Source organism: Novosphingobium gossypii (genome assembly GCF_050433305.1).
Lineage (GTDB): Bacteria > Pseudomonadota > Alphaproteobacteria > Sphingomonadales > Sphingomonadaceae > Novosphingobium > Novosphingobium gossypii.
The window spans coordinates 552,922-608,950 of sequence record NZ_JBNPXM010000001.1; the positions used below are offsets into that span (position 1 = coordinate 552,922).

General features: G+C 65.3%; 55 protein-coding genes (2 of these 55 running past the window's edge). 29 read left to right on the forward strand and 26 right to left on the reverse strand.

The features are described from left to right. Positions 1-666, reverse strand: the 5' portion of a protein-coding gene (locus tag GGR40_RS02940) for a TraB/GumN family protein (RefSeq protein ID WP_429274694.1). 222 nt of this gene lie to the left of the window's left edge; the window shows 666 of its 888 coding nt (coding positions 1-666); its start codon is at positions 664-666; its stop codon lies off the left edge, out of view. Between the two features lie 160 nt (positions 667-826). Here GGR40_RS02940 and GGR40_RS02945 point away from each other — a divergent pair, with 160 nt between their 5' ends. Genes GGR40_RS02945 through ppdK form a run of 3 tightly spaced genes read left to right on the forward strand, consistent with a single transcriptional unit; the run spans position 827 to position 6,562 of the window. After that, the gene (locus tag GGR40_RS02945) at positions 827-1,729 is read left to right on the forward strand and encodes a glycine--tRNA ligase subunit alpha (protein ID WP_429274695.1); all 903 of its coding nucleotides are present in this window, start codon (positions 827-829) and stop codon (positions 1,727-1,729) included. After that, complete coding sequence (glyS, locus tag GGR40_RS02950) at positions 1,726-3,843, forward strand: glycine--tRNA ligase subunit beta (RefSeq protein ID WP_429274696.1); 2,118 nt, start codon at positions 1,726-1,728, stop codon at positions 3,841-3,843. Before GGR40_RS02945 ends, glyS begins: the two co-directional genes overlap by 4 nt. 55 nt (positions 3,844-3,898) lie before the next feature. Next, the gene (gene ppdK, locus GGR40_RS02955) at positions 3,899-6,562 is read left to right on the forward strand and encodes a pyruvate, phosphate dikinase (protein WP_429274697.1); all 2,664 of its coding nucleotides are present in this window, start codon (positions 3,899-3,901) and stop codon (positions 6,560-6,562) included. A gap of 99 nt (positions 6,563-6,661) precedes the next feature. Here the strand turns inward: ppdK and GGR40_RS02960 are convergent, their stop codons facing one another. Next, entirely contained in the window at positions 6,662-7,432 is a 771-nt protein-coding gene (locus tag GGR40_RS02960) for a methyltransferase domain-containing protein (RefSeq protein ID WP_429274698.1), read from the reverse strand. A 74-nt stretch (positions 7,433-7,506) separates the two neighbouring features. Here GGR40_RS02960 and GGR40_RS02965 point away from each other — a divergent pair, with 74 nt between their 5' ends. Both GGR40_RS02965 and hisI read left to right on the forward strand, forming a co-directional pair. Further along, positions 7,507-8,247 (forward strand): double zinc ribbon domain-containing protein, encoded by a 741-nt coding sequence (locus GGR40_RS02965; protein ID WP_429274699.1) that lies wholly within the window; start codon positions 7,507-7,509, stop codon positions 8,245-8,247. A gap of 350 nt (positions 8,248-8,597) precedes the next feature. Further along, complete coding sequence (gene hisI, locus GGR40_RS02970; protein ID WP_429275205.1) at positions 8,598-8,975, forward strand: phosphoribosyl-AMP cyclohydrolase; 378 nt, start codon at positions 8,598-8,600, stop codon at positions 8,973-8,975. Between the two features lie 587 nt (positions 8,976-9,562). On the opposite strand, the gene GGR40_RS02975 is transcribed toward hisI, so the two are convergent. The 6 genes from GGR40_RS02975 to tyrS all read right to left on the reverse strand — a co-directional run bounded on the left by GGR40_RS02975 (position 9,563) and on the right by tyrS (position 16,433). Next, positions 9,563-10,297 carry a dienelactone hydrolase family protein gene (locus tag GGR40_RS02975; RefSeq protein ID WP_429274700.1) on the reverse strand — a complete coding sequence of 245 codons (735 nt, stop codon included), beginning with the start codon at positions 10,295-10,297 and terminating at the stop codon, positions 9,563-9,565. Further along, positions 10,294-11,211 carry a cysteine synthase A gene (gene cysK / locus GGR40_RS02980; protein ID WP_429274701.1) on the reverse strand — a complete coding sequence of 306 codons (918 nt, stop codon included), beginning with the start codon at positions 11,209-11,211 and terminating at the stop codon, positions 10,294-10,296. Before cysK ends, GGR40_RS02975 begins: the two co-directional genes overlap by 4 nt. Continuing rightward, positions 11,208-12,488: an MFS transporter gene (locus GGR40_RS02985; RefSeq protein ID WP_429274702.1), complete on the reverse strand. Its 1,281-nt coding sequence runs from the start codon at positions 12,486-12,488 to the stop codon at positions 11,208-11,210. Before GGR40_RS02985 ends, cysK begins: the two co-directional genes overlap by 4 nt. 45 nt (positions 12,489-12,533) lie before the next feature. After that, entirely contained in the window at positions 12,534-14,660 is a 2,127-nt protein-coding gene (locus tag GGR40_RS02990; RefSeq protein ID WP_429274703.1) for a TonB-dependent receptor, read from the reverse strand. A gap of 101 nt (positions 14,661-14,761) precedes the next feature. After that, positions 14,762-15,100, reverse strand: coding sequence for a PilZ domain-containing protein (locus GGR40_RS02995; RefSeq protein WP_429274704.1), 339 nt, complete (start codon positions 15,098-15,100; stop codon positions 14,762-14,764). A 103-nt stretch (positions 15,101-15,203) separates the two neighbouring features. Further along, on the reverse strand, positions 15,204-16,433 hold the full coding sequence (gene tyrS, locus GGR40_RS03000) for a tyrosine--tRNA ligase (protein WP_429274705.1): 1,230 nt from the start codon (positions 16,431-16,433) through the stop codon (positions 15,204-15,206). Positions 16,434-16,580: 147 nt separating this feature from the next. On the opposite strand from tyrS, the gene GGR40_RS03005 reads away from it, so the two are divergent. Both GGR40_RS03005 and GGR40_RS03010 read left to right on the forward strand, forming a co-directional pair. Next, entirely contained in the window at positions 16,581-17,117 is a 537-nt protein-coding gene (locus GGR40_RS03005; RefSeq protein WP_429274706.1) for a DOMON-like domain-containing protein, read from the forward strand. Further along, a complete protein-coding gene (locus GGR40_RS03010) occupies positions 17,114-18,313 on the forward strand; it encodes an exo-beta-N-acetylmuramidase NamZ family protein (protein ID WP_429274707.1) in 1,200 nt (399 codons plus the stop codon). Before GGR40_RS03005 ends, GGR40_RS03010 begins: the two co-directional genes overlap by 4 nt. A 26-nt stretch (positions 18,314-18,339) precedes the next feature. On the opposite strand, the gene GGR40_RS03015 is transcribed toward GGR40_RS03010, so the two are convergent. The 8 genes from GGR40_RS03015 to GGR40_RS03050 all read right to left on the reverse strand — a co-directional run bounded on the left by GGR40_RS03015 (position 18,340) and on the right by GGR40_RS03050 (position 26,968). Next, positions 18,340-18,612 (reverse strand): hypothetical protein, encoded by a 273-nt coding sequence (locus GGR40_RS03015; RefSeq protein WP_429274708.1) that lies wholly within the window; start codon positions 18,610-18,612, stop codon positions 18,340-18,342. 51 nt (positions 18,613-18,663) lie between these two features. After that, the gene (locus GGR40_RS03020) at positions 18,664-19,845 is read right to left on the reverse strand and encodes a vWA domain-containing protein (RefSeq protein WP_429275206.1); all 1,182 of its coding nucleotides are present in this window, start codon (positions 19,843-19,845) and stop codon (positions 18,664-18,666) included. A 162-nt stretch (positions 19,846-20,007) separates the two neighbouring features. Next, positions 20,008-20,907, reverse strand: a complete 900-nt coding sequence (locus GGR40_RS03025) for a DUF817 domain-containing protein (RefSeq protein ID WP_429274709.1) — start codon at positions 20,905-20,907, stop codon at positions 20,008-20,010. Between the two features lie 3 nt (positions 20,908-20,910). After that, the gene (locus GGR40_RS03030; protein ID WP_429274710.1) at positions 20,911-21,345 is read right to left on the reverse strand and encodes a GFA family protein; all 435 of its coding nucleotides are present in this window, start codon (positions 21,343-21,345) and stop codon (positions 20,911-20,913) included. Next, entirely contained in the window at positions 21,345-22,190 is an 846-nt protein-coding gene (locus tag GGR40_RS03035) for an AAA family ATPase (protein ID WP_429274711.1), read from the reverse strand. The genes GGR40_RS03030 and GGR40_RS03035 overlap by 1 nt, the downstream gene beginning before the upstream one ends. Positions 22,191-22,258: 68 nt before the next feature. Continuing rightward, positions 22,259-23,557, reverse strand: a complete 1,299-nt coding sequence (locus GGR40_RS03040) for a serine hydrolase (RefSeq protein ID WP_429274712.1) — start codon at positions 23,555-23,557, stop codon at positions 22,259-22,261. Positions 23,558-23,645: 88 nt separating this feature from the next. Next, positions 23,646-25,655, reverse strand: a complete 2,010-nt coding sequence (parE, locus tag GGR40_RS03045; protein WP_429274713.1) for a DNA topoisomerase IV subunit B — start codon at positions 25,653-25,655, stop codon at positions 23,646-23,648. Between the two features lie 104 nt (positions 25,656-25,759). Next, entirely contained in the window at positions 25,760-26,968 is a 1,209-nt protein-coding gene (locus GGR40_RS03050; protein WP_429274714.1) for a penicillin-binding protein activator, read from the reverse strand. 41 nt (positions 26,969-27,009) lie between these two features. Between GGR40_RS03050 and rsmI the strand changes: the two genes are divergently transcribed. Both rsmI and GGR40_RS03060 read left to right on the forward strand, forming a co-directional pair. Then, positions 27,010-27,837 (forward strand): 16S rRNA (cytidine(1402)-2'-O)-methyltransferase, encoded by an 828-nt coding sequence (gene rsmI / locus GGR40_RS03055; RefSeq protein WP_429274715.1) that lies wholly within the window; start codon positions 27,010-27,012, stop codon positions 27,835-27,837. A 12-nt stretch (positions 27,838-27,849) separates the two neighbouring features. Beyond that, on the forward strand, positions 27,850-28,215 hold the full coding sequence (locus GGR40_RS03060) for a YraN family protein (protein ID WP_429274716.1): 366 nt from the start codon (positions 27,850-27,852) through the stop codon (positions 28,213-28,215). 12 nt (positions 28,216-28,227) lie between these two features. Here GGR40_RS03060 and GGR40_RS03065 read toward each other — a convergent pair whose 3' ends face one another. Then, a complete protein-coding gene (locus GGR40_RS03065) occupies positions 28,228-28,410 on the reverse strand; it encodes a hypothetical protein (protein ID WP_429274717.1) in 183 nt (60 codons plus the stop codon). Between the two features lie 119 nt (positions 28,411-28,529). On the opposite strand from GGR40_RS03065, the gene gshB reads away from it, so the two are divergent. Beyond that, complete coding sequence (gshB, locus tag GGR40_RS03070) at positions 28,530-29,501, forward strand: glutathione synthase (protein ID WP_429274718.1); 972 nt, start codon at positions 28,530-28,532, stop codon at positions 29,499-29,501. 35 nt (positions 29,502-29,536) lie between these two features. Then, a complete protein-coding gene (locus tag GGR40_RS03075; RefSeq protein WP_429274719.1) occupies positions 29,537-30,139 on the forward strand; it encodes a DedA family protein in 603 nt (200 codons plus the stop codon). 13 nt (positions 30,140-30,152) lie between these two features. On the opposite strand, the gene GGR40_RS03080 is transcribed toward GGR40_RS03075, so the two are convergent. The 4 genes from GGR40_RS03080 to rph are packed head-to-tail and all read right to left on the reverse strand — an operon-like array spanning position 30,153 to position 33,603. Continuing rightward, positions 30,153-31,064 (reverse strand): tyrosine recombinase XerC, encoded by a 912-nt coding sequence (locus GGR40_RS03080; protein WP_429274720.1) that lies wholly within the window; start codon positions 31,062-31,064, stop codon positions 30,153-30,155. Between the two features lie 2 nt (positions 31,065-31,066). Next, complete coding sequence (hemW, locus tag GGR40_RS03085; protein ID WP_429274721.1) at positions 31,067-32,218, reverse strand: radical SAM family heme chaperone HemW; 1,152 nt, start codon at positions 32,216-32,218, stop codon at positions 31,067-31,069. Between the two features lie 12 nt (positions 32,219-32,230). Further along, on the reverse strand, positions 32,231-32,887 hold the full coding sequence (gene rdgB, locus GGR40_RS03090; protein WP_429274722.1) for an RdgB/HAM1 family non-canonical purine NTP pyrophosphatase: 657 nt from the start codon (positions 32,885-32,887) through the stop codon (positions 32,231-32,233). Next, a complete protein-coding gene (gene rph / locus GGR40_RS03095) occupies positions 32,887-33,603 on the reverse strand; it encodes a ribonuclease PH (protein ID WP_429274723.1) in 717 nt (238 codons plus the stop codon). Before rph ends, rdgB begins: the two co-directional genes overlap by 1 nt. Positions 33,604-33,703: 100 nt before the next feature. On the opposite strand from rph, the gene hrcA reads away from it, so the two are divergent. The 3 genes from hrcA (at position 33,704) to GGR40_RS03110 (ending at position 35,735) form a co-directional block, all read left to right on the forward strand. Continuing rightward, positions 33,704-34,747 (forward strand): heat-inducible transcriptional repressor HrcA, encoded by a 1,044-nt coding sequence (hrcA, locus tag GGR40_RS03100; RefSeq protein WP_429274724.1) that lies wholly within the window; start codon positions 33,704-33,706, stop codon positions 34,745-34,747. Positions 34,748-34,764: 17 nt separating this feature from the next. Beyond that, a complete protein-coding gene (grpE, locus tag GGR40_RS03105) occupies positions 34,765-35,331 on the forward strand; it encodes a nucleotide exchange factor GrpE (protein ID WP_429274725.1) in 567 nt (188 codons plus the stop codon). A gap of 137 nt (positions 35,332-35,468) precedes the next feature. Further along, positions 35,469-35,735, forward strand: coding sequence for a YgdI/YgdR family lipoprotein (locus GGR40_RS03110; protein WP_429274726.1), 267 nt, complete (start codon positions 35,469-35,471; stop codon positions 35,733-35,735). Positions 35,736-35,809: 74 nt separating this feature from the next. On the opposite strand, the gene GGR40_RS03115 is transcribed toward GGR40_RS03110, so the two are convergent. Then, the gene (locus GGR40_RS03115; RefSeq protein WP_429274727.1) at positions 35,810-36,238 is read right to left on the reverse strand and encodes a vgr related protein; all 429 of its coding nucleotides are present in this window, start codon (positions 36,236-36,238) and stop codon (positions 35,810-35,812) included. Positions 36,239-36,297: 59 nt separating this feature from the next. Next, positions 36,298-36,867 carry a copper chaperone PCu(A)C gene (locus GGR40_RS03120; RefSeq protein WP_429274728.1) on the reverse strand — a complete coding sequence of 190 codons (570 nt, stop codon included), beginning with the start codon at positions 36,865-36,867 and terminating at the stop codon, positions 36,298-36,300. A gap of 190 nt (positions 36,868-37,057) precedes the next feature. On the opposite strand from GGR40_RS03120, the gene dnaK reads away from it, so the two are divergent. Beyond that, on the forward strand, positions 37,058-38,962 hold the full coding sequence (gene dnaK / locus GGR40_RS03125; RefSeq protein ID WP_429274729.1) for a molecular chaperone DnaK: 1,905 nt from the start codon (positions 37,058-37,060) through the stop codon (positions 38,960-38,962). A gap of 81 nt (positions 38,963-39,043) precedes the next feature. Continuing rightward, positions 39,044-40,174, forward strand: a complete 1,131-nt coding sequence (dnaJ, locus tag GGR40_RS03130) for a molecular chaperone DnaJ (RefSeq protein WP_429274730.1) — start codon at positions 39,044-39,046, stop codon at positions 40,172-40,174. A 43-nt stretch (positions 40,175-40,217) separates the two neighbouring features. On the opposite strand, the gene GGR40_RS03135 is transcribed toward dnaJ, so the two are convergent. Next, the gene (locus GGR40_RS03135; protein WP_429274731.1) at positions 40,218-42,533 is read right to left on the reverse strand and encodes a patatin-like protein; all 2,316 of its coding nucleotides are present in this window, start codon (positions 42,531-42,533) and stop codon (positions 40,218-40,220) included. Between the two features lie 70 nt (positions 42,534-42,603). Here GGR40_RS03135 and radA point away from each other — a divergent pair, with 70 nt between their 5' ends. From radA to rnr, 8 genes are all read left to right on the forward strand, one after another. Then, a complete protein-coding gene (radA, locus tag GGR40_RS03140) occupies positions 42,604-43,971 on the forward strand; it encodes a DNA repair protein RadA (RefSeq protein WP_429274732.1) in 1,368 nt (455 codons plus the stop codon). Between the two features lie 12 nt (positions 43,972-43,983). Continuing rightward, positions 43,984-44,511, forward strand: coding sequence for a CvpA family protein (locus GGR40_RS03145; protein WP_429274733.1), 528 nt, complete (start codon positions 43,984-43,986; stop codon positions 44,509-44,511). Positions 44,512-44,516: 5 nt separating this feature from the next. Beyond that, complete coding sequence (locus tag GGR40_RS03150) at positions 44,517-44,933, forward strand: iron-sulfur cluster assembly scaffold protein (protein ID WP_429274734.1); 417 nt, start codon at positions 44,517-44,519, stop codon at positions 44,931-44,933. A 135-nt stretch (positions 44,934-45,068) separates the two neighbouring features. Beyond that, entirely contained in the window at positions 45,069-45,635 is a 567-nt protein-coding gene (gene phaR / locus GGR40_RS03155; protein ID WP_429274735.1) for a polyhydroxyalkanoate synthesis repressor PhaR, read from the forward strand. 21 nt (positions 45,636-45,656) lie between these two features. Next, the gene (locus GGR40_RS03160) at positions 45,657-46,109 is read left to right on the forward strand and encodes an NUDIX hydrolase (RefSeq protein ID WP_429274736.1); all 453 of its coding nucleotides are present in this window, start codon (positions 45,657-45,659) and stop codon (positions 46,107-46,109) included. Positions 46,110-46,181: 72 nt separating this feature from the next. Further along, a complete protein-coding gene (gene proS, locus GGR40_RS03165; RefSeq protein ID WP_429274737.1) occupies positions 46,182-47,729 on the forward strand; it encodes a proline--tRNA ligase in 1,548 nt (515 codons plus the stop codon). Positions 47,730-47,752: 23 nt separating this feature from the next. Then, complete coding sequence (locus tag GGR40_RS03170; protein ID WP_429274738.1) at positions 47,753-48,337, forward strand: DUF805 domain-containing protein; 585 nt, start codon at positions 47,753-47,755, stop codon at positions 48,335-48,337. A 43-nt stretch (positions 48,338-48,380) separates the two neighbouring features. After that, a complete protein-coding gene (rnr, locus tag GGR40_RS03175; RefSeq protein WP_429274739.1) occupies positions 48,381-50,696 on the forward strand; it encodes a ribonuclease R in 2,316 nt (771 codons plus the stop codon). A 44-nt stretch (positions 50,697-50,740) separates the two neighbouring features. On the opposite strand, the gene GGR40_RS03180 is transcribed toward rnr, so the two are convergent. After that, complete coding sequence (locus GGR40_RS03180) at positions 50,741-51,196, reverse strand: universal stress protein (RefSeq protein ID WP_429274740.1); 456 nt, start codon at positions 51,194-51,196, stop codon at positions 50,741-50,743. A 172-nt stretch (positions 51,197-51,368) separates the two neighbouring features. On the opposite strand from GGR40_RS03180, the gene GGR40_RS03185 reads away from it, so the two are divergent. From GGR40_RS03185 to lpdA, 4 genes are read left to right on the forward strand one after another with little or no spacing between them, the layout of a single operon-like run. Further along, positions 51,369-52,676 (forward strand): pyruvate dehydrogenase complex dihydrolipoamide acetyltransferase, encoded by a 1,308-nt coding sequence (locus GGR40_RS03185; protein WP_429274741.1) that lies wholly within the window; start codon positions 51,369-51,371, stop codon positions 52,674-52,676. Between the two features lie 13 nt (positions 52,677-52,689). Further along, positions 52,690-53,082, forward strand: a complete 393-nt coding sequence (locus GGR40_RS03190; protein ID WP_429274742.1) for an acyl-CoA thioesterase — start codon at positions 52,690-52,692, stop codon at positions 53,080-53,082. A 1-nt stretch (position 53,083) separates the two neighbouring features. Beyond that, a complete protein-coding gene (locus GGR40_RS03195; protein ID WP_429274743.1) occupies positions 53,084-53,461 on the forward strand; it encodes an acyl-CoA thioesterase in 378 nt (125 codons plus the stop codon). 4 nt (positions 53,462-53,465) lie between these two features. Beyond that, a complete protein-coding gene (gene lpdA / locus GGR40_RS03200; RefSeq protein WP_429274744.1) occupies positions 53,466-54,878 on the forward strand; it encodes a dihydrolipoyl dehydrogenase in 1,413 nt (470 codons plus the stop codon). A gap of 107 nt (positions 54,879-54,985) precedes the next feature. Here lpdA and GGR40_RS03205 read toward each other — a convergent pair whose 3' ends face one another. Further along, entirely contained in the window at positions 54,986-55,327 is a 342-nt protein-coding gene (locus GGR40_RS03205; protein ID WP_429274745.1) for a PilZ domain-containing protein, read from the reverse strand. A gap of 245 nt (positions 55,328-55,572) precedes the next feature. Here GGR40_RS03205 and acs point away from each other — a divergent pair, with 245 nt between their 5' ends. Beyond that, positions 55,573-56,029, forward strand: partial view of an acetate--CoA ligase gene (acs, locus tag GGR40_RS03210; RefSeq protein ID WP_429274746.1) — the start only. It continues 1,493 nt past the right edge of the window; 457 of the gene's 1,950 nt are visible here — the first part of the coding sequence; it begins with the start codon at positions 55,573-55,575; the stop codon falls past the right edge of the window.

Sequence of the window (56,029 nt, forward strand, 5' to 3'; positions counted from 1 at the left end):
ATCGCCCGTCTTCCAGGCCGAAACCATGGCGTCGACGTCGGCCTTCACGGTGGGCAGCGCACCCAGCACTTCGGCGAGATAGGCCTGCTGGGTATTTTCGGGCAGACTGTCGAACAGGCCGATCTGGTAGTCCGCTGTCTCGAACGCCTCGTTGGGGATGTGCCGCGCCTTTGCCCGCGCCGCCACCTGCTGGTCGATGCCGCTTTCGGTGCTGTATCCCGCCGCCTTGAGCGGGATCAGCGTCAGCATCAGCGCCGCGAACCAGGCGTCGTTGCGGTCGAAGGCGGCGGGCGGCAGGCCGATACCCGCCAGTGCCGCGTCATACGAGTCCCGTTCCCTGTCAGCCAGGGTGTCGCGCAGGGCCTTGCCATCTTCACGCAAGCTCTTTTGCAGAATGATGCCCTGCGACTGCTCTGCCTGATCCATGCGGATCTCTGTCACCAGCTCCTGCGCGGAATCGAGCGCCTTGCCCACCGGACCCGCATCCCACGCCACCGGTTCGGGCAGGACGTGGATGGTGCCGAACAGCCAGATCGTGGTGTCCTCGTCCGCGACCTTCCACAAGGCCGGACGGACCGCCTCGGGAGCCTCCGCATGGACCGGGTTGGCGGTAAGGATGAAGAGCGCGCATGCTGCAGCGCCGAGCCGGGATCGGATACGGGACATTATCCCATGTCTTAGCGGCGGATTGCCCCCGCGGCCAGACGTAGCGAGATTGCTGCACCGCAAAGCTTTGTGTTGTTGATTTGACGGTTCCGATCCTCCAAAGGCCCCAAACAGGGCAAAGACAACAGATCACGCCACCAGATCAAACGACGGAAACACGATGACCGCCGCGAAACAGCCGCTCAGCTTCCAGGACATGATCCTGACGCTCCACAACTTCTGGAGCGCGCAGGGCTGCCTCATCCTGCAGCCTTACGACATGCGCATGGGCGCAGGCACCTTCCACCCCGCCACCACACTGCGCGCGCTTGGACCAGAGCCGTGGAAGGCCGCCTACGTTCAGCCTTCGCGCCGTCCCACCGACGGCCGCTATGGCGAGAACCCGAACCGGCTGCAGCACTACTACCAGTATCAGGTGATCCTGAAGCCGAACCCGGAAAACCTCCAGGAACTGTACCTCCAGTCGCTGGCCGAGATCGGCGTGGACCCGCTGGCGCACGACATCCGCTTTGTCGAGGACGACTGGGAAAGCCCGACGCTGGGCGCTTGGGGTCTGGGCTGGGAAGTCTGGTGCGATGGCATGGAAGTGACGCAGTTCACTTACTTCCAGCAGATGGGCGGCTTCGACTGCAAGCCCGTGGCGGGCGAGCTGACATACGGTCTGGAACGTCTGGCGATGTATATCCAGGACGTGGATTCGGTCTACGACCTTAGGTTCAACAACGAAGGCGTGAGCTACGGCGACGTCTTCCTTGCGAACGAGCAGCAGCAGTCGAAATACAATTTCGAGATCGCTGATACCGACGCGCTGTTTGCCGGGTTCAAGGCCGCAGAGGCCGAATGCCTGCGCTGCATCGACGCGAAGATCCCGCTGGCAGCTTACGATCAGGCGATCGAGGCATCGCATCTGTTCAACCTGCTGCAGGCGCGCGGCGTCATCTCGGTGCAGGAACGCGCCAGCTACATGGCCCGCGTCCGCGACCTTGCCAAGGGTTCGTGCCAGGCGTGGATCGACGTGAACAAGGACAAGTGGGAATCCAGGTTCCCGGGGTGGACTGTATGACCGACTTCCTTCTCGAACTGCGCAGCGAAGAAATCCCGGCCCGCATGCAGGCGGGCGCGCGCGCCGATCTGGAAAAGCTGTTCCGCAAGGAAATGGACGCTGCCGGTGTGGCCCTCGGCAAGATTACCGTGTGGTCCACGCCGCGCCGCCTTGCGCTGATCGCCAACGGCCTGCCGGAAACGACCGAAGCCGTCAGCGAGGAAACCAAGGGCCCGGCGACTTCCGCCCCTGAACAGGCGCTCGAAGGGTTCCTGCGCAAAACCGGGCTGACGAAGGACCAGCTGGAGATCCGTGACCTCAAGGGCAAGGACACGTACTTTGCCGTGGTCGAAAAGCCCGGCCGCGCCGTGAAGGACGTGCTGGCCGAGGCGATCCCCGCGATTGTGCGCGCTTTCCCCTGGCCCAAGTCGCAGCGCTGGGGCGCGGCGTCTTCCAGCACGGAATCGCTGCGCTGGGTGCGCCCGCTTTCCGGCATCGTCGCCATTCTGGGCGAGGAACTGGTGGAGTGCGAAGTGGGCGGCATCCGCTCGGGCTACGCCACGAAGGGCCACCGCTTCCACGCGCCGGGCGAAATCACCATTGGCGGCGCGGATGATTATGCCGCCAAGCTTTCTGCCTGCCACGTCATCGTCGACCATGTCGAGCGTCAGGACCTGATCCGCGACGAAGCCCGCAACGCCGCTGCCGCCGCCGGCCTGACGCTGGTAGAGGATGAGGGGCTGGTGATCGAGAACGCCGGCCTCACCGAATGGCCCGTGCCGCTGCTGGGCCGCTTCGACGAGGCGTTCCTGGACGTTCCGCCCGAAACGATCCAGCTGACCGCCCGCGTCAACCAGAAGTATTTCGTGTGCGAGGACGCGGACGGCAAGCTGGCCGACGCCTTCATTTGCACCGCCAATATCGACGCCACCGATGGCGGCGAGGGCATCGTCGCGGGCAACCGCAAGGTGCTGGCCGCCCGCCTGTCCGACGCGCGCTTCTTCTGGGAACAGGACAAGAAGACCCCGCTGGCCGAACAGGCGAAGAAGCTGGAGCGCATCACCTTCCACGAAAAGCTGGGCACCGTAGCCGACAAGGTGGAGCGCGTGGCGAAGCTGGCGGAATGGCTGGCGAGCGAAGGCATCGTCCCCAACTGCGACCCGGCGCTGGCGCGTCAGGCGGCGGAGCTGTGCAAGGCCGATCTCGTCACCGAGATGGTCGGCGAGTTCCCCGAACTGCAGGGCCTCATGGGCGGCTACTACGCCCGCGCCGAGGGCCTGCCCGACGCCGTGGCCGACGCCATCCGCGACCACTACAAGCCGGTCGGGCAGGGCGACGAAGTGCCGACCGCGCGGGTGACGGTGGCCGTGTCGCTGGCGGACAAGCTGGATACGTTGCGCAGCTTCTTCGCCATTGATGAGAAGCCGACGGGATCGAAGGATCCATTTGCGCTTCGCCGTGCCGCTCTTGGTGTGCTGCGGCTGATCGCAAGTAACAACCTGCGCTTTGGTGTTGCCGAAGGTGAACTCCTCGATTTTTTCGCGGATCGCCTCAAGGTCCAGCAGAAGGAAGCGGGTGTTCGCCACGATCTGATCGACGCGGTATTTGCGCTGGGCGGCGAGGACGATCTGGTTCGCCTGCTGGCCCGCGTCCATGCGTTGCAGGCTTTCGTCGCCACCGAGAACGGTGCCAATCTCCTTGCGGGCTACAAACGTGCGGCCAACATCCTGCGCAAGGAAGACTGGCAGGGCATCGAGGGCCAGATCCCGCAGACCGGCGAGGAAGACCCGCTGGCCGTGGTCGAGGACCCGGACCTGGCCGAAGCCATCGCCGCAAAGATGGCGGACCGCCACGCCGATGCCGAAGGTCTGGGCTACACGCCTGAACCGGCAGAGAAAAATCTTATCGACGCGCTGGTAAAGGCGGAACCGGAAGCATCTGCTGCAGTTGCTAACGAAGATTTCGCAAGTGCAATGCGCGCGCTCGCTACGTTGCGCGCGCCGATCGACGGGTTCTTTGAACAGGTGACAGTGAACGATACTGATTTCAGAAAAAGAACGTCCCGTCTTGCACTGCTTGATCGCTTCCGTGCTGCGGTGCACAACGTAGCGGATTTCTCGCGGATCGAGGGGTAGGAGGGTTTCCCCACGATCTGCATTCTTGCGCAAAAATCCCGGAGATATGGGAAGAATGACTAAGCAGGTCTACACGTTCGGCGGCGGCGTAAAGCACGACGATCCGCGCGCGAAGGACAAGGTGATCACCGGCGGCAAGGGGGCGAATCTGGCTGAAATGGCCGGGATCGGACTGCCGGTGCCGCCGGGCTTCACCATCACCACCGAAGAGTGCGTGAAGTATCTCGCGGAGGGCGCGAACTTCTCGGACGAACTGCGTGCCGAAGTTGCCGAAGCGCTTGCACACATCGAAAAGTCGGTCGGCAAGGCGTTCGGCGATGCCGCCGATCCGCTGCTGGTCTCTGTCCGCTCGGGCGCACGCGTCTCGATGCCGGGCATGATGGACACCGTGCTGAACCTCGGCCTGAACGACGTGACCGTGGAGGGTCTTGCGTCGACTTCGGGTGACGACCGGTTCGCATGGGACAGCTATCGCCGGTTCATCCAGATGTACTCGGACGTGGTGCTCGGTGTCGAACACCACCTGTTCGAGGAAGCGCTGGAGATCGCCAAGGAAGACAACGGCTACGACAACGACGTCGAACTGACCGCTGCGGACTGGCGCAAGCTGGTGGCCGAATACAAGGCGATCGTCGACAAGGCGCTGGGCAAGCCGTTCCCGCAGGATCCGCAGGAACAGCTGTGGGGCGCCATCCAGGCCGTGTTCGACAGCTGGGACGCCGACCGCGCCAAGGTCTACCGCCGTCTCAACGACATTCCCGGTGACTGGGGCACCGCCGTCAACGTGCAGGCGATGGTCTTCGGCAACATGGGCGACACGTCGGCCACCGGCGTTGCCTTCACCCGCGATCCCGCCACCGGCGAGCGCGCCTATTACGGCGAATGGCTGGTCAACGCGCAGGGCGAGGACGTCGTCGCCGGCATCCGCACCCCGCAGTATTTGACCAAGGCTGCGCGCGAGCGGGCCGGGGCCAAGCCGCTGTCGATGGAAGAGGCGATGCCGCAGGCTTACGCCGAACTCGCCGCCGTGTTCGACCTGCTCGAAAAGCACTACCGCGACATGCAGGACATCGAATTCACGGTGCAGCAGAACAAGCTGTGGATGCTGCAGACCCGTTCGGGCAAGCGCACCGCCAAGGCCGCGCTCAAGATGGCGGTCGACATGGTCGAGGAAGGCCTCATCGACGAATCCACGGCGATCAAGCGCGTCGATCCGATGGCGCTCGACCAGCTGCTGCACCCCACGCTCGACCCCAAGGCCAAGCGTGATATACTGGGCAAGGGCCTGCCGGCATCGCCTGGCGCGGCTTCAGGCGCGATCGTGCTCGATGCCGACACCGCCGAAAAGCGCGCTGAACGCGGCGAAGCGGTCGTCCTCGTCCGCGTGGAAACCAGCCCTGAAGACATTCACGGCATGCACGCGGCCAAGGGCATCCTGACCGCGCGTGGCGGCATGACCAGCCACGCGGCGGTCGTGGCACGCGGCATGGGCCGCCCCTGTGTCTCGGGCGCGTCGGCACTGTCGATCGACATGAAGACCCGCACGCTGCGCATCGGCACCCGCGAACTGAAGGAGGGCGATCTCATCACCCTCGACGGGGCCAATGGCGACATCATGGCGGGCGAAGTGCCCACCATCGAGCCGGAACTGGCCGGCGATTTCGGCACGCTCATGGAATGGGCTGACAAGCACCGGCGCATGAAGGTGCGCACCAACGCCGAGACCCCTGCCGACTGCCGCATGGCGCGCCAGTTCGGTGCCGAGGGCATCGGTCTTTGCCGTACCGAGCACATGTTCTTCGACGCCAGCCGCATTTCCGCCGTGCGCCAGATGATCCTGGCCGAGGACGAGAAGGGCCGCCGTGAGGCACTGGCCAAGCTGCTGCCGGAACAGCGCGCGGACTTCCAGGCGATCTTCGAGGTGATGGCGGGCCTGCCCGTCACCATCCGCCTGCTCGACCCGCCGCTGCACGAATTCCTGCCGCACAGCGACGCGGAATTCGCGGAACTGTCGGACGCGATCGGCATCGGCGTGGACACGCTCAAGCGGCGTGCGGACGAACTGCATGAATTCAACCCGATGCTGGGCCATCGCGGTTGCCGCCTGGGCATCACCTTCCCCGAAATCTACGAGATGCAGGCCCGCGCCATCTTCGAGGCCGCGTGCGATGTCGCGCTCGCTTCGGGGGAGGCAATCGTTCCCGAAGTCATGATCCCGCTCGTCGCCACCAAGCGCGAACTGGCGATCCTGAAGAAGGTCGTCGATCAGGCCGCGGCCAAGGTCTTCGCGGAGAAGAGCAAGACGCTGGACTATCTCGTGGGCACCATGATCGAGTTGCCCCGCGCGGCGCTGATGGCAGGGCAAATTGCCGAGGAGGCCAAGTTCTTCTCGTTCGGCACCAACGACCTGACGCAGACGACGCTGGGCGTCTCGCGCGACGATGCCGCGCGCTTCCTCAGCCCTTATGTCGAGAAGGGCATCTACCCGCGCGACCCGTTCGTCAGCCTCGACGTCGAGGGCGTGGGCCAGCTGGTCCAGCTTGGCGCCGAGCGTGGGCGTGCCACGTATGCCGACCTGAAGCTGGGTATCTGCGGCGAGCATGGCGGCGATCCGGCATCGATCGCGTTCTGCGAGAAGGTCGGGCTGGACTATGTCTCGGCCTCGCCTTTCCGCGTACCGATCGCGCGCCTGGCAGCGGCACAGGCCGCTCTGGCGTAATGCGGGCGTCCCGGGGGCGACCCCGGGACGCTGGCCATCGACAGCCATTCGATCGGCGAGGCTTCATCGAAGCCTCGCCGATTTTTTATGATCAGGCCCTTAGCGCTTCCAGCCCGACAGCGTCATGATCTCGAAGCGCTCCACCGTGCGGCCGGCTTCACCGGCGGCGGCGAAGGCTTCGCGCGCGCGCTCCAGCGCCGCCTTGCCAAGGGGTGGGCCGGGGTCCGCCAGCACGTTGGCAAGCCCCTGCGCCCGCAGGTCCGCCGCCAGACGCTCAAGGCTGCGGAACGCCACATCGACATGGCGGTGATCGGCCACGGGGTCGGCATAGAGCGTGCGCTGCAACAATTGCGCTCCGGCGCGCACGTCCACGGAGGGGTGAAGGCGAGGGGCCGCGCGCTCGCCGTCGGCGGCCAGCATCACCTCACGCAGGACCGGCAGGCTGCCCGACGCAAGAAAGCTGGCGATCAGCATGCCGCCCGGCGCCAGGGCCTTGCGGGCATGGACGAAGGCGCCGGGCAGGTCATTGACGGTGTCCAGCGTGCCGAGACTGGCGATGAGATCGAAGTTCTCGAACGGCCCCTGAGCATCCAGCGGGCTGTCCTCCACAAAACCGGTCGCCGGGTCCGCTTCCGTAACCGCAACCCCCTGCGCGCGCAGCTGCGGAGCAAGGGTGCCGGAATAGTCGCCCACCACCAGTGCCGTCTTGGGCTCGAACCGCAGGAAGGACAGGCGTTCCAGCACGTCCTCCACCATGTCGTCGATCAGATATCGCGGGGCGTCCGGGTGCTGCTGCAGCCGGAGCATGCGGCGGCGCAGCGCCAGTCGGCGCGTGGGCGAGAAGATGCGGGGGGGAGCCTTGGTTGCCATCCGGCTTCCCTGCCGCGTCGATGTAATCCTTGCAATGGTCTGTTGCCCGCCGCTGCCGCTGATAGTGTGAGGCGATGGGATTGGGACAGGTTCTGGCGCCGGTGATCGACCTGCTGTTTCCGCCGCGGTGCCCGCTGTGCGGCGCGGGGATCGGCTCTGCGGCGGGGCTTTGCACCTCTTGCTGGAGCACGCTGGTCATTCCCGGCGACCCAAGCTGCAGCACGTGCAGCCGTCCTTTCGGTGACATGATGCCCGATGGCGGCACATGCGCGCCGTGCCTTGCCGATCCGCCGCGCCACGCAGGGATCGCGGCGGCAACGCTCTACAACGATCCCTCGCGCAAGCTGGTGCTGGCCTTCAAGCACGGCAACCGCATCGCGCTGGCGCCGATGATGGCGGGGCTGATGGTGCCCAAACTTCATTTCGTGGACGCCGACTGGATTCTGGTGCCGGTGCCGCTCCACCGCTGGCGGTTGTGGAAGCGGGGGTACAACCAGTCCGCGGAACTGGCGCGGCAGATCGGACGGCGTACCGGCGCCCGGCTGGCGGTGGACATGCTTGAACGGCGCAAGGCGACGCCGTCGCTGGGCGGGCTTGGCAAGGCCGCGCGCAAGCGGGCGCTGAGCGGAGCCATTGCCATCCGTGCGAACCGAAAGTCCGCGCTGGCAGGCAGGAAGGTCGTTCTGGTTGACGATGTGCTGACCAGCGGTGCGACCACCGACGCCTGTGTGTCGGCACTGAGGCGAGCGGGCGCGGAGAAGGTGGTGATCGCCTGCTTTGCCCGAGTGCTGGACGAGGCCCTGGACATCACCTGAGCATCGAAACGAAAACGCCCGGAACCTTGCGATTCCGGGCGTCCTCGTGACGAAACTTTTTGAACCCTGCTTGCGCAGTTAGGCGGTGCCCCTGATACCGCCTGGTCCGATCCCTCATCGTTGCATTCCCTGAACCGTGGCCCGCTTTCCGTTTCAGACTGGTGTTCCTTGCCGAACACTTGCCTGCGAGCGACCTGTGGGTCAGAAGCAGCCCCCCAGCTGCAAGTGCAGATTTCATCGAATCGTCTTTTTTTGAAAGAGACTTCTATGGTGGCCGCTGATTTTGGGTCACCTCTGTGGCTGCTGAGCAACAATTATGCCGCTGTTAGCGGAAACAGGGATTGCAAATGATGACGGATGTGACGGCAGCCGAGCGAGAACTGGGCAACGCATTCCTTCCAAGGTTCGATGCGCAGGGCCTGCTGATCGCCATCGCGGTCGATTCGCGCACGCGTGAGATTCTGATGGTTGCCTACATGGACGAGGAAGCGCTGGCGAAGACGCGCGAAACCGGGCTGGCGCACTTCCATTCGCGGTCGCGCGGCAGGCTGTGGCTGAAGGGGGAAACCTCGGGCCATTTCCTGCGCATCGACGAGATTCGCGTGGACTGCGACCAGGATGCGCTGGAACTGCGCGTCACCCCTGAAGGTCCGGCCTGCCACACCGGCGCGCGCAGCTGCTTCTACCGCACGCTGGACGGTGACGCGCTAGTGCGAAACGAGGATTGACTTTAAGAACCATTTAGGTTATATGCCGCAGCATCCGCCGAACCGAAGGCCTTCGGTTTCAGCGGTGTATCGGGTCGGTGTCGTGGGCGGTGTACGAGCGTCCTCCCGGAAACGGTTCACCGGCCATGCGATCTGCTTTCCTGGCTTGCCTTCGGAAGTCTCGCCTGCCCACCCAATCTGCCGCGCCTGAGCCTGTACCTTGCGAGGTCCAGTACGGCACGGCAGGCAGGATCGTCGCCGTCCGCGAGCCCGCGCCGACGATCCGGACCGCTCTTCCGCCAAGGGTCGAGACGGGGTGTTGGTGGCCACTACCCGTCCGGTCGCATCATGCAGTGCCATGCTCCCTCGCACACCCGCAGGGACGCCCCGACGCCGACCTGATGTTACCCTTCGGTCGAGATCTACCCCGGCGTAAAGTCCGCATTCGCCAGCGGATGTTTCCGCGTGTCCGTCGTCCCGGACTTGCTCCGGGACCGCTGACCGTGAACAGCCCACATCGCAGCAAGCCGCCCTGCCGATAGTGCTCGCCCAAAGACCGCCAGCGGTCCCGGATCAAGTCCGAGGCCGCTGGTGCTGTACGGAGCGGTTCAGCCCAGGATTTCGTCGAAGAACGACAGCATCGATGCCCACGAGTGGCGGTCCGCGCTCTGGTTGTAGTCGAGGAACGCCATGCCCTTGGCGGCGCTATGCGGGTCGGTGAAGCCGTGCTTCACATTCCCGTAGCTGTGGAAGTGCCAATGGGCGCCGGCGGCATCCATTTCTTCCCAGAACGCGACGACATGCTCGCGCGGGACCAGGGGGTCGGCGTCGCCGTGGCAGACCAGGATCCGCGCCTTGATGGTGCCGGGCGCGGCCGGGGCCTCGGTGGGCAGGGTGCCGTGGAAGCTGACGACGCCGGCAAGATCCTCTCCGGCGCGGGCAGCTTCGAGGACGGCCTGGCCGCCCATGCAGTGGCCGATGGCGAAGACCCTGAGGCCATCCGCCAGACCTCTTGAAACCCCGCGCAGGGCGTCGATCCCGGCGATGATCCTCGCGCGGTAGTACGCGTTGTCGGCGCGCAGCTTTTCGGCCATCGGGAACGAGGCTTCGAAGCTGGCGACCGGCTCGCCGTAGAAGTCGGTGATCATCACCAGGTACCCTTCTGCGGCAAGGCGACGGGCACGCTCTTCCATCAGCGGGATGACGTTGGCGATGGTGGGAAACAGCGCCACGGCGGCGCGCGGCGTGCCTTCAGGGCGGGCAAGCCAGCCGGTGAGGGCGACACCGGCGTGCTCGTAGGCAACCGGTGCAAGAGTGGGCACGGTGGTCACGATCGAAGTCACTCCGGCAGGAAATCGGGCACCGAGAGGTAACGCTCTCCGGTGTCGTAGTTGAACCCCAGCACGCGGCTGCCGGCGGGCAGATCCTTGAGCTTCTGGGCGATGGCGGCCAGCGTCGCGCCGGAACTGATGCCCACCAGCATGCCTTCTTCGGTGGCGCTGCGGCGTGCCCATTCCTTGGCGTCGGCAGGGTCTACCTGAATGGCGCCATCGATCGACTGGGTATGCAGGTTGCCCGGGATGAAGCCTGCACCGATCCCCTGGATCGGGTGCGGCCCGGGCTGTCCGCCCGAGATCACCGGCGAAAGCGTGGGTTCGACGGCATAGGCGCGAAGGTCCGGCCACTGCGCCTTCAGCGTTTCCGCACAGCCGGTCAGGTGGCCGCCAGTGCCGACGCCGGTGACGAGCACGTCGATCGGCGTCTCGGCGAAATCACGGATGATCTCCTGCGCGGTGGTCCGCACATGGACATCCACGTTGGCCGGGTTGTCGAACTGCTGCGGCATCCACGAGCCGGGGGTGGCGTCGATCAGTTCCTTGGCGCGTTCGATTGCGCCCTTCATGCCCTTTTCGCGCGGCGTGAGGTCAAACTTCGCGCCGTAAGCCAGCATCAGCCGGCGGCGTTCGACCGACATCGATTCGGGCATGACGAGGATCAGGGTATAGCCCTTGACCGCCGCCGCCATGGCCAGGCCGATGCCGGTGTTGCCCGAAGTCGGCTCGATGATGGTGCCGCCCGGCTTGAGGCTGCCGTCAGCCTCTGCCGCCTCGATCATGGCCAGGCCGATGCGGTCCTTGATCGAGCCGCCGGGGTTGGAACGCTCTGCCTTTACCCAGACTTCGTGGTCCGGGAAAAGACGCGAGAGGCGGATGTGCGGGGTGTCGCCGATGGTGGCGAGGATGCTGTCGGCCTTCATGGTTTCTGCTCCCAACGGGGTTCAAAGGTGCGGGCCCGGCGCAACTCGGGGAAGAGCCAGGCCCAGGCAAGGGTGATGACTATGGCAGCGCTGCCGCCGAAGACAACCGCTCCGGTCGCGCCCAGCAGCGCGGCGGCGAAGCCGGACTGGAACTCGCCCAGTTCGTTGGAGGCGGAGACGGCCAGGCCAGAAATGGCGGAGACGCGGCCGCGCACATCGTCCGGCGTGCGCAACTGCACCAGCGAGCTGCGGATGAATACGGAGATCATGTCCGCCGCGCCAAGGCAGGCAAGGAACGCGAGCGAGAGGAAGAAGTGGCGCGATAGGCCGAAGCCGATGGTCGCGGCACCGTAAGCGACGACGGCGACGAGCATCTTGACCCCGACGTTGGAAGCCAGCGGCCGGAACGAGAGCCACAGCGCGACAACCGCCGCGCCCGCCGCCGTCGCCGCGCGCATCTGCCCTAGCCCTTCGGGGCCGACGTGCAGCAGATCGCGCGCGAAGACGGGCATCAGCGCGGTTGCGCCGCCTAGCAGGACCGCGAACAGGTCCAGCGTGATGCAGCCCAGCAGGAAACGCTCGCTCCATACAAAGCGGAAACCTTCCACGATCTGGCGGATCGGATGGGCCTTCGCCGGATCGCGGGCGATCTGCGGCAGATGGCGGATCGACTGGATCGACAGCGAAGCGCCCAGCGTGAACAGGGCGGAACACCAGTAGGGCATGGCGTGATGGGCCGCGAACATGAAGCCATAGGCAGCCGGCCCGATGATGGTGCCGGCCTGCATCGCGATCGAATTGAAGCCGATCGCGCGCGGGATCAGCTGCGGCGGCACGATGTTGGGGGCGATGGCCGACATGGCCGGACTGATGAAGACGCGCACCATGCCGTGCATCACCGCGAACATGTAGAGCACCGGCAGGCTGCGGACTTCCAGCGTGGTTGTCACGCCCAGGCCCAGTGCCACGCACATGTCCAGCAGCGCCGCCGTGCCGGCCACCTTGCGCCGGTCTATCCGGTCAGCAACGACGCCTGCGATCGGGGTCAGCAGGAAGACCGGTAGGAACTGTGCGAACCCCAGCAGGCCCAGCTGGAACGACGCCTGCGTGATCGGCATGCCATAGTCGGTGCGGGCAACGTCATAGAGCTGATAACCGATGATGACGACGGTGCCCGTGGTCGCCAGAACGGCGAAGAAGCGGGCGAGCCAGAACTTGCGATAGTCCGCAATCTGGAGCGGAGAAGTTGGTACGGGGAGACTCACGCGATGCTGCATGGCAGCGTGGCCTCCCCTTGCCAAGATGGTCCGGCTTTGATTCTATCAATACGTGAAGCGGGCCGTAAGGCGCATGTCGCGCTCGGCGATCGGCACGAAGTCCTTGGTCTGCGAAGCGGCGAGACGGCCCGAGGCGTCGAGCAGGTTGTTGGCGGACAGGATGAGGGTGAGCGGCCCCTTTTCGCCGGTCGGATGCCAGGTAGCGCTTAGGTTGACCAGCGTGAAGGCGTCAGTCGGGTTTTCGTTCTCGGTCACGCGGTCCTGCCTGGCGTTCCATTCGACTTCGCCGCGAAGGTCGAAGACGGGCGAATCGTACTCAAGGCCGCCGCGCACTCGCAGCGGGGGGATGCGCGGCACGGGACCGAGGTTCACCAGCTTCGCGTGGGTGTAATCCACGCCGCCGTCCACCTTGAATGCGCCGCCTGTTTCGGTGCGCGCGACGGTGAAGGCGCCTTCAGCCTCGATGCCGCGGAAGCGGGCGTTGGCCTGAAGGTACTGGTAGATGGGCAGGCCTTCATCGGCGTCGATCTGGCCGGTAGGAACCGCCGCGATGAAATTGTGGAAGTTGGTGCCATAGGCCGTGATGGACCCGGCAAAGTCGCCACCATTGTAGCGGATCCCGGCCTCTATGCCGTCGCTCTTTTCAAGGCGGAAATCGGGGTTGCCGATTTCGAACGATTGCGTCGCATCGTGCGCGCCGTTGACAAACAGCTCCTCGGCGGAAGGTGCGCGTTCGCCATGGAGATAGTTGACCGAGAGGGTCAGGGTGTCCGTCGGGTGCCAGGCGGTGCCGACGACGGCGGAATACTGGTCGAACTGGCGGTCCTGACGGGTCAGCAGGGCGCCGCCATTCGGGGTGGCCCGGATCTGCGTGTTCTCGTAACGCAGAGCGGCTTCCAGGTCGAAGCGGCCGACTTCGAGCTGCTGCAGCGTGAACGCCGCGAAACGGGTCGTGTTGGTATCGGGAAGCAGCAGTTCGTCACCGGTGATGTCCATCGACGAAGCGGAATACTGCACCCCGCTCGAACCGCTCCAGATGCCGTGGCGGGCCTGATCGGCCTGCAGGCGGACCGAGATCGACTTGCTGTCGAAGCGCGAGCCGATCTCACCGTCCTCGATCTCGGCGTGATGATAATCGCCATAAGCGCCACGCACTTCCAGGCGCTTGAGGAACCCGTCGAGGTTAAGACCGGCGCGCAGGTCGTACCGGGTCTGGCGCAGGCTGATTGTCGTGGAACCAAGGTCGGTGGAGGGGCGCGGCGGGATGCCGTAGTCGTTGGCGTCGCGCTGCACCGACACCCCGATGTCTCCGCCGGCATCGATGAAGGCCACGCCGCCGCCGTAAGTCCAGCCTTCGGTTCCGCTGTTGGCGATCTTGCCTTTGCGACTGGCCTGTGCGGTCAGGCTGGCTGCGCCCTCTGCATCGCCGTCAGCGGTCAGATCGTCAGCCGCGGCAAGCGTCTGCGCGCGCAGTTCGGGAGAGAGGACGTGCCCGCCGACATGCAGATCGTCGGAGTGGAAATAGGAACCATTGAGGTGCGCGACCCACTTGTCGGCCAGCTTGACGTTGACGGCGACACCGCCGTTCACGTCTTTGGCAGCAGTGCCGTAGGAACCCAGAGCGTCGATGGTGAAGGCCTTGTCAGGCACAACGCGGGGAATGCGCTTGTCCAGCGCGTTGACCGCGCCGCCTGCCGGATCGCTGGCATAAAGCAGCACGCGCGGCCCGTGGAGAACCTCGACGCGATCGACGTTGAGCGTGTCGAGCGAAACTGCGTGGTCGGCGGACACGGCCGAAGCGTCCAGCGAACCGATGCCGTCCAGGAGGACCTGGACACGAGGACCATCGAAGCCGCGCAGGATGGGACGCGACACGCCCGGCGCAAAGCCGCTGCTGGTCACACCCGGCAGGCTCTTGAGCATGTCGCCGATCTGGGGCCGGATGTTGCGGGCGAGGGCATCGCCCGTAAGTACCACGGGTGCCGAAATCGGATCGGCGTTGCCCGAGATGACACGACCGGTGACGATGATTTCCGGTCCGCTTTCCTGCGCGTGGCCAGACGTGCCTTCCGGCGAAGCGGAAGCGGTCTGTGCCAGCGCGGGATCTGCCGCAATGATTGCAACGAGGCCGGCACAGGCCAGCAGGGCGATTCGGGGGGGGCGAGGTGTCATGGCGACGCCTCTAATTGTCATGATATACTATATCAACAAAGTTTTGCGCGACTGCGACAATTTATATCAGAACATTGCCAGGGGAGTCAGGAGCCGCTTCGTCAGCGCTTTGGCCGCAAGCGTGGGTTGGGCTGCAGGGTGTCGACCAGCTTTAGGAAGTCGTCGATGCGGATGATCCGCTCGAACTGGAAGCCGGCGCGGCCTTCGTGGATCCAGATGAGGTGCGCTTCTATCCGGCCGACAACGGGCAGGCGCATGACAAGGCGCTCGCCGCGCTCCAGCGCAAGGTCGCCGTCCACCATGAAGCCCTGGGCCGAGACATTGACGATATGCAGGTTGAGGTCGCCAAGCTGGCGATGCTCGGCAATGACCGTGTAATCGACGGGGTGGCGCGCTGCGCGACGCTTGTCGGTGACAGTGAGCTGCGCCCCTGCACTCATGGAATTTCGCCTCTGTTCTTTGACCGTGCGGCGACACTACGCACAAATGGCAAACAAGGCGTTAAGGCCGCCGGCCCGAAAGGTGAGGGCCGGCGGCGGAGCATCAGATGCCCTTGAGGATGCCGTGCTTCTTCTTGCCCACGCTGAGCTTGCGGGTTTCGCCCGGAGCCAGCGTGATCAGCAGGGCGGGGTCGTCCATCGCCACATCGTCGAGACGCACGGCGTTCTCGGCGATCTTGCGCTTGGCTTCTCCATTGGACGCCACGAAGCCGAGCGCGGTGCAGGCAGCGCCAAGGCGGATACCTTCGGCGTCGACTTCGACGGTCGGCAGGTCGCCGCCGATGCCGCCGCCCGCGAACGTCGCCTGCGCGGTGGCTTCGGCGGATTTCGAGGCTTCCTCACCACGGCACAACCGGGTTGCCTCGTTCGCGAGGACGATCTTGGCGGCGTTGATCTCGTTGCCTTCAAGGGCTTCGAGCCGGGCGATCTCGTCCAGCGGCAGGTCGGTGAACAGGCGCAGGCGCTTGCCCACGTCGCGATCGTCGGTGTTGCGCCAGAACTGCCAGTAATCGAAGTGCGGCAACTGGTCTTCGTTCAGCCAGACCGCGCCGCCCACCGTCTTGCCCATCTTGGTGCCATCAGCGTTGGTGAGCAGCGGCGTAGTCAGCCCGAACACCTGCGTGCCGTCGACGCGGCGCGCCAGTTCCACGCCGTTGACGATGTTGCCCCACTGGTCGGAGCCGCCCATCTGCAGACGGCAACCGGCCTTGCGCGACAGTTCCAGGAAGTCGTACGCCTGAAGGATCATGTAGTTGAATTCGAGGAAGCTGAGCGACTGTTCGCGATCCAGCCGCAGCTTGACGGAATCGAAGCTGAGCATGCGGTTGATCGAGAAGTGCTGGCCGATGTCGCGCAGGAACGGGATGTATTCCAGCTTGTCGAGCCAGTCCGCATTATCGACCATGATCGCGTCGCTTGGACCGTCGCCGAACGTCAGGAAGCGCTCGAACACACGACGGATCGAGGCCACGTTCTGGGCAATCGTGTCCTCGGTTAGCAGCTTGCGCGCTTCGTCCTTGAAGCTGGGGTCGCCGATCTTGCCGGTGCCGCCGCCCATCAGGACGATGGGCTTGTGGCCCGCGCGCTGCAGCTGGCGCAGCATCATGATCGAAACGAGATGCCCCACGTGCAGCGAAGGCGCCGTGGGGTCGAAGCCGATATACCCCGGCACCACCTGCTTCGTCGCGTAGGCATCAAGCCCTTCCGCATCGGTGAGCTGGTGGATGTAGCCTCGCTCTTCGAGGAGGCGCAGCAGGGTCGAATTGTAGGTCATCGGTTCCGCTTCGTGTTGACAGGAGCGGCGCGCCTAGCACGGGGAAGGGGGGAAATAAATGGATGGTCTGCGCGATAGGTCACCCGAACGGCGCGGCTTGTCAAAAGCGGATTGCCAACCGGTTGCGCCTGCGCATAGCGAAAGCGCATGACCGAGCTTGCGTTTCACCCTGCACACCCTCCATTGGCCATCCGCAGCGTGGAGGCGCGCATCATCGGGCATGACGAGCAGTGGCTGCGCGCGCGTTGGAAGATCACGGGCGCGGCAAAGCTGATGGTCCCCCCCTTCGCTGGCAAGGGCCGGGCCGACGGGCTGTGGCAGACCACCTGCTTCGAACTGTTCCTTCAGCCGGGCGATGGGCCGGGCTACACCGAAATCAACCTGTCCCCGTCCGAACGCTGGAATGTCTACGACTTCAGCGCCCGGCGCGATGGCATGACGGAACGGCCGATGCCGCGCGAACCGGAATGCACCATGCGCCGTGGCACGGACATGGCGATCTTCGATGCCGCCATTCCCGCCGCCGGCCTTCCGGGTGCCCCCTGGCGCTGCGGCTTCACCGCCGTGATCGAGGAGGAGGGCGGCCATAAAAGCTACTGGTCGCTTGTCCACGGTTGCGATGTGCCCGACTTCCACGATCCGGCTTGCTTCGCGGCGAGCGTTGCGGCACCGAGCACGCCATGAAGTTCGGCATCGACCGCCTGCTGGCGGACCCCACCCTGCGCGCTCCGCTGGACGGAAAACGCGTTTCGCTCGTCGCCCATCCCGCCTCCGTCACGGAGGGACTGGTCCATTCGCTCGACGCGCTGATCGCCGCGGGCATCAACCTGACCAGCGCCTTCGGTCCGCAGCATGGGCTGAAGGGCGACAAGCAGGACAACATGGTCGAGACGCTGGACGAGGTCGATCCGGTATACGGCATCCCCGTCTTCAGCCTCTACGGCGAAGTCCGCCGCCCTACCGCTGCGATGATGGACAGCGCCGACGTGTTCCTGTTCGACCTGCAGGACCTGGGCTGCCGCATCTATACCTTCGTCACCACGCTGCTCTACCTGCTTGAGGAAGCGGCGGCGCGGGGCAAGAGCGTCTGGGTGCTTGACCGCCCCAATCCTGCCGGTCGCCCGGTCGAAGGCACCACCCTGCTGCCGGGGCAGGAGAGCTTCGTCGGGGCAGGGCCGATGCCGATGCGCCATGGCCTTACGCTGGGTGAGATGGGTCACTGGTTTATCCGCCATTTCAGCCTCGACGTCGATTACCGCGTGATCGCGATGGACGGCTGGCAACCCGACGCCGCACCCGGTCATGGCTGGCCGCAGGACCGGATCTGGATCAACCCCAGCCCCAATGCCGCCAACCTCAATATGGCCCGCGCCTATGCAGGCACCGTGATGATCGAGGGCGCGACCGTCTCCGAAGGGCGGGGCACCACCCGTCCCCTCGAAGTGCTGTTCGGCGCGCCCGACATCGACGCCAAGGCTGTCCTTGCCGAAATGCGCAGCTTTGCACCGGACTGGCTGGCCGGCTGCGCGATCCGCGAATGCTGGTTCGAGCCCACGTTCCACAAGCATGCCGGCGCCTTGTGCAACGGCCTGATGATCCACGCCGAAGGGCCGTTCTACGATCATCATGCCTTCCGGCCATGGCGGCTGCAGGCGCTGGCGTTCAAGGCCATCCGCCGCCTGTACCCCGACTATCCGCTGTGGCGCGATTTTCCCTATGAGTACGAGTTCGATCGATTGGCGATCGACGTCATCAATGGCGGGCCTGCCTTGCGCGAATGGGTGGACGATGCCACATCCACGCCCGCCGATCTGGACCGGATCGTCAGCCGTGACGAAGCGGCGTGGCACGCGGAAGTGGCCGACCTGCTGCTGTATTGAGCAGAGCCCACCGCTGCGCAGGTCCATCAGCGTGCCGGAGACACCCGGCCCTTGCGCCCATCGAAGACCGGCGGTTCGATCAGCCGTCCGGTCCCTGCCTCGGTCAGCACGGGACAGCCGCCGATGCGCTTCTCGACGGCGCTTAGCAGCATCGGCGCGTCCTTGCCGGTCTCGAACTTCGCGGTGTCGGAGCGCGCGGCGACCCGTTCCAGGTTGTAAGCGCAATGGCGGGGTTTCGCCTCTTCAGCGGCGGCCTGAGCAGCGACGCCGGCGGCAAGCATGAGCAGGAAAGTCGTCATCGGTCTTCTCCTATGCTGGTGCAAGTCTAACACGTCCGGCCCGAAAGCCCATCAACCCTTGCGCCGCGTCAATTCGCGCATCGCATCGTCCAGTCCGTCCAGCGTCAGCGGATACATGGCCCCGCCCATGATCTCGCGGATTAGCCGGGTGGACCCGGAATACCCCCATTGCCGTTCGGGCGAGGGATTGAGCCACACCGTCGCCGGATATGTCTGGACCACGCGCTGTAGCCAGACGGCACCCGCTTCCTCGTTCATGTGCTCCACCGAACCGCCCGGATGACTGATCTCGTAAGGGCTCATCGCCGCGTCGCCGACGAAGATCACCTTGTAGTCGTGCCCGTACTTGTGCAGCACATCCCAGGTCGGCGTGCGCTGCGACCAGCGACGGCGGTTGTCCTTCCATACGCCTTCGTAAAGACAGTTGTGGAAGTAGAAGAACTCCATGTTCTTGAACTCGGCGGTAGCGGCGCTGAACAGGTCTTCGACCAGCCGCACGAACGGGTCCATCGACCCGCCGACGTCGAGGAACAGCAGCACCTTCACCGCATTGTGCCGCTCCGGCCGCATGACGACATCGAGCCAGCCTTGCCGGGCCGTGCCGGCAATCGTCGCATCGAGGTCCAGTTCCTCCGCCGCGCCTTCACGGGCGAAGCGGCGCAGGCGGCGCAGCGCTACCTTGATGTTGCGCGTACCCAGTTCGCGGCTGCTGTCGAGGTTGGCGAATTCACGCTTTTCCCAGACCTTGATCGCGCGGCCCTGACGGCCTTCCCCGCCGATCCGCACGCCTTCGGGGTTATAGCCGGAATGTCCGAACGGCGATGTGCCGCCGGTGCCGATCCACTTGTTGCCGCCCTGATGCCGGCCCTGCTGCTCCTCAAGCCGCTGCTTCAGCGTCTCCATGATGCGGTCCCAGTCGCCCAGCGATTTCACCGCCTCCATCTCTTCCGGTGTGAAGTAGCGCTCGGCAAGGGCCTTCAGCCAGTCTTCGGGAATGGCGGTGGGCTGCTGGCCGTAATCGCTGAAGACGCCTTCGAAGACCTTGCGGAACACCTGATCGAAGCGGTCGAGCAGCCCTTCATCTTTCACGAAAGTGGCGCGGCTCAGGTAGTAGAACGCTTCGGGCGTCTGCTCGATCACGTCGCGGTCCAGCGCCTCCAGCAGCACCAGATGTTCCTTGAGCGACGCGGGAATACCCGCTGCGCGCAGTTCGTCGATGAAGTTCAGGAACATGGCGGCTGGCCCACGCCTGCGGTAGTTGAAGCAGACACGCACCGAACCGATGCCAAAAACGCCGCCGAACCTGCGGGAATCAGGTCATTTCGTGCGGATGACGTGTGACCTTTGGGATCATACGGCGAAGAGGTGGCAAGGCTGGTCATGGCGGCCATCCTATCAATCAGGCCCAGTGTAGGAACATTCAGGGGCAGCGGCCGCAATGCGCTTTCGTGGCCGGTGCACGGCTGCCACCAATACGAACGATATATACATCAGCAGGTACCACGCCCCGAGTTTGCCGAAGTGCACCATCGCCCACCCACTGCGCTGGCTGGGATAGATCCAGGCGCGCGAAAATGTCGCAAGGTTCTCCGCGAACCAGATGAACAGTGCGACCAGGAACCAGCCCAGCAGCAGCGGCATCCACCGATCCTCGCGCCAGACGCGGAACCAGATGCGGGTGCGCAGGAAGAACGCGCCCAGCAGTGCGAACAGGACAAGGCGCACATCGGGCAGCCAGTGATGGGCGAAGAAGTTGACGTAGATCGCCACTGCCAGCGCAATGGACACCCCTTCCCGCGGGTAGCTGCTGAACCGGAAGTCGAAGATGCGCCAGACCCGCGCGATGTAGCTGCCCACCGCAGCATACATGAAGCCCGAAAACAGCGGCACTCCACCGATGCGAAGCATGGCGGCCTCCGGGTATTCCCACGACCCATGCGCCGTTTTGAACAGCTCCATCACGGTGCCGACGACGTGGAAGGCCAGGATGACCCTGGCTTCCTCCAGCGTCTCAAGCCGCAACGCCAGCATCGCGAGTTGTATGGCCAGCGCCGCCAGCGTCAGGAAATCGTAGCGGGCCAGCGGCGCGCCGGGCGGATAGAACAGGTGCGTCGCCAGCAGCAGTCCCAGCAGCAGCCCGCCGAAAAGGCAGGCCCAGCCCTGCTTGAAGCCGAACAGCAGGAACTCGTACAGCCATGCCCGCCAGCCGGGGCGCGGCGCGAATGCCTCCAGCCGCGTGCGGATCGCGCCGAAGCGGGTATGCGCGCTCGATCCTGACGAAGGCGTCGACGCCATCGCTCAGTCCTGAGAGGACGGCGCCGGGGCAGGGGGCTGTTGCGGCCAGCGTTCCAGCGCGGGATCGATCATGGCCCATGTCGGTGCATCGTCGGTCCAGATCGCCATCTGGGGGCGCAGGCCATGGTTGCCGTCCAGCATGCCGAAGCGGATCGTGCGGAACTGCGGGCGGGCGCTGGACCGGCCAAGGACAGGGCTGCCGCAAGCCAGGCAGAACTCCTGCGTCAGGGTGTTGCCGCTGGCCGCGATGTAGACGTATTCGCCACGCTCTCCGGCGATGACCACAGCATCGGTCGGGAAGATCGCGTTGTGTGTGGGGCCGCCGGCTGCCGCCTTCTGGCACTGGTGGCACCAGCACTGGCGCGTCGTCACCGGCTCTGCGGCGATCTCGACGGTAACCGCGCCGCAGTTGCAGCGGCCGGTGTAAGGGGCAGTCATCAGCGATTTCCCCGTGCCATGAAGGCCAGCCTTTCGAACATCATCACGTCCTGCTCGTTCTTCAGCAGCGCCCCATGCAGCGGCGGAATCGCCTTGCTGGGGTCGCGGTTTTGCAGGACGTCCAGCGGCATGTCCTCGTTCATCAGCAGCTTCAGCCAGTCCAGCAGCTCGCTGGTCGACGGTTTCTTCTTCAGGCCAGGCACTTCGCGCAGTTCGTAGAAGATTTCCATTGCCTTGCGCACCAGCGTCTTCTGGATGCCGGGGAAATGGACGTCGATGATCGCCTCCATCGTCTCGCGGTCGGGGAAGCGGATGTAGTGGAAGAAGCAGCGGCGCAGGAAGGCGTCGGGCAGATCCTTCTCGTTGTTCGACGTAATGACCACCACCGGACGCTCGGCGGCGGCGATATGCTCGCCGGTTTCGTAGACGTCGAAGGCCATGCGATCGAGTTCGGCCAGGAGGTCGTTCGGGAATTCGATGTCCGCCTTGTCGATCTCGTCGATCAGCAGGACCGGCAGGCGGGGCGAGGTGAACGCCTCCCACAGCTTGCCCTTGCGGATATAGTTGCCGATGTCATGGACCCGCGCATCGCCCAGCTGACCATCGCGCAGGCGGGCCACCGCGTCGTATTCGTACAAGCCCTGATGCGCCTTGGTTGTCGACTTGACGTTCCAGGTGATGAGCGGCGCATCGAGCGCAGCGGCGATCTGTTCGGCCAGCACGGTCTTGCCGGTGCCCGGCTCCCCTTTCACCAGCAGGGGCCGACGTAGCAGAACCGCGGCGTTGACCGCCACCTTCAGGTCTTCGGTGGCGACGTAGTTGCGGGTGCCTTCGAAACGCTGCATCGGTTCATCCTGCTCGCTTTAACTACGCGGTTAAGCCCGATATGGTGCGAAGCGGCAAGGCAAAACAGTCATCGGCGCGCCAGTTTGGCAAGCCGCAGCATGAGCATTTCGAAGCGGGATGCGTCCACCGGCGCCCCGGCATCGTTCCAGCTGCCGGTGACGACGGACCATGCGCCGTCCTTGTCCTGAAGAAGCCAGGTCATGCTGATGACGCCGTCTTCCGACCCTCCCTTGTAGCCCACGCGCCGCCAGCCACGGGCCGTGGACGCGTCCATGGCCGGGTTGATCGCCAGGATGGCGAACGCTTCGGCGCTGTCGAGGCGGCGCAGGTCGTCCATCACGCCGGCAAGATCGGCGGGAGAGGCGAACCACTCCACCGTATCGATCGCGACCGGGCCGTGGCCGAACACCTCACCCGGATCGGCGGAGGAGATGGCCGACAGGTCGAGCGCGGCCAGCATCCCCTCGCGCTCTGCAGGAGTTGCGGCGGCGTAGGCAGCAGCGGTTTGTGCCCCGGACCGCTTGAGCGCGAACAGTTGGGCCGTCGTCATCATCGGTGCGAGAGCCTCAGGTCTGGCGTGACCGGCCAGCTCTACCTCACGGGCCAGGTCTTCCTGCCCCACCAGTCGCACGAGGATGTCGGTGGCGGTGTTGTCGCTGATCGCAATCATCAGGCTGGCCAGCGTGTGCACCGTCACCGGGGCGCCATCGGGCAGGGTATGGATGGTGCCGCCGGGGAAGGACTTGCCAGACACCGGCACCACGTCGTTCCAGTGCCGCTTGCCGTCCTTCACCTGCCGGGCAAGCGCGGCCAGTACGTAGAGCTTGAATGTGGAGCCCACCGCAAAGGGTTTATCGGCTGCGCGACCTCTAATCAGGCGAGGACGGCCTTGCGCCAAGCGATAGATAGCGAACCCGGCCTTGCCGGGCAGCGTGGCGAATTCACCGTCCAGCTTGTCAAGGCTATCCCCATCCGGCGTGAACCCGAAGATCCGCAGGCCCGAAACAAGGCCGGGGGCGGCGGGATTGAGTTCGATCCGCGCGGGCGCGGTGCCTTTGGCAAACGTCAGCGTGAAAGTGGCGGAGCCCTGCTGTTCACGCCTGAAGTCGGCAATGCCGGTGATCGGGCCGCCCTGCGCCACCAGCTGGTTCGCCAGCGCGCGCAGTTCGTCGGGAGGGACTGCGGCAAGGAAGCGAGTGTCGAAGGTCCGCGCCGGATCGCCTTTGCCTTGCATGACCGCCACGACTTCGCCCATGCGAGCGCGCAGCAACGCTTCGCCGCCAGTCTGCGCCATTGCCGTTCCTGTAACGCTGATGCCCAGCAACAGCACCAGGGCAAGTTTCAGAACATGCCGCCATCCATCCATCGCCCCGCTCCTCCCCGTGCATTTGCGCCCAGAAGCTGACTGCGATGGCGCGCCGGGTCAACGCCCGATCAGGCCGATCCGGTCCGGATCAGGCGTCGATCAGTTCGCGATCCACCTCACCTGCTCGGTTCTGGATGAACTGGAAGCGGTGTTCGGGGTTACGGCCCATCAGGCGATCGACCAGATCCTTGACCTGAAAGCGGCCCTCGTTTTCCTGCGGCAGGGTGATGCGGATCAGCGAGCGCGTTTCCGGGCTCATCGTGGTTTCGCGCAGTTGCTGCGGGTTCATCTCGCCAAGACCCTTGAAGCGGCCGACTTCGACCTTCTTGCCCTTGAACTTCGTCGCTTCCAGCTCGGCACGGTGGGCGTCATCACGCGCATAAGCGGAAGTCGCGCCCGATGTCAGGCGGTAGAGCGGCGGCTGGGCGAGATAGAGGTGGCCGCGCCGCACGATGTCCGGCATTTCCTGGAAGAAGAAGGTCATCAGCAGCGTGGCGATATGGGCCCCGTCGACGTCGGCGTCGGTCATGATGACGATGCGATCATAGCGCAGGTTGTCGGCGTTGCAGTCCTTGCGCGTGCCGCAACCGAGCGCAAGGCCGAGGTCTGCGATTTCCTGGTTGGCGCGGATCTTGTCCGCCGTGGCGCTGGCGACGTTGAGGATCTTGCCGCGGATGGGCAGGATCGCCTGCGTCTTTCGATCGCGTGCCTGCTTGGCGGAACCGCCTGCCGAATCGCCCTCGACGATGAACAGTTCGGTTTCGCCATGCCCTTCGCCCGAGCAGTCCGTCAGCTTGCCGGGCAGGCGCAGCTTGCGCGCATTGGTGGCGGTCTTGCGCTTCACCTCGCGCTCCGCCTTGCGGCGCAGGCGGTCGTCCATGCGCTCCATCACCGCACCCAGAAGCGCCTTGCCGCGATCGAGGTTGTCGGTCAGGAAGTGATCGAAATGATCGCGCACCGCCGCCTCGACCATCCGCGCCGCTTCCGGCGATGTCAGGCGGTCCTTGGTCTGGCTCTGGAACTGGGGATCGCGAATGAAGACCGACAACATCACTTCGCTGCCGGTGATGACGTCATCGGGCGTGATGTCCTTGGCCTTCTTCGCCTGGCCTACCAGTTCGGCAAAGGCGCGGATGCCCTTGGTCAGCGCGCCGCGCAGGCCCTGTTCATGAGTGCCGCCGTCCGGCGTCGGGATGGTGTTGCAGTACCAGGAATAGCTGCCGTCCGAATAGAGCGGCCAGGCGATCGCCCATTCGACCCGGCCCTGTTCGGAGCCGTCCTCGCCCTTGGGGAAATCCTGCCTGCCTGAGAAGAACTGTGTCGTCACGCATTCGCGGGTGCCGATCTGTTCGGCCAGATGGTCGGCCAGGCCGCCCGGAAACTGGAAGGTCGCCTCTGCGGGCACGCCGTCCACCGCCAACGAGGGCGCGCATTTCCAGCGGATTTCAACGCCCGCGAACAGATAGGCCTTGGAACGTACCAGCTTGAACAGGCGGGCGGCCTTGAACTTCTGGTCGCCGAAGATTTCGGTGTCGGGCGTGAAGGTGACGGCGGTGCCGCGCCGGTTGGGCGCCGCGCCCACGCGCTGGATCGGCCCCAGCGTGACGCCGCGCGAAAACTCCTGCGCGTAGAGTTCCTTGTTGCGCGCCACTTCGACGCGGGTCTTCACCGACAGCGCGTTGACCACCGAGATGCCGACGCCGTGCAGGCCGCCCGAGGTGGCATAGGCCTTGCCCGAGAACTTGCCGCCCGAGTGCAGGGTGGAGAGGATTACCTCAAGCGCGGACTTGCCCGGATACTTGGGATGCTCGTCCACCGGGATGCCGCGCCCGTTGTCGGTGATGGTGATGCGCCCGGCGGTGCCGGGTTCCTCCTCCAGAGTCACCTCGATCCGGTTGGCGTGGCCGGCGACGGCTTCGTCCATCGCATTGTCGAGGACTTCGGCGGCAAGGTGGTGCAGCGCGCGTTCGTCCGTCCCGCCGATATACATGCCCGGACGGCGGCGGACGGGTTCCAGCCCCTCCAGCACTTCGATCGCGGAACCGTCGTAAGCCTCGCCGGTGGCGGCAGGCAGCTTGTCGAAGAGGTCGTCGGACATGGCCCGAGTATAGGCCGCGCAGAATCGCGGCGGCAAGCGTTTGTTCGCGTTTTATCCGCAGCCGTCATCCCGGATCGGGTCCGGGATGGGCTGGCGGGCGGGCGTCACTCGCCGAACTTGATGGGGGCCGGGCTGACCACCTTGACGGTGCCGGTCTGGACTTCGCGCACTTCGAGCGCGCGTTCGATCAGGCCGCCGCGGGTGAAGCGGAACGCGCCGTCCACGCCCAGGAAGCCGCCCGGGAACGCCTTGGTGTCGCGCAGGGTCTCGGCGGGGAAGCGGGCCCCTGGCTTCCAGTCCCGCGCGACGCGCAGGGTGAGCAGCACGGCGTCATAACCCAGCGTGGAAATGCGGAAGGGCTGCGTTCCGAAGCGGGCGCGGTAGCTCTTGGAGAACTGGCCGAAGCGCTGGTCCGAAACCGTGGAGTACCACGCACCCGAAAGCGCGGCGGTGGCGTTGACGTCGCGCTCGCCGCTCCACAGTTCGGTGCCCAGCAGGCGCACGGTGGGTGTAGTGCCGCCCGTTACCTTGGCGGCGCCCTTGAAGGCGGTGGCGGCGCGGACCGAAAGGCTGCCGCTGTCGGCGATCAGCAGGGCGTCGAACCCGCCCTTCGCCTTAACCCGCTGCGCCGCCGAAGCGATGGAGGCGGCGCTGCGCTCGTAAGGCTCAAGCGCCACGACCGCGCCGTTGCTGGCGCGCACGGCGGCAAGCAGGGCGGCGCTGGTGCGGTCGCCATAGTCTCCACGCGGGACGAGAGCGGCGAAAGTGGTGATGCCCTGGCTGCGGGCATACTGAACCGTGCGCGTCACCGACTGGCCGGGGAGGTTGCCCATGATGAAGACGTCGCGGTTGGCGGCCTGTTCGTCGTTGGAGAACGAGATGACCGGGATCTTCGCGGCCTTGGCGATGGCGGAGACGGCAGGGATGTCGTCCGACAGCAGCGGGCCCAGGATCAGCATGTTGCCGTCGGCGATAGCCTTGCGGGCGGCTTCCGCCGGATTGTTCGTGGTGTCGTAAGTCGTGACGCGCAGGTTCTTGGCGCCGGTATCGAGCAGCGCCATGTTGGCGGCATTGGCGATTGCCTGCCCGACTCCCGAATTGGTGCCGCTGATCGGCACCAGCAGCGCAACGCGGTGACGTTCGGTGTCGACGGGAATGTCGCTCTGGTTCGTGGGCGGCGGCGGTGGGGGCGGTGCGACCGGGCCGGACTGCGGCGCCTTGGGCACCACGGCGCATCCGGCGACCAGCGCCATCGCGGCGGCGGCCAGAAGATTTCGGCGATTGAGGTTCCCCGTCCCTTTGACGTCGAACATGGCTTGCCGCTCCCTCGGTATCTGGGCCATGAGTCTGGCCGATGGAAAACACTCTTTCGCCGGGCCTTTACATAGTCGCAACCCCCATTGGCAACCTGGGGGACATAACCCTGCGCGCGGTCGAGACCCTGCGCGGCGTCTCGGTAGTCGCTTGCGAGGACACCCGCGTGACGGGCAAGCTGCTGCATCACCTGGGGCTGAAGAAGAAGCTGTTGCGCTATGACGACCATGCCGGGGAGGGCGACCGCGAACGCCTGCTGGCGCTGATGCAGGTGGAGCCGGTGGCACTGGTCAGCGATGCGGGAACGCCGCTGATCTCTGACCCCGGCTATCGCCTCGTCCGCACGGCAAGGGAGCGCGAAATCCCCGTAACCAGCTTGCCGGGGCCGAATGCGGCGGTGGTGGCGATGACGCTTTCGGGGTTGCCGAACGACCGCTTCCTGTTCGCCGGGTTCCTGCCTAACAAGGCCAAGGCGCGCGAGGATGTGCTGACCGATCTGGCGCGCGTGCCCGCCACGCTGGTCTTCTACGAAACCGCGCCGCGCCTCGATGCTTCGCTGGCCGCGATCGCCTCTGTCTTGCCGGGGCGTGAGGTTGCGGTTGCGCGCGAATTGACCAAGAAATTCGAGGAATGCCGCAGCGGTTCTCCACAGGAAGTCGCCGAATACTACGCCGCGCACCCGCCCAAGGGGGAGATCGTGCTGCTCATCGCCCCACCGGGAGAGGAGCCGCTGGGCGAAGTGGATGTGGATGCCCTGCTGCGCGATGCGCTGGCAGGCGCGAAGGCGTCGCAGGCGGCTGCAGCCGTGGCGAAGGCGACCGGGCTTGATCGCAAGACGCTCTATGCCCGCGCGCTCGAACTGAAGTGATGGGGAACTGAAGTGACGGAGAAGCGCCGCCGGGCGGAGCGTGATGGCCGGCGCGGGGAGTGGATCGCGAGCCTCTACCTGTGGCTCACCGGCTGGCGCGTGGTGGGCCGCCGGGTGAAGACCCGCAAGGGCGAGATCGACCTGGTCGCGAGGCGAGGCCGGACGGTCTGTTTCGTCGAGGTGAAGTGGCGCGCTAGGGCGCAGGATCTGGATACCGCAATCGACGCCCGCCGTCTGCGCCGCGTGGCAGATGCTGCGGCGCTGGTGGCAGGCCGCTATGCCGGGCCGGGCGACGACCAGCGCATCGACGTGATCCTTGTCACGCCGCGCCGCATGCCGCGCCGGATCGTCAATGCATGGCAACCCGGCGCGTTCTGACTGGGCTGGCGCTCAGTGCGGCTTGGGATGATCTGTCGGATGCGGGCTGGGATGGTCGGTCGGATGCGGCGTCGGGTGTTCGGTGGGATGGGGAGTCGGCGTCGGATGAGGTTCCGGGTTCGCCAGGCTGATCGCGGGAGCGGCAAGGATGCCGCCGGCACAGGCGAGGGTGAGGATCGTGCGTTTGGTGATCATGGAAAAATTCTCTCCGTGATTGCAGTTGGGGTTCGCATTCCCCGCCCCAATCTATATGCGCGAAACACCCCCGGCTTCTTAACGAGACAGCCCGGACGCCCCCTTAGGAGCGCGACTACATGACTTTGCGTATTGCCGTTCAGATGGACCCGCTGGAATCGATCAAAATCGGGGGCGATTCAAGCTTCGCCCTTATGCTGGCGGCGCAGGCGCGGGGGCACACGCTGTTCCACTACGACGTGAAGACGCTGGCCTACGACACCGCGTTCGGCGCCGGTGGCCGCCTGACCTGCTGGGGCGCGCCGGTCACCGTCCAGCGCGTCGAAGGGGCGCATTTCACGCGGGGCGAATACCGGTTGATCGACCTTGTCGAGGACATCGACGTGGTGCTGATGCGGCAGGATCCGCCATTCGATCTCGGCTACATCACTGCCACGCACCTGCTGGAGCGGCTCGAAGGGCGCACCCTTGTGGTCAACGATCCCGCTTCGGTTCGCAATGCGCCCGAAAAGGTTTTCGTGCTCGATTACGCGCGCTTCATGCCGCCCACGTTCATCGCCCGGCGGATCGAGGACGTGAAGGCCTTCAACCAGCGTCACCCCGGCGATCTGGTGATCAAGCCGCTGCACGGCAATGGCGGCAAGGCCGTGTTCCGCGTGCCGGCGGACGGATCGAACCTTGGCGCACTGATCGAGATGTTCGAGAACGCCTGGGTCGAACCGTTCATGGTTCAGCCCTTCCTTCCCGACGTGGCATCGGGAGACAAGCGCATTGTCCTTGTCGATGGTGAATTTGCAGGCGCGATCAACCGCAAGCCGGGCGAGGGCGAATTCCGCTCCAACCTTGCCGTGGGCGGTTCCGCAGAGGCCAGCGAACTCACTTCGGCGGAAGAGGAAATCTGTGCGGCGCTTGGCCCGGAACTGAAGGCGCGGGGACTGGTTTTTGTCGGCATCGACGTGATTGGCGGAAAATGGCTGACGGAAATCAACGTGACCTCGCCCACCGGCATCGTGGCGATCGACCGCTTCAACGGGACGGACACCGGCGCGCGCATCTGGGACGCGATAGAGCGCCGTTTCGCCGCGATGTGACAGCCGGGGCCCTGGCCTGCGAAGGATCGGCCTGAATGTCCGAGTGGATATACGAAATCGTCCGGCAGGGCGGCTACTTCGGCATCATGTTGCTGATGGCGCTGGAGAATATCATCCCACCGATCCCCTCCGAAGTCATCATGGGGCTGGGCGGGATCGCGGTCGCCCGCGGCGACATGCAGTTCTGGCCTTTGCTTTTCTGGGGAACTCTGGGCGCGGCACTGGGTAACTACGTGCTGTTCCTGATTGCGGACCGGCTGGGCTACGAACGGCTGCGGCCTTTCATCGATCGCTGGGGCCGATGGCTGACGCTGGAATGGCACGACGTCGAGGTGGGCGGGCGTTTCCTGCGGCGGCACGGTCATTGGGTGGTTTTCGTATTCCGGTTCATGCCGATGTTCCGCACCGTGATCTCGATACCGGCAGGGCTGGCTCACATGGGGCATTTCCGGTTTCTGGCATTCACCTTTGTCGGCGCGGCGATCTGGAACGTGGTGTTGATCCTGGGGGGGCGCTGGCTGGGCCATAGACTCGCGGAAGCGGAGCAGTGGCTGGGCTGGGCCACGGTGGCGATCGGCGTGGTGACGATCGGCTTCTACATTTGGCGCGTGGTGAACTGGAAGCCGCGCGAGGAATAGCGGTCTTCGCGGATCAGCCCCGTTCGCGCGGGTGGGCGTTGCGATAGACGTCCAGCAGCGTGGCAGCATCGACGCGGGTATAGATCTGCGTCGAACTCAGCGAAGCATGGCCCAGCAGTTCCTGCAGCGACCGCAAATCGGCGCCTGCCTCCAGCAGATGCGTGGCAAAGCTGTGGCGAAGTGCATGGGGCGTGGCGCTGGCGGGAAGACCCAGGACAACGCGGGCGCGCGCGACCGCCCTTTGCACCATGCCCTGACCCAGCGGCCCGCCCCGCGCACCGCGAAACAGCGCATGATCCCGCTCTACCGGCCATGGCGATTTTGCCACGTAGTCGGCAATTCCATCGCGCACGATGGGGAGCAGGGGCACGACGCGCTGCTTGCCGCCTTTCCCGGTGACCGTCAGCGTTTCTCCCAGCGGCAGCGCTGCGCCCGTGATCGACAGCGCCTCGGCGATGCGCAGCCCGGCACCGTAAAGCAGCAGCAGCACCGCCCGGTCCCGCGCGCCGATCCATGGCTGGGCGGCATCCTCCTCGACACCGGCGGCAAGGTTCACGGCTTCGTCCGGGGTGACGGGGCGGGGCAGGCCCTTCTTGATGCGCGGCCCTTTCAGGCGCGGCGCGGTCGCCAGCTGGATGCCCGCCTTTTCGCGCGCGAAGATCAGGAACGCCTTCAGCGCCGACAATTCGCGCGCGGCGGAGACATTGCCGATCCCCTCCTGCCGCCGCGCAGCAAGGTGATCGCGCAAGGCCGCAGCATCGAGGGTTGCCAGCGAAGCCCAGTCGCTTCCCTCGCCCCGGCCTTCGAGGCGATCGAGCAGCCGCGCCGCCGTTGCCACATAGGCGCGCACGGTGTGCGGACTGCGCCGCCGCCCTTGCGCCAGATGTGCGCCCCACGCCTCCAGCAGATCGGCGCGCGCGCCCATCCTCAGCCCTCGACCAGCTGCGCCGGCACCAGTTCGCTCAGCAGGGCGTCGAGCAGCACCATGCCTTCGGGCGTCACGCCGATGCGGGCGCCTTCGCGCCAGACCAGCCTCTGGCTTTCGTAGAACCGCGCCTTGGCCGGATCGCAGAGTTGATCTTCGGCGATGCCGAAGCGCACCGCCATGGCGGCCAGATCCACCCCTTCGCGCAGGCGCAGGCCCATCAGCATGGCCTCGCTCGCCTGTTCGGGGATGCCCAGCGGGCGTTCCTCGGCAATGCCGTGGCCGCTGCGGGACAGGCTCGCCAGCCAGTTCTCGGGCTTGCGGTGACGCACCGTGGCCAGTCCGCCGCGCCGTCCGTGCGCGCCGGGGCCGATGCCGCAGTAATCCTGATAGCGCCAGTAGGTCAGGTTGTGGCGGCTTTCCTCGCCGGGGCGGGCGTGGTTGCTGATCTCGTAGGCGGGAAGACCGGCGGCGGTGGTGGTTTCGCGCGTGAGAGCGAACATGTCGGCGCAGGCGTCCTCGTCCAGCGGGTCGAAATCGCCCTTGCGCACCATCGTCTCGAAGCGGGTGCCCGGCTCGATCGTCAGTTGATAGAGCGAGAGGTGGCCGGTGCCATAGGCCAGCGCGCGGTCCAGTTCGGCGCGCCACCCCTCCACCGTCTGGCCGGGGCGGGCGTAGATGAGGTCGAAGCTGACGCGCCGGAAATGCCGCTGCGCCACTTCCAGCGCCTTCAACCCTTCAGAGGCATCGTGCAGACGGCCAAGGAACCGCAGCGTCGCGTCGTCAAGTGCCTGCAGGCCCAGCGAGACGCGGTTCACCCCGACATCGGCCAGCGCGGCATAGTTGGCGGCCTCGACTGAAGAGGGATTGCCCTCCAGCGTGATCTCGATGCCCGGCGCGAAGCCCCACAGGGCTTCCGCTTCCTGCAGCAGGCGCGCCACCAGCGCGGGCGGCATCAGCGACGGGGTGCCGCCGCCGAAGAAGATCGAATCGAGCGGCTCCCCACCGGCCAGTTCGTGTTCGTGCCGCATGTCCGCCAGCAGCGCGTCCTGCCAGCGGGCATGATCCACCCGTTCGCGGACATGGCTGTTGAAGTCGCAGTAAGGGCACTTGGCCAGGCAGAACGGCCAGTGAATGTAGAGCGCGCGGGCCATGGGCCTATCGTATCACGCCCCGGTCTGACCGGCGAACTGGTCTGCGACCAGCTTTGAGAACGCATCGGCGCGGTGGCTGATGCGCTGCTTTTCCTCAAGCGCCAGTTCGGAGAACGACTTGTCGAAGCCGTTCGGCACGAAGGCCGGATCATAGCCGAAGCCCATCGTCCCGCGCGGCGGCCAGGTGAAGGTGCCGTCCACGCGGCCTTCGTAGACCGCTTCCGTGCCGTCCGGCCATGCGATCGCCAGAACGCTGGTGAACCAGCACGAGCGATCGACGCCCGGGCCCTGCTGGCTGAGCAGGCCTTCGACCTTGCCCATCGCCATGTACCAGTCGCGGCCCTTGTAGTCCTTGCCCGGCTCGCCTTCGAACCACTGCCGCTCGGCCCAGTCAGCGGTATAGACGCCGGGCCTGCCGCCCAGCGCCGTCACCGACAGGCCGCTGTCATCCGCCAGTGCAGGGAGGCCGGCAGCGGTCGCGGCGGCGTGGGCCTTGAGCAATGCATTCTCGACGAACGTGGTGCCGGTTTCATCCGGCTCAGGCAGGCCGAGGTCGCCCGCCGAGACGCAGTCCACCCCGAACGGGGCGAGCAGCGCGGAAATCTCGCGCAGCTTGCCCGCGTTGTGCGTGGCGATGACCAGCTTCGATCCGTCGAGCTTGCGGGTCATCAGCGGCCAACCGCCTTGGCCTGCGCCGCGAAGATGCCTTCGCAGCCGATGCGGGCCAGACGCAGGAGGCGCAGCAGGCCTTCCTCGTCGTAAGTCGCGCCTTCGGCGGTGGCCTGCGCCTCTGCGATCAGGCCGCCTTCGATCAGCACGAAGTTGGCATCGGCATCGGCGCCGCTGTCCTCGATGTAGTCGAGGTCGAGCACCGGCGTGCCCTGGTGGATGCCGCAGGAGATCGCGGCGACGCGCGCGGTGATCGGGTCTTCCTTGATCTTGCCTTCGGCCATCAGCTTGTCCACGGCAAGGCGCAGTGCCACCCATGCGCCCGAGATCGACGCGGTGCGGGTGCCGCCGTCGGCCTGCAGCACGTCGCAGTCGAGCACGATCTGGCGTTCGCCCAGCTTCTTCATGTCGACGACGGCGCGCAGGGAGCGGCCGATGAGGCGCTGGATTTCCTGCGTGCGGCCGGACTGCTTGCCCTTGGCCGCTTCACGGCTGCCACGGGTGTGCGTGGCGCGGGGCAGCATCGAGTATTCCGCCGTCACCCAGCCTTCGCCCTTGCCGCGCAGGAACGGCGGCACCTTTTCCTCGACCGAGGCGGTGACGAGCACGCGGGTGTCGCCGAACGAGATCAGGACAGAGCCTTCGGCATGCTTGGTGAAGCCGGTCTGGATGTCGATGGCACGCATTTCGTCAGGGGCACGGCCGGAAGGGCGCATTCAGGGAATCCTTGTCGTGAACTGGCTTGTGAAAATACCCGCCCGCCCTAGGCGCATTAGGCTTGAGGGTTCAAGGGCAATGGCTAAATTGACATACGATATGCCCACTCCGCCCATTACCGAATTGACCACGCGTGCGCGCGACATCTTCCGACTGGTGGTTGAGGGGTACCTTGCCACCGGAACGCCCGTAGGGTCGAAGGCGCTGGCTGGGGCGGGCGGGGTCAACCTGTCATCGGCGTCGATCCGTTCGGTGCTGGCGGATCTGGAAGGGCTGGGCCTGCTTGCCGCGCCGCATACCAGTGCCGGGCGACTGCCCACCGAAGCGGGCCTGCGCCTGTTCGTGGACGGCATCATGCAGGTGGCGGAACCCACCGTGGAGGAACGGCAGGCGATCGAGCGCCGCATTGCCGCGCCCGGCCCGATCGAGGCCGCGCTTGAGGCAACCAGTGCGCTGCTGTCCAACCTGTCTTCGGGTGCGGGCGTGGTGATGGTGCCCCGGCGAGAGCCGCGTCTGATGCACCTGCAACTGGTGCCGCTGGGGCCGGGCCGGGCACTGGCGGTGCTGGTGGGGGAGGACGGCGCGATAGAGAACCGCGTGCTGGAACTGCCACTGGGTCTGCCGCCCGGCGCGCTGGAGGAGGCATCGAACTACATCTCCGCGCATCTTGGCGGGCGCACGCTGGCAGAGGCGGCACGGGCGATGCGGGCCGAGATCGTCTCGGGCAAGTCCGCGCTTGATGCCGCCAGCCGCGATCTCGTGGAGCGCGGGATGGCGGTGTGGAGCGAGGATGCGGCCCAGCGTCCCGTCCTGATAGTGCGCGGGCAGGCCAATCTGCTGGACGAAGCCGCGCTGACGGATCTTGAACGTGTGCGCTCTCTGTTGGACGACCTTGAGAACAAGCAGTCCGTGGCGGACCTTCTGGACACTGCGCGCGAGGCGCGGGCGACGCGCATCTTCATCGGATCGGAGAACCGGCTGTTCGCGCTGTCCGGGTCATCCGTGATCGCCAGCCCCTATCGCGATCGCGAGGGCAGGGTGGTCGGCGTGGTGGGGGTAATCGGCCCGACTCGGTTGAATTATGCGCGCGTCGTCCCCATGGTGGACTTCACCGCCCAGAGCCTGGGCAAGCTCATCGGATAGCTGGACAGACAAAGAAAATGACCGACGACAAGACGCAGTCGCCTGCAATTGATCCTGCCGTGGCGGAAGAACTTCAGGGCGTGCCGGAGGACTTCGTGGACACCAAGGGCGAGAACGAGGAAATCGCCGCGCTGCGCGAAAAGCTGGCGACCGCAGAGCAGGACGTGCTCTACGCCCGCGCCGAAACGCAGAACGTGCGCCGCCGCCTGGAAAAGGACATCGCCGACACCCGCGCCTATGCCGCCACTGGCTTTGCGCGTGACATCCTCTCGGTGTCCGACAACCTCGCCCGCGCGCTGACCGCCATCCCAGCCGAACTGCGCGAGGACGAGAAGCTCAAGGGCCTTGTCGCCGGCATCGAAGCCACCGGGCGCGAGATCGACAAGGTGTTCGCCAGCCACGGCATCAGCCGCATCGCCGCCATGGGCCTGCCGCTCGACCCGAACCAGCATCAGGCGATGATCGAAGTGCCCTCCGCCGATGCGGAGCCGGGCACGGTCGTGCAGGAACTGCAGGCCGGCTACATGATCAAGGACCGCCTGCTGCGCCCCGCCATGGTCGCGGTGGCCAAGAAGCCGGACTGAACGAAGTCCTCCTCTGAACAAGCGCGCGGCCTGTCTTCGGATCCCGAAGGCAGGCCGTGTCGTTTTATTGCCCGGGAACCGGCAGGGCCTGCTTCCGTTCACTTGTGCATAGGCTACAGACTTATCGGAGAATATCGATGCGCAAGCTCATCCTTCCCATTCTCGCCGCCGGTGCGCTGAGCATCGGTGGTTGCGCCAGCAACTACGGCGGCGAGGGCGCTCTGGCCGGCGGCGCTCTGGGCGCGGGTGTCGGGGCAGTGGCCGGCGGTGACGTCGGCACCGGTGCGGCGGTCGGCGCGGCAGCCGGCGCGCTGCTCGGCTCGCAGGCCAAGAAGAACGACCGTGACCGCGGCTGTTATCGCTATGATCGCCGTGGCGACCGCTATTGGGATCGCGACTGCTGATCCAGTCACTTCGGTGAATGAAAAAGGGCGCGGACACGGCGGTGTCGGCGCCCTTTGCATATCGTCGGTGCAGATCATGTCCGGAGGGACGATGGGGTGAACGGCAATATGCCGCGATATGCCTCGACCCCCGGCGCCCCGGGGAAGTGCATGCCGTTGCGCAGCAGATACGCATGCCGCACGATTTCGGCCTGCTGTTCCAGCCCGTAGCGGTCGAGCGTCCATCCCGGCCGCAGGGCATAGTCGTAGCGGCAGAACGGATGACGCATCAGCGGCAGGTAATATCGTCCCTTGCGCTGGGCCTGCCAGACATGGGTCATCTCGTGGATAAACAGGCCGCGCAATCCCGGCGATCCTGCCGCGAAATCCTCAAGGTAGAGGCTGCTGCGCGGGTGAAAGTGCAGGTGCCCGCACGGCGCCATCACGGTGTTCACCGGCTGGAACGGAAACCAGCGCCGCCGCCGGACGCGCACCGGTGTGCAGTCGATCGCATCGCCGAACACCGACCGGACGAGGTCAACCTCGCCCGACGTCAGCGCTCTCTCGCCGCCGGGTTCGACGGTCAGTGGTGCATCCCTTCCATGCTGCCGTGATCCATGCCTTCCATCGCGCCGGTGGCATCGTCGGAAGCTCCCATCTTCTCGACCTTGATCGGCATGGACAGCTTGTCTCCGTCGGAGAACGTCAGCGTCAGTTCCGTCGTCCCGCCGGCCTTCAGATTGGGCGAAACGTCGAAGGCCATTACATGCAGCCCGCCCGGTGCGAAGACCATGGAGGCGCCGGGATCGACTGGCAGCGAATCGACACGGGCCATGGAGCCGCCATTGGTCTGGTGCATCTCGGCCCGCCGCACTTCTGCGACGTGGACCCCGGCAAGCGTCACCGGCTCCGCTCCGTCATTGCGGACGGTGAAATAGACCGCGCCGGGACGGCCTGCGACGATCGGCAGCACCAGCTTGCCGTCGCTCGCCACGATGCCGGGCTTGGCGTCGGGGCCGGAAAGCGTTGCTTCGTTCGATTGCGTGGGGCTGTCGGGCGTCTTTCCGCATGCGCCAAGCACGGAAACAAGCGCAATGCTGCAGATCAGGGCCAGTGGGGAACGGGCAGTAAGGTTGCGTTTGATCACAGGCATTTCCTCTTGGCTCGGCCCTGTTGCAAAATCGTTGCGGGTAATGCCATCCACACAGGCTTGTTCCAAGCGAAACGTCACCTATATCCGCCCTCGACGACTTGGAACGTCACAGAGCCGGACAAGCCGCCTTGCCTTGATGGAAGGGAGGCGATCCGCCCGGTGTCACCCACTGACGTGAGGAATGGGGATAATGGCTAAAGTAATTGGTATCGACCTTGGCACCACCAACAGCTGCGTAGCCGTCATGGACGGCGGCAAGCCCAAGGTCATCGAAAATTCCGAAGGCGCGCGCACCACGCCCTCGATCGTCGCTTTCACCAAAGATGGTGAGCGCCTGATCGGGCAGCCTGCAAAGCGCCAGGCCGTGACCAACGGCGACAACACGATCTTCGCGGTGAAGCGCCTCATCGGCCGCCGCTTCGACGACCCGGTGACCAAGAAGGACACCGAGCTGGTTCCCTATCACATCGTGAAGGGCAAGAACGGCGACGCCTGGGTTCAGGCCGGCGGCGAAGACTATTCGCCTTCGCAGATCAGCGCCTTCACTCTTCAGAAGATGAAGGAAACCGCCGAATCGTATCTGGGCGAAACGGTCACGCAGGCGGTCATCACCGTTCCCGCGTACTTCAACGACGCCCAGCGTCAGGCCACCAAGGACGCCGGTCAGATCGCCGGTCTCGAAGTGCTGCGCATCATCAACGAGCCGACTGCGGCGGCGCTGGCTTATGGCCTCGACAAGCAGGACGGCAAGACCATCGCGGTCTACGACCTTGGCGGCGGCACCTTCGACGTCTCGATCCTCGAAATCGGTGACGGCGTGTTCGAGGTGAAGTCCACCAACGGCGACACGTTCCTGGGTGGCGAAGACTTCGACACCAAGGTCGTCGAATGGCTGGCCGACAAGTTCAAGGCCAAGGAAGGCATGGACCTGCGGACCGACAAGCTCGCCCTCCAGCGTCTGAAGGAAGCGGCTGAAAAGGCCAAGATCGAACTGTCGTCCACTGCGACGACCGAGGTCAACCTGCCCTTCATCACCGCGCGCATGGAAGGCGGCGCTACCACCCCGCTGCACCTCGTCGAAACGATCACCCGTTCCGATCTGGAAAAGATGGTCGCCGACCTGATCCAGCGCACGCTTGAACCCTGCCGCAAGGCGCTGGCCGACGCCGGCATCTCCGCCAAGGAGATCGACGACGTCGTGCTCGTGGGCGGCATGACCCGCATGCCCAAGGTGCGCGACGTGGTGAAGGACTTCTTCGGCAAGGAGCCGCACACCGGCGTGAACCCGGACGAAGTCGTCGCCATGGGCGCGGCTATCCAGGCCGGCGTGCTGCAGGGCGACGTCAAGGACGTGCTGCTGCTCGACGTGACCCCGCTGTCGCTGGGCATCGAGACGCTGGGCGGCATCATGACCAAGATGATCGACCGCAACACCACGATCCCGACCAAGAAGAGCCAGGTCTACTCGACCGCCGAGGACAACCAGCAGGCGGTCACGATCCGCGTGTTCCAGGGCGAGCGCGAGATGGCGCAGGACAACAAGTTGCTTGGCCAGTTCGACCTCGTCGGCATCCCGGCGGCGCGTCGCGGCGTGCCGCAGATCGAGGTGACCTTCGACATCGACGCCAACGGTCTGGTCAACGTGTCCGCCAAGGACAAGGGCACCGGCAAGGAGCAGCAGATCCGCATTCAGGCCTCGGGCGGCCTTTCGGACAGCGACATCGATCAGATGGTCCGTGACGCCGAAAAGTTCGCCGAAGAGGACAAGAAGCGCCGCGAATCCGCTGAAGCCCGCAACCAGGCAGACAGCCTTGTCCACGCCACCGAGCAGCAGCTCACTGAGCATGCCGACAAGATTGAGCCTGCGCTCAAGGAAGAAGTCGAGGCCGCGATCGCCGCGACCAAGACCGCGCTCGAAGGCAACGATGCCGCTGAAATCAATGCCAAGGCTCAGGAACTGACGCAGGCGGCGATGAAGGTCGGTCAGGCCATCTACGAGAAGGAGCAGGCTTCGGCTGCTTCGCCGGAAGCTGCTAAGGCTGACGACGACGTCGTTGACGCCGAGTTCTCGGAAGTCGACGAAAACAAGGGCTGACAAGTCCTGATGAAAACCCTGACCGCCACCGGTGCAAACCGCGCCGGTGGCGGTTAAGGTATTCCGACGGGGAAATATCACGTGTCAGCGACAGAAATCGATTATTACGAACTGCTCGAATGCGAGCGCACGGCCGACGACAAGGTTCTCAAGTCGTCGTACCGTCGGCTTGCCATGCGCTACCACCCGGACAAGAACCCGGGCGACAAGGAAGCCGAGGCGCGGTTCAAGCAGATCAGCGAAGCCTACGACTGCCTGAAGGATCCGCAAAAGCGCGCGGCCTACGATCGCTTCGGCCATGCTGCGTTTCAGCAGGGCATGGGCGGCGGCGGTCCCGGTGCAGGCGGTGACTTCGGCGATATCGGCGATATCTTCGAATCCATCTTCGGCAGCGCCTTTGGCGGTGGCGGTCGTCAGCAGCAGCGGCGCGGTGCCGATTTGCGCTACGACATGGAAGTCTCTCTGGACGACGCTTTCCGGGGCAAGCAGACCGAGATCACCATCGAAGTCTCGCAATCGTGCGAGCCGTGCAGCGGATCGGGCGCCCAACCGGGTACTTCCAAGCGCGGCTGCTCGATGTGCGGCGGTCACGGCAAGGTGCGCGCGCAGCAGGGCTTCTTCGTGGTGGAGCGCACCTGCCCGACCTGCCACGGTCGCGGTGAGGTGATCGAAAAGCCGTGCCGTTCCTGCGGTGGCGAAGGTCGGGTGGACAAGCCGCAGACGCTGCAGGTGGACATTCCGCCCGGCGTCGATTCCGGCACGCGCATCCGCCTGTCCGGCAAGGGGGAAGCCGGGCCGTTCGGATCGCCACCGGGCGACCTCTACATCTTCCTGCACGTCAAGCGCCACCGCGTGTTCGAGCGTGACGGGACGACGCTGGTCACCAAGGTGCCGATCACCTTCACCACTGCGGCGCTGGGCGGCTCGATCGAGATCCCCGGCATCGACGGCGAAACGATCACGCTGGACATTCCGGCGGGCATCCAGTCCGGCAAGCAGCTGCGCAAGCGCGGCGAAGGCATGCCGGTGCTGCAGGGCCGTGGCCGCGGCGACCTCGTCATTGAGATCGCGGTGGAAACCCCGACCAAGCTGTCCGCCCGCCAGAAGGAAATCCTGCGTGAATTGCAGGCGACCGAAACTGGCGATGAATGTCCGCAGTCGAAGGGCTTCTTCGACCGCATCAAGGACGCCTGGACCGATCTGACGGAATGATGCCGAAGGCGGGCGGGGCAGGGTGCTCTGCCCGTCTTCGGCCCTACTTCCCGCTCAGCACCTCGCGCCGAATTCTGCGCACCAGTCCGGGGTCGGACTGTAGCCGCTGCTTCTCCTCGTCCAGGATCGCCAGGAAGGCGCGGCGCTTGAAGCCCAGCAGTTCCGGTGCGCTCATGGCGTGTTCGGCGGGCAGCGTGGAGGCGATGAGATCCATCATCCGCTCGGCCCCGTGCAGGCGGCCCCATAGATAATCGTTCTCGCGGTAGCCGCGGCTGAAGAACGCGCCGAAATTGAAGAACTCCTTCCCGCGCAAAGTCTCCTCCCGCAACCCGTCGCGGATAGCATGGCAATCTTCCGGCGATATCCGGTCCACGAGCACCGGATCGAACTCCGTCAGCCCTTCGCCGCGCAGCAGCGGCAGGGTGACGGTGTCGTAGAACGGAAAGCCCAGATAGGCGAGCAGCACCCGCCGTCGCAGCGCCTGCGGCATGGCCGCCAGCGCCTCCGCCAGCAGTTCGTCCACCGCATCGTCCGTTGCCAGCAGATTGCGGGCGGATGCGAAGTGATCGATCGCACCTTGCGGATCGTCGAAGAACCCGGCAGCCACCGCCGGAAATTCCTCGCCCAGCGCCGTCAACGGTTCGCGGTCTATGTAGAGCGCCAGCGCGGCATAGATCGCCTCGCGCGCGGCGTCGCGGTCGTGCTCGGTGACGCCCGGCTCCTCCTCCCACTCCTGCGTCACCCGGCGCGCCAGCAGCCGCAGGCGGCGCACGCGGAATGCCAGATCGTGGCTGCGGAAGAAGTCGATCATGGCGGGCGAATTGGCCACCCGCAGCGCCTGCGCCCGGTCCAGTCCATGCACTGCCAGATGTGCGATCAACCGCAGGCGGATCGGCTCGGCAGAAGGCAGGTCAAGTTCGGGCGCGGCTTCCAGCACCATGCGCGCCATCATCGCGGTGATGCCGCTGAACTTGACCTGCGCATAGCCGTGATAGGCGAACCCCGCCTGCTCGAAAGCGGCCGCCTGCGCCTTGGCTCGCCATGCAGCCAGACGCCTCGGCGTGGGTCGGTCAAGGAACAGGGTATGCCCGAACAGGCGGTCCACCGTTTCCTCGATCTCTGGCCGCAGAGCCAGCACGATCTCGCGCAGCGCGGCCATCTCGCGCGATCGCGTCTCCAGCGCTTCCAGATTGTCGCGGATCGGCTGTTCGCGCGGAATCGCGGACAGCGACCCGAAGATCACCGAGAAGAACCCCGGCAAAGCGGCATCGCGCCGCATCTCGGCGCCGAGATGATCGGGCGTCGGATCGACGTAGACGAACCGCCGGTCCACCTCGCGCGCGGCGGGGCGGTCGCGCAGGGCATGCATGGCGTCGGCGAAAGGTGCGTTCACCAGCACCGCGCCGTCGATCAGCGATACGCTGTCAAGATCTCCGCGCCGGGCGTGTTCGGGCATGATCCGGGCAAGAAACGCATCGCGCGTCGGCCAGCTCTCGCCCTGTTCCTCCACCAGCCTGTCGATCTCTCCGATCTGCAAGGGGGGAAAGGCCCCGGGAAAGCTGGCCGATGCGCGGGCGGCCATCACCAGTTCGGGCAGCGGCGCCAGCGGGACGCCGTCGCGGCCCGCCTTGACGTGGAAGCCGAACGTCAGGCGATGCTCGCTTTCCAGCACCATCTGCGGTGAATGCAGCCGCAGCGTCTCCAGATGACCCTTGAAGTCGGTGGAAGTCAGGAAAACGTCAAGCGGATGATGTTCGGGCAGTAGCGGCTTTCCGGCGGGCGCCTTCGCCATCGCCGTCAGCGCGCGGTGCAGCAGGCGCGAAAAGCCGATCCCGCTGAACGGCGGCTCGAACCAGCGGGAGCGTACGAGGCGCGACAGCTTCTCGCGCACTTCGCTGCGCGTTTCCGGCGCCACGCTTTCGCTGACGGCATTGCCGGGGCGGTGCAGCAGGTATGTGACCAGCGGGCTGGCCCAGAACTTCGCCGCACGCGATCCGGGTCGCGCATCGGGATCGAGCAGCACGTCGACGTCGGCGGTTTCCAGCCACAGGTCGGTCAGCGGTTCCAGCGACTGTCCCGAATGGATGGCCTGCGCCAGGAACAGCGAGTTGATCCCGCCCGCGCTCGCCCCGGCGACGATGTCGGTGAGCACCCGCAGCCGAACGTTGCCGCCCGTCTCCAGCCTTCGCAGAAGATCGAGATAGACCGCGGCGCTGCCTAGCGGCGCATCCTCATTCCCCCAGAGCGCACGGCTGGCCTGCAGAGCTTTCCACAGCTCCTTGGTGACCCCGTGCATGTAGACGGCGAGGCTGACGCCTCCATAACAGACCAGAGCGATCCGCAGTTCTTTTTGCTGCATCCGATCATCTTACCCGCCATTACAGCATTGGCAATTGCGTTCTCATTCCGTTCCGGTTACGCGAGGCGGCATGGCGAAACCGAAACGTCGATATGTCTGTCAGGCCTGCGGAGGCGTTTCCACCCGGTGGCAGGGGCAATGTGCCGATTGCGGGGAATGGAATACGCTGGCCGAAGAAGCACCGCAGACAGTGTTCTCGGCCAAGCACGATCTGTCTTCGGGCGGGCGGCCGATCCTGTTCACGCCGCTCGACGCGCCCGGCGAAGTGCCCAAGCGGCAGAACAGCGGCATCGCGGAGTTCGATCGTGCGCTGGGCGGGGGGCTGGTTCCCGGCTCGGCGATCCTGATGGGCGGCGATCCCGGCATCGGCAAGTCCACGCTGCTGCTGCAGGTGTCCGCCAATATCGCCAGCAAGGGCGGCCTTTCCGTCTACGTCAGCGGAGAGGAAGCGGCCGGGCAGGTGCGGCTGCGGGCCGAGCGTCTGGGCCTGTCGAAGGCCCCGATCCAGTTGGCAGCGGCCACTTCGGTGCGCGACATTCTGACCACGCTGGGAATGATGGACAAGCCCTCGCTGCTGGTCATCGATTCGATCCAGACGATGCATTCCGACCAGATAGAGGGCGCGCCGGGCACCGTCAGCCAGGTGCGCGGCTGCGCCTTTGAGCTGATCCGCTATGCCAAGGAAAACGGCGTCACACTGGTGCTGGTCGGGCACGTCACCAAGGACGGCAACATCGCCGGTCCCCGTGTGCTGGAGCACATGGTCGACGTGGTGATGAGCTTCGAGGGCGAACGCAGCCACCAGTACCGCATTCTGCGTTCCATCAAAAATCGCTTTGGCCCGGTGGACGAAATTGGCGTCTTCGCGATGGAGGGCGATGGCCTTGCCGAAGTGGGCAATCCGTCGATGCTGTTCCTGTCGGGCCGCGAAGAGCCGATGGCGGGCAGCGCGGTGTTCCCGGCGATGGAAGGCACGCGCCCCGTCCTTGTCGAAATTCAGGCGCTGATCGTGCGACTGCAAAGCGGGGCTACGCCGCGCCGTGCGGTCGTGGGGTGGGATTCGGGCCGCATGGCGATGCTGCTGGCCGTGCTGGAGGCGCGCTGCGGCCTCAGTTTCTCCAACGCCGAAGTCTACCTCAACGTCGCGGGCGGCTACCGGCTGGGCGACCCGGCAGCGGACCTCGCGGTGGCGGCTGCGCTGGTGTCGGCACTGGGGGACAAGCCGCTGCCGACGGACGCGGTGTGGTTCGGCGAGGTGTCGCTGGCAGGGGAGATCAGGCCGGTTGCGCACGGTTCCATCCGGCAGCGCGAATCGGCCAAGCTGGGCTTCACCAAGGCGTTCGGTCCTGCCAACGGACCGGCGCCGGAAAAGGGCCTGACATTCTCCGGGCTCACCATGCTGCCCAACCTCGTTGACCGCATCCTGTCCGATGCCTAATTCAGCCGTCCTATGACAGGCTTCGACATTGCCGTACTGCTGTTCGTGGGTCTCGGCGCCATCACCGGCTTGATGCGCGGGTTCGTGCAGGAAATCCTGGCGCTGTCCGCCTGGGTCTTCGCGGTGTTCGCCATCCGCATCTTTCACACGCCGCTGACGCTGGTGTTGGGGGGCTATGTCGGGTCGGATTCGGGAGCAGCGGTGCTGGCCTTTGCAGTGCTTCTGGGCGTGCCGTTCCTGGTGGTCAAACTGGTTGCCAGGTGGGCAGGGTCCATGAGCCGCGCATCGGTGCTGGGCCCGATCGACCGGGTGCTGGGTCTGGGTTTCGGCGCGGTGAAGGCGGTCATCATCATCGTTCTGACGTTTTCAGTGGTGGTGCTGGGTTACGATACGATCTGGGGCGTTGGCGGCCGGCCCGATTGGATCAGGCAGGCGCGGACATATCCCTTCATCGATGCCAGCAGCAAAGCTCTGGTTGAGATGATCGCCGAGCGGCGCGCCGCACTGCGCGCTGCGCCATCCAGTCCGGAAGGCGAGTAGGCACCTTGTCCGCAACCGTGCTCTACACGCCTGACGTTCTGGCCTTGGCGATCGATCTTGCCCGCCATCCCCTGACGGACGACCTGCCGCTACGCAGTGAAGCCCGGTCCAAAAGCTGCGGCAGCACGATCATGCTGGGGCTTGCCGTCGAAGCCGGCACTGTGACCCGTATCGGGCTGCGCAGCCAGGCCTGCGCCATCGGACAGGCGTCAGCGGCGATCTTTGCCAGTGCCGCTCTGGGCGCCACGATCGACCGTATCGCGCAGACGCGCAATGCAGTCGCTGCCTGGCTGACAGGCGACGCGTCACTGCCTCAATGGCCCGGCTTCGCGACTGTCGCTGCTGCCCGCGACTATCCTGCTCGTCATGGCGCAGTCATGCTTCCATGGGACGCAGCCGTCAGGGCGCTTGGGGCGGAATAGCTGGAAATTTCACTGGCCTTGCGCATTGAAAATAAACGTTTCCCCGAGGATTACCTCTTTTGCTGCGCAGCAATTTGTGTTGCAATGCGATATTCCGGAATGGTAAACTGGCCATCCGGCAAATGGGGATTGGAAATGGCTGATACGGCGTCTGGCGAAGACAACACCGTCATTATCAAGAAATACGCGAACCGGCGGCTCTACAATACACGTTCGTCCAGCTACATCACGCTGGAACATCTGGCGAAGATGACGCGCGAAGGCGTGGATTACAAAGTTCTCGACGCCAAAAGCGGCTCAGACATCACCCACACCATCCTGACGCAGATCATCATGGAAGAGGAATCGAACGGAGAGCAGATGCTCCCGGTCAACTTCCTGCGCGAACTCATCAGCATGTACGGCAACCAGATGCAGTCCCTGATCCCGCATTACCTTGAAGCTTCGATGGAGAACTTCCGCGCCAACCAGGCGAAGCTGGCCAAGGCGTTCGAGGACAGCCTGGGCAACAACCCGCTGGCCAAACTGGCCGAACAGAACATGGCGATGTTCCGGGCGGCATCGTCCGCGTTCATGCCAGGCGCTGAAAAGCAGCCTGACGCCAAGACGCCGCCTGCCGCGAACGAAGGCACCGGCGACCTTTCGGCGCTGCGCGATCAGATGGCCGAAATCCAGAAGCGTCTCGACGCGTTGGGCAAGTAACATCTCCACGGGCCGCCGCAGATGACCGTCCGCGTCGCCCGGCCCGCTGCGCGCATCATCCTGCTCGATCCTGCAGACCGTGTGCTGCTGTTCCGCTTCGACCCGCCCGACCGTCCGCCGTTCTGGTGTACGCCGGGCGGGGCAGTCGATCTCGGCGAAAGCTACGAGGATGCGGCAAGGCGCGAACTGCTGGAGGAGACCGGCTTCGTCGCCGAGCCGGGGCCGCAGATCGCGCGGCGGATGGCGGACTTCATCACCATCGAAGGGGTGCCGGTCACCGCCGACGAGCGCTATTTTCTTGTCCGCACGCCGCCTGGCGCTGATCCGGAAGCAATAAACACCGCCGGTCACACCGAACTCGAACGCTCGGTCATGCGCAGCTGGCGCTGGTTCGACCGGGCAACGCTTGCCGCGCTGGACGAAGCGTTCTTTCCGGAAGATCTTGCGGACATGTTGCCACCGCCGCGGAACTGATGGGGCGAAACCGGTTCGATTTGACCGCCATTTGCTTTGAACCTTCCGCCGACTCCCGCTAACAGGCGCGCCATGAATCAGAAGACCGCGATCCGCCACGCCCTTTCCACCAAGCGCGAAGACGACTTCGCCCAATGGTACCAGGAAGTCATCTCCGAAGCCGAAATGGCCGAAGAATCGGGCGTACGCGGCTGCATGGTAATCAAGCCGTGGGGCTACGGCGTGTGGGAACGCATCCAGCGCCTGATGGACGACCGGATCAAGGCTGCGGGCGTCCAGAACTGCTACTTCCCGCTGTTCATCCCGCTGTCGTACTTCGCCAAGGAAGCCGAGCACGTCGAGGGCTTCGCCAAGGAAATGGCGGTCGTCACTCACCACCGCCTGATCGGCGACGGCAAGGGTGGCCTCGTGCCCGACCCCGAAGCGAAGCTGGAAGAACCGCTGATCGTGCGCCCCACGTCGGAGACGGTGATCGGCCAGGCGATGGCGCGCTGGGTGCAGTCGTGGCGCGACCTGCCGCTGGTGGTCAACCAGTGGGCCAATGTCGTGCGCTGGGAAATGCGCACCCGTATGTTCCTGCGCACCAGCGAATTCCTCTGGCAGGAAGGCCACACCGCCCACACCGACCGCGACGATGCGATGGTGGAAACGCTGCGCGCGCTTGAAATGTACCGCGACTTTGCCGAAACCGAGCTGGCGATGCCGGTGATCGCCGGTGAAAAGCCCGAGAACGAGCGCTTCCCCGGCGCAGTCGCTACGTATTCGATCGAGGCGATGATGCAGGACGGCAAGGCGCTGCAGGCGGGCACCTCGCACTACCTCGGCACCGGCTTTGCCCATGCTGCGGGCATCACGTTCCAGGATCGTGAGGGCACGCAGCAGTATGCCCACACGACCAGTTGGGGCACCTCCACCCGCATGATCGGCGGCCTCATCATGACGCATGGCGACGACGATGGGCTGCGCGTGCCGCCCGCCGTGGCGCCGCACCAGATCGTCATCCTGCCGATGCTGCGCGACACGCCCGAGGACGACGCGCTGCTGGCGTACTGCGAAGACCTGCGCAAGGCGCTGGCCGCGCGTTCGGCGCTGGGCGAGCCGGTCCGCGTCCTGCTCGACAAGCGCCCCGGCAAGGCCACCCAAAAGCGCTGGGCCTGGGTGAAGAAGGGCGTGCCGCTGATCCTGGAAATCGGCGGCCGCGACGCCGCCGGCGGCCAGGTTTCGATGCTGCGCCGCGATCGCCTGTGGAACGAGGCTGCCAAGGCGAACTTCGTGGCGCTGGGCCGGGACGAGTTCGTTGCCCGGGCCGTGACCGAGATCGAGGACATCCAGACCTCGCTTCATGCCGAAGCGAAGGCAAAGCGCGACGCGAATATCTCGCAGGCGTCCACCTTCGCTGACCTCGCTGCCTTCTTCGCGGACGACAAGCGCTATCCCGGCTGGGTGGAAGTGGAATGGGCGCGCCCCACCGGCGGCGAGTTGGAAGCCGTGGTGCAGAAGCTCAAGGGCCTGAAGCTGACCATGCGGAACACGCCGCTGGAAAGCGCACCGGTGACGGGTGAATGTATTTTCACGGGACGTCCGGCGGTAGAGCGGATATACATCGCCCGATCCTATTGATCGACGTCAAGCGGGGGCACCGGATGATCGCAGCGATAAAATACAACCTCGCGAACCTGACCAACTTTCGGGGACGCGAGGGGCGTTCGGCCTTCTGGTTCTATTTCCTGTTCCTGGCGATCATCCAGATCGTGGTGTCCTTCGTCATCTCGATGGCGATGACCGGGCCGATGATGGTGGATGTCTTCCAGGCCGCGCAGCAGGGTCTGAGTGAAGCCGAAATGCAGCAGCGGCTGTTCGGGCGGCTCTCGGGCATGATGCGGATTTCGGTCTGGGCCTCGGTGGCGTCGACGCTGGTGCTGACGGCGCTGCTGATAGCCTCGTTCACCCGGAGACTGCACGATTCGGGCAAGCCTGGCTGGATCGCCGGGCTTACCGTCGTGATCCAGCTTGCCGCGCTGGGGCTGGCGGTGGCGTCCATCGACAAGGTGGCGCAACTGATGATCATCGCGCAGAGCGGTGACATGGCCAAGCTGCAGGAAGCGCAGGCGGGCATGATGCTGAACGGTGTGCTCGGCTGGGTTCCGCTGCTGATCGTGATCGTCTTCGGCGTCTGGCCGTCCACCGATGGCGCGAACCGCTACGGCGAGGAGCCTGACCACATCTGAGGCGCCGCTTGCATTGGTGGGCGGTTGAGGCCATCTGCGGAAGATGCCCGCAAAGAACCGCCCCGCAAATGCCCGCCCCCCTCGCAATGGCTCCTCCGGTAGCCGACCTTCTGGCAATCGACCGGCGCCGGGATTGCCGACCCCCAAGCAGATACTGGAGTTCATTCAGAACTCTTCCGAACCGGCGGGCAAGCGTGAGATTTCGCGCCACTTCGGGCTGAAGGGCAACGAGAAAATTCAGCTCAAGGCCCTGCTGAAGGACATGGCAGAAGAAGGCCTGATCGACGGCAAGCGCACGGCGTTCCACAAGATGGGCGGCCTGCCCAAGGTGACCGTGTTGCGCGTGATCGACATCGACGAGGGCGAGGCCATCGCCGTGCCGGACACCTGGCAGCCGGACGACGCCACTCCGCCGCCGCGCATCCGTCTGGTGGAGAAGGGGCGCGGGTCCGCCCTGCGCAAGGGCGACCGCGTGCTGTCGCGTACCGAAGAGACAGGCTCCGGCTGGCGCGCCTTCCCGATGAAGAAGCTGGAACTGCGCGCCGACCAGATCCTGGGCGTGGTGGAGATCGACGGTGGCGGCAAGCCCTGGCTGGCGCCCGTCGACAAGCGCATCCGCAATTCCTCGCAGATCTCCGATCTGGGCGAGGCGAAGGCCGGCGAACTGGTGCTGGGTGTGCCCATCGGTCGGTCGGCGCGGCCCTCGATCAAGGTCACCGAAGTGCTGGGTGAACCACTGGCGCCCAAGTCGTTCAGCCTGATCGCCATCCACAAGCACGGCATCCCCAACCACTTCATCGAGGAGGTTCTGGAAGAGGCGCAGGTCGCATCAAAGCTGCCGCTCAGCGCCGATCATCGTGAGGATCTGCGCCATCTGCCGATCGTTGCCATCGACCCCTCCGACGCGCGCGATCACGACGACGCGATCTGGGCGAAGCCGGACGGGCAAGGCGGTTTCGACGCGCTGGTAGCGATTGCCGACGTTGCCTTCTATGTGCGCCCCGGCGGCCAGATCGACCGCGAGGCGCGGCGGCGCGGCAACTCGGTCTACTTCCCCGACCGCGTCGTGCCAATGTTGCCCGAGGTGCTGAGCGCGGACGTCTGTTCGCTGCGCTCGGGCGAAGACCGGGCGGCGATGGCCTGCCACATGAAGATCGATGCCGAGGGCAAGGTCACTGACTGGCGCTTCACCCGCGCCATCGTGCGCATCCACGAAGTCATCGCCTATGAGGAAGCGCAGGCCCGCATCGACGAAGCCCGCGCCGAAGAACACCTGACTGACCTGTGGGCAGCATGGAAAGCACTCGCCACCGCGCGTGCCAATCGCGATCCGCTGGAACTGGAACTGCCCGAACGCCGCGTGAAGCTGGACGAGAAGGGCCGCATCACCGAGATCGCCATCCGCGAACGGCTCGACGCGCACCGGGTGGTCGAGGATTTCATGATCGCCGCCAACGTCGCCGCCGCCAAGGCGCTGGAAGCCAAGGTAGCGCCCGTCGTCTACCGCATCCACGAGACGCCGAGCCGCGAAAAGCTGATGGCGCTGAAGGACTACCTCGCCACCTTCGGCAAGAAGCTGGCGATGGGGCAGGTCATCACGCCCAGCCTCTTCAACCGCATGCTCAAGGATGTTACGGACGAGACCGAGAAGGCGCTGATCATGGAGGCGGTGCTGCGCAGCCAGACGCAGGCCTATTACGGCCCTGCCAACGCCGGCCACTTCGGGCTGGCGCTGGCGTCCTACGCACATTTTACCTCGCCGATCCGGCGCTATGCGGACCTTCTGGTGCACCGGGCGCTGGTGGATGGCTATGGTCTGGAGCAGCCCAGACCCAAGGCCGATATTCCCGCGCTATCCGGCCTGTCAGAGCGCGATCGCGAAGACTTGGGCCGCATCAGCGATGCCATCAGCCAGGCGGAACGCCGCGCCATGGAGGCCGAGCGCGAGACGATCGACCGTTATGTCGCGGCCTGGCTCGCCAGCCGAGTGGGCGAGGTGTTCGACACCCGCATCACCGGCGTACAGAAGTTCGGCTTCTTCGCAACGATCGTGGGGCTTGGCGGCGACGGACTGGTGCCCGTCTCGACGCTGGGCGACGAGCGCTTCACCTATGACGACAAGGCGCAGGTGCTGGTCGGCGACGAAACCGGAACGACGTTCTCCATCGGCCAGATCCTGAAGCTGCGCCTTGCGGAAGCCAACCCGCTAACCGGCGCGCTCAAGTACGAATTGCCGGAAGGTGGCGGGCGCATCGAGGCGCGCGGGGCACCTCATGCCGTGAAGCACAAGGGCAAGCACTTCGTCGGCCAGCGCGGGCGGCCCAAGAACATCCGCCATCAGGGGCGCGGCAAGCGGTAGTTCCGTCATCTGCGGATCAGGTCAGGGGCAATGTCACGTCCAGCTCAGCTCAGCCGTTCGATCGCTTCTGCATCCAGACCGCCGGGAACCACGAAAACCGGGCAGGTCATATGCGCCATGCCTACTCCGGTGAAGTGCGAAACCAGTGTGCCGGGCCCGCCCTCCTTGGCGGCGCCCAGCACCAGCGCGGACACCTCGGGGTGGTCTTCAAGGTACTTGCGCACCACCTTAATGTCTTCTCCAATGTGAACGGAGATGACCGGCATCTTTGCGCCTTGCGACAAAAGGTTTCCGGCTGCTGCGGTCACCAGCGTTTCTGCACGGGCGCGGGCCTCTTCCTCGATGGTCGCCTGCACGCCGGCGAAGGCGTTGAACGGCTGCGGCGGGACCAGCGCCAGAAGGTGCAGCGCCCCGTCTGTCTTGGCCGCGCGGCGAGCCGCGAACTGCAGGGCGACGAGGGCTTCCTCGGTTTCGTCGACGATCACCAGATAGATGCGCATGGCTGTACCCTCTCCATCGACAGCGTTGATAGGGCAAGGCTGCAACACAAGCCACCACCCTTGCAAAAAAAGAAACCGCGAAGCGCTTGAACGCAACGCACAAGGCGTCCAAGGAAGGGGCCAATGCCCGTCAAGCGGCCTCCCTACGGACAATAAGGAACGCGAAGTTTCCATGCCCATCGAGATCAAGATGCCCGCCCTGTCGCCCACCATGGAAGAGGGTAAGCTGGCCAAATGGCTGGTCAAGGAAGGCGACACCGTTTCATCCGGCGACATCATGGCCGAAATCGAAACCGACAAGGCTACCATGGAGTTCGAGGCCGTCGATGAAGGCGTGATCGGCAAGATCACCGTCGTCGAAGGCACCGAAGGCGTGAAGGTCGGCGCGGTCATCGCCGTGCTGGTCGAAGAAGGCGAAGATGCCTCCGCGATCGAGGCACCCAAGGCCGACGCCCCGAAGGCCGCTGCCAAGGAAGAGGCTCCCAAGGCCGAAGCGCCCAAAACCGAAGCCAAGTCCGCGCCTGCCGCTGCGCCCAAGGCTGCCGCGTCTGGCGATCGCGTGATCGCCACTCCGCTAGCCAAGCGCGTTGCCGAAGCAAAGGGCGTTGATCTCTCGGCCGTTACCGGCACCGGCCCGAACGGCCGCATCGTCAAGGCCGACGTCGAAGGCGCCACCGGTGGCTCGGCGAAGAAGGCCGCTCCGGCTGCGGCTGCACCTGCTGCTCCCACCGCCGCTGCTTCTTCGGTGGAGATGGCGGACGAGACCCGCGCACTGCTCGATGCCCGCGTGCCGCACACGGTCGAGAAGCTGTCGGGCATGCGCAAGACCATCGCGCGCCGCCTCGCCCAGTCGAAGCAGGAAGCGCCGCACATCTACCTCAGCGTCGACGTGCAGCTGGATAAGCTGCTGGAACTGCGCTCGCAGATCAACGCCACGCTTGAGAAGCAGGGCGTGAAGGTGTCGGTGAACGACATGCTGGTAAAGGCGCTGGGCGCGGCGCTGATCGCCGTGCCCGAATGCAACGTGACCTTCGCCGGCAACGAACTCATCAAGTATGAACGTGCCGACGTATCTGTCGCCGTGTCGATCCCCGGCGGGCTGATCACGCCGATCGTCACCGGCGCCAACGAAAAGTCGTTCTCGGCCATCGCCCGGGCGACCAAGGATCTCGCCACCCGCGCCAAGGAAGGCAAGCTCAAGCCCGAAGAGTACCAGGGCGGCACCGCCTCGATCTCGAACATGGGCATGATGGGCATCAAGTCGTTCTCGGCCGTGATCAACCCGCCGCAATCGACCATCCTCGCCATTGGTGCAGGCGACAGGCGCCCCTGGGTCATGCCAGACGGATCGCTGGGAGTGGCAACTGTGATGAGTGCAACGGGCAGCTTCGATCATCGTGCCGTGGACGGCGCCGATGGCGCGCGCCTGATGGCCGCGTTCCGCGAGTTCGTGGAGAACCCGCTGGCGATGATCGCGTAATCGGGCGGCTGACATGGGGGAAGAGGCCGGAGACCTGGTAATCCGCGTAACCGCGATGCCTACCGACCTCAACCCCTATGGCGGCGTGTTTGGCGGCTGGCTGATGAGCCAGCTGGCCTTGGGCGCCGCATCGTTCGTCACCCGCCGCACCGGCTTCAAGGCCGTGGTGGTGGGGGCGACCGACTTCACGTTTCCCGGCGTCATGGCCGTGGGCGACGAGCTCAACGTCTATGCCCGGGTCAAGCGTACGGGCCGGACGTCGATGACCGTGGGGACGCAAGGCTTTGGCCGGGCACGCGCCAGTCAGGACGAAGTGGAGGTCGCCAGCGGCCTGTTCACGTTCGTGACGCTGGACGAGAATGACCGGCCGCGGCCCATCGCCGCCGCCGCGCAGGATTTTATCTGAAATGACCGACTTTCGTGAACCTGTGATCCGCGTCACTGCAATGCCGGCGGACACCAATGCCTACGGAGACATCTTCGGTGGCTGGCTGTTGAGCCTGATGGATTCGGGCGCCGGGCTCGTCGCGGCGCGGCATTCGCGCGGACGCGCCGTCACCATCGCGCTCGACGGGATGAAGTTCCACAAGCCGGTCAAGGTCGGCGACGAAGTTTCGGTCTATGGCGAAGTGAAGAAGGTGGGCCGCACGTCGATGACCATCGGCATCGAAGCCTACCGCCGCCACCGTGCGGAAGAAGAACGGGTGATGGTCACCGAAGCGACCTTCACCTTCGTTGCGATAGACGATGCGGGCAAACCCCGCGCAATCGAGCAGGAGAGCTAATTCAGTGGCTGATACTTACGACGTCATCGTTCTCGGTTCCGGCCCCGGCGGCTATGTCTCGGCAATCCGGGCTGCACAGCTCGGCCTCAAGACCGCCATCGTAGAGCGTGAACTGCTGGGCGGCATCTGCCTCAACTGGGGCTGCATCCCGACCAAGGCGCTGCTGCGCTCCGCCGAGGTGCTGCACCACATGAAGCACGCCAAGGACTATGGCCTGGCGGCGGACAACATCACCGCCGACCTCGACGCTATCGTCAAGCGTTCGCGCGGCGTGGCCAAGCAGCTCAATCAGGGCGTCACGCACCTGATGAAGAAGAACAAGATCACCGTCCACATGGGCACCGGCAAGCTTGTCGGCGGCGGCAAGATCGAAGTCGCGGGCGAAAAGGGCACCGAAACGATCTCGGCCAAGCACATCATCGTCGCCACCGGCGCGCGTGCCCGCGAACTGCCGTTCGCCAAGGCCGACGGCAAGCGCATCTGGACCTATCGCCATGCGATGACGCCCACCGAACAGCCGACCAAGCTGCTGGTCATGGGCTCTGGCGCGATCGGCATCGAGTTCGCCAGCTTCTACAACGATCTGGGTGTGGACGTAACCGTGGTCGAGATGCTCGATCGCATCGTCCCGGTCGAGGACAAGGACGTGTCGGCCTTCCTCGAAAAGGCGCTTACCAAGCAGGGGATGAAGATCCTCACCGGTGCCGGCGTCGAGGCGATCACCACCGATGCCAAGGGCGTCAAGGCAAAGATCAAGGGCAAGGACGGCAAGGTCGTCGAGCACGAGTTCAGCCACGTTATCTCGGCGGTCGGCATCGTGCCGAACACCGAGGACCTGGGCCTGGAGAAGATCGGCGCCAAGCTGGATCGCGGCTTCATCCAGATCGATGATTATGGCCGCACCGGCGTGGCCGGCGTCTGGGCCATCGGCGACTGCACCCCCGGACCGTGGCTTGCCCACAAGGCCAGCCATGAAGGCGTCACCGCAGCCGAAGCGATCGCCAAGGAACTGGGCAACAAGGACGTCCATCCGCACCCGCTGGACCGCCGCAACATCCCCGGCTGCACGTACTGCCACCCGCAGATCGCGTCGGTCGGCCTGACCGAGGCGAAGGCGAAGGAAGAAGGCTACGAGGTCAAGGCCGGCACGTTCCCGTTCATCGGCAACGGCAAGGCCATCGCACTGGGCGAACCGGAAGGTTTCGTGAAGACGGTGTTCGACGCCAAGACCGGCGAACTGCTGGGCGCGCACATGATCGGCGCGGAAGTGACCGAGATGATCCAGGGCTACGTCGTCGGCAAGACGCTGGAGACGACCGAGCAGGAACTGATGAACACTGTGTTCCCGCACCCCACCATCTCGGAAACGATGCACGAAGCGACGCTGGCCGCATACGGTCGCGCCCTGCATATCTGATCGGGCAAGTCTGATCGGGCACGTTCCGACTGGGTAACGCGAAAGGGCGGGCCGCAAGGTCCGCCCTTTCTGCTACGGCCTGTATGACGGGAACCGCTGAGTGACGGTCAGCCCGCCGCCCGCACGATATGGTCGAACACGGCAACGTGCAGCGGTTCGTCGAATTCGCAGCCGACCGTTCCGTTGCGGCTCCAGCAGATGCGCGCGCTCAGCAGTTGAAGCCCGGGAATGCGGATGCGCAGCGGCACTTCGGTACGGGCATCGGGCAGAAGCGCGATGCGGAAACCGCCGGGAGAAAGATCCTCCAGTCGGGCCTGCTTCCACGGCCGCGTACCCTGCCGCACCTCGCACAGGATCGATACGCCGACGCGTGCGGAACGCGGTGTCCGGCTCTCGGCCTGACCGTTGGTCGGGGTGTCGTTGGTTACCGTTCGCATCGGGGCGTTCATTGAGGGCTCCTTGGGGGTGCGATCCCATGCCGCGCGAAAGGTTACCAGTGCGTTAGCATTCTGCGGCTCTCCACAGACCTGTTCCTCAACGGCACGACTTTTCCACGACGACGTCGGCGCCGGATGCAGGTTCTCCATGGCAGCGGTCTGCATCAAACCTTGATCGAAGCCCGATCGCCCGCCATCTTGCGATGCAGCACAAGACCCGGAAAAATCCGGTTCGACGACACAAGAGGAGAAGCCGAATGGCCGAGGCCGTCTATCCCGTTTCCGCAGAATGGAGCCGGGGCGCCCTGATCGACGAGGCCCGCTATCGGGACATGTACGAGCAGTCGGTCACTGATCCTGAAGCGTTCTGGACCCGCGAAGCGCAGCGGATCGACTGGATCAGGCCGTTCAGCGTGGTCAAGCAGACCAGCTTCAACGAAGACGACTTCGGCATCTCGTGGTTTACCGACGGTACGCTCAACCTCTCTGTCAATTGCCTCGACCGTCATCTGGCGACGCGCGGCGACGACATTGCCATCCTGTGGGAACCGGACGACCCGAAGAACCCCGAACGGCGCATCACCTATCGCCAGCTTCACGAACAGGTCTGCCGTCTGGCGAACCTGTTGAAGGCACGTGGCGTGCGCAAGGGCGAGCGCGTGACCATCTACCTGCCGATGGTGCCCGAAGCGGCGATGGCGATGCTGGCCTGTG

What these genes read in the sequence shown, in the direction of transcription:
- hrcA (WP_429274724.1), top strand. Translation starts at nt 33,704, where the DNA reads ATGCCCACTCCGCCCATTACCGAATTGACCACGCGTGCGCGCGACATC.
- GGR40_RS02990 (WP_429274703.1), bottom strand. Translation starts at nt 14,660, where the DNA reads ATGACACCTCGCCCCCCCCGAATCGCCCTGCTGGCCTGTGCCGGCCTC.
- GGR40_RS03190 (WP_429274742.1), top strand. Translation starts at nt 52,690, where the DNA reads ATGGGGGAAGAGGCCGGAGACCTGGTAATCCGCGTAACCGCGATGCCT.
- GGR40_RS03075 (WP_429274719.1), top strand. Translation starts at nt 29,537, where the DNA reads ATGTCCGAGTGGATATACGAAATCGTCCGGCAGGGCGGCTACTTCGGC.
- GGR40_RS03185 (WP_429274741.1), top strand. Translation starts at nt 51,369, where the DNA reads ATGCCCATCGAGATCAAGATGCCCGCCCTGTCGCCCACCATGGAAGAG.
- GGR40_RS02985 (WP_429274702.1), bottom strand. Translation starts at nt 12,488, where the DNA reads ATGCAGCATCGCGTGAGTCTCCCCGTACCAACTTCTCCGCTCCAGATT.
- GGR40_RS02965 (WP_429274699.1), top strand. Translation starts at nt 7,507, where the DNA reads ATGGGATTGGGACAGGTTCTGGCGCCGGTGATCGACCTGCTGTTTCCG.
- rph (WP_429274723.1), bottom strand. Translation starts at nt 33,603, where the DNA reads ATGCGCCCTTCCGGCCGTGCCCCTGACGAAATGCGTGCCATCGACATC.
- cysK (WP_429274701.1), bottom strand. Translation starts at nt 11,211, where the DNA reads ATGAAGGCCGACAGCATCCTCGCCACCATCGGCGACACCCCGCACATC.
- rdgB (WP_429274722.1), bottom strand. Translation starts at nt 32,887, where the DNA reads ATGACCCGCAAGCTCGACGGATCGAAGCTGGTCATCGCCACGCACAAC.
- tyrS (WP_429274705.1), bottom strand. Translation starts at nt 16,433, where the DNA reads ATGACCTACAATTCGACCCTGCTGCGCCTCCTCGAAGAGCGAGGCTAC.
- ppdK (WP_429274697.1), top strand. Translation starts at nt 3,899, where the DNA reads ATGACTAAGCAGGTCTACACGTTCGGCGGCGGCGTAAAGCACGACGAT.
- GGR40_RS03035 (WP_429274711.1), bottom strand. Translation starts at nt 22,190, where the DNA reads ATGCAGCGTTTCGAAGGCACCCGCAACTACGTCGCCACCGAAGACCTG.
- GGR40_RS03110 (WP_429274726.1), top strand. Translation starts at nt 35,469, where the DNA reads ATGCGCAAGCTCATCCTTCCCATTCTCGCCGCCGGTGCGCTGAGCATC.
- GGR40_RS03005 (WP_429274706.1), top strand. Translation starts at nt 16,581, where the DNA reads ATGACCGAGCTTGCGTTTCACCCTGCACACCCTCCATTGGCCATCCGC.
- GGR40_RS03145 (WP_429274733.1), top strand. Translation starts at nt 43,984, where the DNA reads ATGACAGGCTTCGACATTGCCGTACTGCTGTTCGTGGGTCTCGGCGCC.
- GGR40_RS03195 (WP_429274743.1), top strand. Translation starts at nt 53,084, where the DNA reads ATGACCGACTTTCGTGAACCTGTGATCCGCGTCACTGCAATGCCGGCG.
- hemW (WP_429274721.1), bottom strand. Translation starts at nt 32,218, where the DNA reads ATGGCCCGCGCGCTCTACATTCACTGGCCGTTCTGCCTGGCCAAGTGC.
- GGR40_RS03120 (WP_429274728.1), bottom strand. Translation starts at nt 36,867, where the DNA reads ATGCCTGTGATCAAACGCAACCTTACTGCCCGTTCCCCACTGGCCCTG.
- GGR40_RS03135 (WP_429274731.1), bottom strand. Translation starts at nt 42,533, where the DNA reads ATGCAGCAAAAAGAACTGCGGATCGCTCTGGTCTGTTATGGAGGCGTC.
- glyS (WP_429274696.1), top strand. Translation starts at nt 1,726, where the DNA reads ATGACCGACTTCCTTCTCGAACTGCGCAGCGAAGAAATCCCGGCCCGC.
- radA (WP_429274732.1), top strand. Translation starts at nt 42,604, where the DNA reads ATGGCGAAACCGAAACGTCGATATGTCTGTCAGGCCTGCGGAGGCGTT.
- GGR40_RS03065 (WP_429274717.1), bottom strand. Translation starts at nt 28,410, where the DNA reads ATGATCACCAAACGCACGATCCTCACCCTCGCCTGTGCCGGCGGCATC.
- phaR (WP_429274735.1), top strand. Translation starts at nt 45,069, where the DNA reads ATGGCTGATACGGCGTCTGGCGAAGACAACACCGTCATTATCAAGAAA.
- GGR40_RS03015 (WP_429274708.1), bottom strand. Translation starts at nt 18,612, where the DNA reads ATGACGACTTTCCTGCTCATGCTTGCCGCCGGCGTCGCTGCTCAGGCC.
- proS (WP_429274737.1), top strand. Translation starts at nt 46,182, where the DNA reads ATGAATCAGAAGACCGCGATCCGCCACGCCCTTTCCACCAAGCGCGAA.
- GGR40_RS03010 (WP_429274707.1), top strand. Translation starts at nt 17,114, where the DNA reads ATGAAGTTCGGCATCGACCGCCTGCTGGCGGACCCCACCCTGCGCGCT.
- GGR40_RS03205 (WP_429274745.1), bottom strand. Translation starts at nt 55,327, where the DNA reads ATGAACGCCCCGATGCGAACGGTAACCAACGACACCCCGACCAACGGT.
- GGR40_RS02960 (WP_429274698.1), bottom strand. Translation starts at nt 7,432, where the DNA reads ATGGCAACCAAGGCTCCCCCCCGCATCTTCTCGCCCACGCGCCGACTG.
- GGR40_RS02995 (WP_429274704.1), bottom strand. Translation starts at nt 15,100, where the DNA reads ATGAGTGCAGGGGCGCAGCTCACTGTCACCGACAAGCGTCGCGCAGCG.
- GGR40_RS03025 (WP_429274709.1), bottom strand. Translation starts at nt 20,907, where the DNA reads ATGGCGTCGACGCCTTCGTCAGGATCGAGCGCGCATACCCGCTTCGGC.
- GGR40_RS03050 (WP_429274714.1), bottom strand. Translation starts at nt 26,968, where the DNA reads ATGTTCGACGTCAAAGGGACGGGGAACCTCAATCGCCGAAATCTTCTG.
- gshB (WP_429274718.1), top strand. Translation starts at nt 28,530, where the DNA reads ATGACTTTGCGTATTGCCGTTCAGATGGACCCGCTGGAATCGATCAAA.
- rnr (WP_429274739.1), top strand. Translation starts at nt 48,381, where the DNA reads ATGCCCGCAAAGAACCGCCCCGCAAATGCCCGCCCCCCTCGCAATGGC.
- GGR40_RS03040 (WP_429274712.1), bottom strand. Translation starts at nt 23,557, where the DNA reads ATGGATGGATGGCGGCATGTTCTGAAACTTGCCCTGGTGCTGTTGCTG.
- GGR40_RS03180 (WP_429274740.1), bottom strand. Translation starts at nt 51,196, where the DNA reads ATGCGCATCTATCTGGTGATCGTCGACGAAACCGAGGAAGCCCTCGTC.
- GGR40_RS03030 (WP_429274710.1), bottom strand. Translation starts at nt 21,345, where the DNA reads ATGACTGCCCCTTACACCGGCCGCTGCAACTGCGGCGCGGTTACCGTC.
- dnaK (WP_429274729.1), top strand. Translation starts at nt 37,058, where the DNA reads ATGGCTAAAGTAATTGGTATCGACCTTGGCACCACCAACAGCTGCGTA.
- grpE (WP_429274725.1), top strand. Translation starts at nt 34,765, where the DNA reads ATGACCGACGACAAGACGCAGTCGCCTGCAATTGATCCTGCCGTGGCG.
- GGR40_RS03160 (WP_429274736.1), top strand. Translation starts at nt 45,657, where the DNA reads ATGACCGTCCGCGTCGCCCGGCCCGCTGCGCGCATCATCCTGCTCGAT.
- rsmI (WP_429274715.1), top strand. Translation starts at nt 27,010, where the DNA reads ATGGAAAACACTCTTTCGCCGGGCCTTTACATAGTCGCAACCCCCATT.
- GGR40_RS03170 (WP_429274738.1), top strand. Translation starts at nt 47,753, where the DNA reads ATGATCGCAGCGATAAAATACAACCTCGCGAACCTGACCAACTTTCGG.
- GGR40_RS02945 (WP_429274695.1), top strand. Translation starts at nt 827, where the DNA reads ATGACCGCCGCGAAACAGCCGCTCAGCTTCCAGGACATGATCCTGACG.
- parE (WP_429274713.1), bottom strand. Translation starts at nt 25,655, where the DNA reads ATGTCCGACGACCTCTTCGACAAGCTGCCTGCCGCCACCGGCGAGGCT.
- hisI (WP_429275205.1), top strand. Translation starts at nt 8,598, where the DNA reads ATGACGGATGTGACGGCAGCCGAGCGAGAACTGGGCAACGCATTCCTT.
- GGR40_RS03080 (WP_429274720.1), bottom strand. Translation starts at nt 31,064, where the DNA reads ATGGGCGCGCGCGCCGATCTGCTGGAGGCGTGGGGCGCACATCTGGCG.
- GGR40_RS03020 (WP_429275206.1), bottom strand. Translation starts at nt 19,845, where the DNA reads ATGTTCCTGAACTTCATCGACGAACTGCGCGCAGCGGGTATTCCCGCG.